The sequence below is a fragment of the Nocardia sp. NPDC005998 genome (genome assembly GCF_040614395.1).
Taxonomy (GTDB): Bacteria; Actinomycetota; Actinomycetes; order Mycobacteriales; family Mycobacteriaceae; genus Nocardia.
Window position 1 is genome coordinate 57,672 of record NZ_JBEXUI010000030.1, and the last position, 53,823, is coordinate 111,494.

A 53,823-nucleotide genomic window follows, 5' to 3' on the forward strand; every position below is an offset into this window, starting at 1 on the left:
ATCGGCCTGCCATTCGTGCTGCGGCAGGCGGCACACGCACCGGATTCGATCTCGGCCGCCATGCGATCAGCCTGCTGGGCTCGGCGGCGGCCATGTCCGAGAATGGTCAGCGGCTGCGACGTATCTGACGAACGGTGCCACCGGGGTGCCGTCACAGCGGAGGAGTTGTCATGAAGTACATGATCCTGAGCTACGGCTCGCAGCAGGACTACGACGGCATGGTCGGCAGGGAGACCGGCAAACCGGCATGGAGCGCCGAGGAGTTCGCCGCGATGGCCGAGTTCATGGGCAACCTCAATAAGAAGTTGGAGGAATCCGGTGAACTGGTCGAGACCCGCGGTCTGGCTCAGCCGGTGCACACCCGTCGGATCACCACCAAGAACGGTGCGCCATTCGTGACCGACGGGCCCTACGCCGAAACGCAGGAGGTGCTCGCCGGATACTGGATCGTCGAATGTGAGAGCTTCGACCGCGCCACCGAAATCGCGGCCGAACTCAGCAAATGCCCGGCTCCGGCACATATTGCCGAGAAGGCCTATGCCGATGTCCGGCCGATCCAAGAGTGGGCACCCGAATTCGGCTGAGCCCCTTCGATGTCGGATACCGGATCGGACCGCCGCCCGCGCGGCGTATCTGCTTGCCGCACAACAGACCATGATCCTGCCGCAGCAGCGCTACCTGCACGCACGTGCGGCCCGCCGCGCCCCGACGAGCGCGGGTGGGTAACGATGGAGTGATGCTGATCGTGGTGGACGCCGCGAATGTCGTCGGTTCGCGGCCCGATGGTTGGTGGCGCGATCGCGCCGGTGCGGCCCGGCGCTTACTCGTGCGGCTGCGCACATTGGCGCATCCGGCGGAGGTGGTCGTCGTGCTGGAGGGCGCCGCGAAGGCCGCGGCGTCGGAGGAGTTCGAAGGTCTGCGTGTGGTGCTCGCGCAGGGTTCGGGAGATGACGCGATCGTCGAGGTCGTCGCGGCGGCGGTCGATGAGGACAGCGACCGGCCGATCACCGTGGTGACCGCCGACCGCGGACTCCGTGCTCGACTCGAACCGCTCGGCGCCGAATCCGTCGGCCCGCGCTGGCTGCTCGAACGCATCGGGCCCTAGTCGGTCGCGACTGGTAGACAGGGACAACCGTCGCCGAATCCGGAGGTTACCCGTGCCCGACCAGCTCGAAGATCTGCCCTATGCGCGTTTCCTGACGCCGCTCGAGGGGGCGCTCGAGCCCGAAGGTGACTACGACTGTGTGCACGTCACCGGTGCCGATATGGATGACGTCGAGGCCGGCAACGGGCGCTTCAACGAAACCGTCTTCACCTCGCTCGCGATCAACCGCGGCAGCCTGCGCTTCGCCCGATTCACCGATGTCTGGCAGCGCAATGTGCGCTGGGTCGGCACCGACCTGTCCGACACCTCCTGGCAGGACGTCGAACTGATCGCCGGTGCGCTGTCCGGCGTCGATGCGGGCGGTGCAAACTTGCGTCGGGTGCGGTTCGAGGGCTGCAAATTCGACTCGGTGAACTTCCGCAGAGCCAAACTGCGCGAGGTGCAATTCGTCGATTGCGTCCTGCGGCACACCGATTTCGGTGAAGCCGAACTGACCAAGCTGAGCTTCCCCGGCACCACCATCGAGGGCCTGCTGGTCAACCGCGCCCGACTGCAACAGGTCGACCTGCGCGGCGCCGCCCACCTCAATATCGCCGAGGGTTTGGACGCGCTGCGCGGCGCGACCATCACCCCGCTCCAGTTGCTCGATCTGGCACCCGAATTCGCCCGATCGATCGGCATTACCGTCCGCGACTAGTGCTGCTTGCGGTGCGGCACGAACTCCAAGGTCAGCAGTGCCGCGGCCGCCAGCAGCACCTCACGCCAGCGGATGAGCACGAATCGCTGATCCGACATCGAACGGAACTTGCGCAGGAACCGGTACAGCGACTCCAGCCGGATCAGCGGATCGCCCAGATGCACGAGCACGTAGATCAGCTTCCCGATCCGTGAGCGCTCCTTCTCGGCGAACAGCTCGGGAAACGGCGCGAAGGCCAATGAGATCCGCTCGATCCCCTGTGCACGCGCGTGGTCGACGAGATCGATGACCATCCGCTCGTCCAGTCCGTTCGGGGCGTCCTTGCGCCGCCACGGCACATCCAGGCTGAGTTCGCGCCCGCGCCCGGAGACGCCGTAGCGCTGGAAGCCCGCGACGCGCCCGTCCGCATCCCTGGCGAGCACCAGGAGCATGCCCGGATTCCGGCCGTCGAGCAGGTGGTCGAGGATCATCGAGAAGCCGCGACTCTGCCGACCGTTCTTCCACGAATCGACAATGTCGAGCATTTCGGCCCGCAGCGGTTCGGTCAGGTCGGTCTCGTTGATGACCTCGGTGGTCACGCCGAAATTGCGGGTGCGACTCACGGCCTGGCGCAGGTTCCGGAAGGTCCGCCCGACCATCGCGAACGTACCCACATCGATGACCACATCGCGGCCGACCGGTATCGCGCGCAACCCACGATGCTCGATCGCCCGATATCGCCACAGCTCCGTCAGATCCGGACTGGCACCGAGCACCGCGATCCGCCATCCGTGATTCGCTGCGAACTCGGAGAAATCCGAGAGCAGTCCCGGGAAAGCATCCCGGTCACCGATCGGATCACCGGCGACAACTGCGATACCGAAGCGGGCCCGATAGCCGATCGCCGCCGTCGAATTCGTGTTGAAGTAATAGGACTTCGACGAGTGCAGCGCGAATGCGGCGAGCGGATCGCGCTCGGTCCGTCCGACGAGTTCGGCCACGCGGTACAACTGCTCGGGCTGCGGCCGACTCGCCTGCGGCAGCATCAGGATGAATCCGGTCGCGGCCAGGAAGACGAACCCGATGCCGGGATGTGAAGCACGATAGGCGGCATTGGCGGCCGCGAGGACGAAGACCGCGATGGTGAAATGTGGCAGCGTGATCGGGCGGCGCAGATGCAGCCCGCGCACCACGAAGAGTCCGGCGATGGAGATGGCGATGAACCAGCCGTGGTCCTGTCCGGGCGTGGCGCGGCCGGCCTCGTAGACCAGTGCGACGCTCATCAGCAGCAGCGCGATGGAAATGATCGGCCGCACCGCCGATGTGGTGCTGATCGAGGCATCGCGGTATACCGCGAGTGTCGAACTGCGCGCTGTTGTTTCCCGTCCTTCAGCCACGCCGGTACCCCCCTAGGCTGATCGACGCAGTGCGTCCGAACAGGTTCCCCATGTGGTCCTCCCGATGATCCTGTACATGTAACTGTATGCGGAACATGGGATGACGGCTCGAACATTCCTGGCGCACCTGGATCACCGGGCGGCGATGGTGTTTGGTCGGCTACCGCATCGAGCCGTCGGTGCGGGATGAGTTGTTGCGCCGTGACCCGATGGACGCTGCCGTGAAGTACGGATAACGACCGGATCTCGGGTGGCCCAGCCTCCGCGAATGCTCAATCCAACACCTCACGACCGGTCCGGCAGCTCGGACGACGAGGCGATGTATGGACTCCGGACCTGCTCCAGCGGTCAGCTTGCATGCCGTCTATGGTCGATAGCTATCGTTCAGCTAGTCACGTATGAATCACGTTTTGCGATCTGGCGGGAAGATTCGTTCGTCTGAGACGGCGTTCAGGATCTATAGACAACAGTGTTCATAATTGTTTATCGTCTTGGTCCATGACGAAGTTCGACGGCAAGAGCTGTCTGATCACCGGCGCGGCAAGTGGGCTGGGGCGCAGTACGGCGCTGGCAGTGGCCGCCAAGGGCGCGTCGGTGATCCTGACCGATATCGATGGCATCGGTTTGCAGCGTACTGCCGACGATGTGCGCGCGACCGGTGGCGTCGTGCATCTTGCCGAACGCGCCGATGTCAGCGATTACGACGCGGTGGTCGCCCTGGCCGCGAAGGCGCATGCCGAGGTCGACAGCGTCGACATTGTGATGAATGTGGCGGGCATTGCCACCTGGGGCGCGGTCGATCGGCTCACGCACAAGCAGTGGCGGCGCACCATCGATATCGATCTGATGGGTCCCATCCATGTGATCGAGGAGTTCGTACCACCGATGATCGAGGCCGGTCGCGGTGGGCATCTGGTGAATGTCGCCTCGGCCGCCGGACTTTTCGGGCTGCCGTGGCATGCCCCCTACAGCGCGGGCAAGTTCGGCTTGCGCGGCGTTTCGGAGGTGCTGCGCTTCGATCTGCGTCAGCACCGCATCGGCGTCAGCCTGGTCTGCCCCGGTGCGATGGCGACACCGATGGTGGACAGCGTCGATATCGCGGGCATCGACCGGCAGGCGGCGGCGGTGCAAAAGGGCGTCGCGCTGTTCATGCGGCACGCGGTCACTCCGGAGCAGGCCGCCCGATCGGTCGTGCGAGGGGTCGAGCGCGATCGGTACATGGTCTTCACCTCGCCCGATATCCGCGTCGGCTATCTCGCGCAGCGCTATTTCCCGCCCTCCTACAATCTCGCCATGCGCGGACTGAGCTGGGCGATGAGCCGCTATATCGACAAGGAACCCGCGTCGAAGAAGGTCTGACGAACAGGATCCAGCCATCGCCCGCGCCGCTGCCGACAGTCCTCGCCCCGGGCCATTCCAGCTACCCGAGTCTTCCGCTGGCCGACGCCTAGGGTGTCCTCGCATCCATGCCAGCACAGGTGGACGCACCTGGTCTGGATGGCGTTCTACCTGTCGCCTTTGCCGCGACCCTCGTCGAAGACGAAGAGTGGTTTGGCGCCGTGTGCGGGTGTTTCGGCGAGCGAGATGGCTTCAGTGAAGTGTTCGAGCGGGAACGGCCGGCCTTGGGGGATGCTCAGCACTTCATCTGCGACGAGACCGCGAACCTGGGAGAGCACGCGCAGCGCATCCTGAGGTGAGGTAGCGCTGAACCAGCGGTACAGCCAGAAGCCACGGACCACTTTGGTTTCGTAGATAATCGAGCGTGCCAGCAGCGGGATCGTCAGCGCTGCGGGGTCAGCCTGCCGATGGGTAGAGAGTGCGCCGTAAACTACGACCTCTCCGCCAGGAGCCAATGCCTGGGATACCCGGGCACCCACGTCACCTGAGACACAGTCGATGGCCTTGCCCACGCCAGCTGGTCCTGCTATTTCGGCTACACGCTGCAACAGATCCTCGTCCTCGGTGCAAATGACCTCGTCACCACCAAGCGTTTTGATCTCCTCGACGGCATCGCGCCGCCGCACGACATTGATCGTCCGAATGCCCAGATGCCTGGCCAGTTGGATGACGAGCCGGCCGACGGTGGAGCCCGCGGCCGTCTGCAACATCCATTCACCCGGCTGTACGCCGAGTTCGTGAGTCACCAGTAGCAGCGCGGTCAACGGGTTGACGGCGAGTTGGCAGGCACTGGAGTCGCTCAGATGATCGGGAACCGGCAGGAGCCTTCGTGTATCGGCAACAAGGTATTCCTGCCAAGTGCCGGTCACACCAACGGTTATCACGCGCTCGCCGATCTTCAGCCCCTCGGTATCCGGACCCAGGGCCTCGATTCGGCCCACACATTCCAGCCCCACCACAGTGGGAAACTCGGGGGAGAATCCGTATCGGCCACGCAGCACGTGCAGATCGCTGGCGTGGATTGGAGTCGCTTTCACGCGGATCAACGCCTGACCGGCCGCTGGCGTGGGAACAGGCCGGGATTCCAGCCGCAGGACAGCGGTTGGCTCGCCAACCTTTTCGGCTACGAGCGCGCGCATGGATTGTGGCATGAGCGAACCTTCGACTCTCAGCGCCCGCTAACCCGGGGGCGTTCTGGACAGGAAATATGCCGGTGCCGGCATCCTCGTCGGCGACTAACTGGGTTCCGAACTTTCCTTTTCGATGGGGCAGACTCGTGCGCAGACTTCCGTCGGAGTCCAGTCCCCATCTAGGCCTTTGCTGATCCGCTCAGCATGACCGTGTAACCGCGCTGCATTCGTGCGGACTATTCGCGACCAGGATCGATCGCCGCAGCGCACTGGTTCACATTGTGAATCTAGCATTTCGGGCCAGCCGGTTACCTGCGTGAATGGCTGGAGAAGTTCTAGTGCTGGCCACGTGCGGCGATCCGCAGGTGAGCGCCCCCGCGAACCGTGTCATCCGTGCCGATGAGCTGATCACCGAACTACCCGCACCGTCGTGGCAGCGGCTGTCGGTCGGTGCCTGCGCGCACGCCCGCGCGAATACGAGCGGGCACGCCGGCCGATCGGCGGCACCTGGGCCCGAGGTCGCGGGCACCGGCCGCTGGGGCGAGCAAACGGCTGTGTGGCCTCGGCGGCGCGCAACGCCTCGGGCACCTTTTCGGCGCCATCGGGGTGACCGGCCGCAGCGCGGCACTCGAACACCGCAGTCTGCACACTGGATTGGTGCGCTCGGTGGATTCACCACAACGCGAAATGCCCGCCGACCGGTCGGCGGGCCTGTCACTCGGCAAACCGGCGAAGTCCTTCGGTGACGTACTCAACCAATATCCGCGCTGGACGCCGAATCTCGCACCGTTGCTCGATGTGGCCTCGAATTCGGCACCGTAGCTTCCGAATTCGGTGCCCCCAGTGGCAAAGGGCGGCAAAGCCGAATTCCCTGCCGTACTATCGCGATCGGGACACCGGCCGGTTGGATGAAGGGGGACGGTGTTGGAGATTCGCCTTCCGGCGACCATACGCAGCGGGGGTGCGTGGTTACGGCGCTTAGCCGGGACGACTCCGGGCGCGATCGGCGCGGTGGCCGTCGTGTCCGTGGTGTTGTGTCTGCTCGCCGGATCGACCTCGGCTGATCAATTGAGTGGCAAGATTGCCCGACGCGATGCGGTATTGGAGCGCACCGAACCGCTGGCCTACGCCGCACAGACCTTGTACGTTGCGCTCTCGGCCGCCGACGCGTCGGCGGCCACGGCGTTCCTGTCCGGCGGCATCGAATCACCGCAGGTGCGAGGGCAATATCAGCAGGCGCTCGCCGATGCGGCTGCCGCGCTCGCGGAGGCCACGACGGGTGCTGCCGATGAGCGGACCCGAATGATCGTCGCGCAGATCACCGCCGACCTGCCCGCCTACACCGGCCTGGTCGAAGCGGCACGGGCGAATAACCGGCAGGGCTTCCCGGTCGGGTCGTCGTATTTGCACGAGGCATCGCTGGTGATGCAGAACTCGTTGCTGCCCAACGCCGAAAAGCTCAGCAAGGACCGACTCGCGGCGTTGCGCCACGATCAACACGATATCGGCGCGCTGCCGTGGACGAGCATCGTGCTGTTGGTGCTGGTGCTGATCAGTTGTGGCGTCGGCACTCTGGTGTTGCTGCGCCGCACCAATCGCCGGATGAATATGGGTGTCGCGGTGGCCGCGGGGGCGACCGCCGTGACGCTGTTGTGGATCGTTGGTACGACGAGCATCGCCGCGGCCGCACTCGACACCGGCAAATCCGGGGCGACCAGCCGCTTCGAGACCCTCACCCAGGCCAGGATCCTGGCCCAGCAGGCACGCACCGATGAAACCCTGGCGTTGATCACTCGGGGCGATATCACCGTCAGCGAAACCGATTTCCGCAAGCACACCACTGAACTGTCCGATCGTTTGGCGACCGTGACCGGATCCGATTCCGAGGCTTCGCGGAGTCTATTGGGCTGGACCGCCGGACATGCCAAACAGCGTGAGGCCTACGAGGCGGCGAACTATCCGGCGGCCGTCGCGCAGGCGATCGGCACCGGCGCGGAGAATTCGGCGACGCTGTTCGCGCAATTGGATGCGACATTGCGCGACAACCTCGGTCAGCAGCGCCAGCAGTTGCGCGACGGAGTCGACTCGGCGGGTGCGGCATTGGCGCTCAGCCCCGCGGGGACGCTGGTGTTACTGCTGTTCGCGGCGGCCGCGGTAGTCACCGGGCTGTGGCCGCGGCTGAAGGAGTTCTTGTGAGCCGGCGAGTTCTATTGCAGCGGAAGGGGTTTGCGTGGGCGCGGGTGATAGTGGCCGCGACCCTGGTCGGTACGAGCGCACTGGTGAGCGCGTGCGGTTCCAGCACCCGGGTCCCCGAAAGCACCAAGGTGGCCGCGGTCGACCCACAGCCCGACCTTACCGAGATCGCCACGCCGCCGCAGTCCGAGACCAGCGGCAATTGCGGCGACCCCGAGCTCACCCTGCGTCCCGGTCCGCTGCCGAGTCCGGGTGCGATGCCGCCGGGTTCGCCCATGGCTGCCATTGCCGCCAATGGCAAGTTGCGGGTCGGCGTCGATCAGAACACCTATCTATTCGGCTTCCGCAACCCCACCACCGGTCAGCTCGAGGGCTTCGATATCGATATCGCGCGGGAGATCGCCAAGGCGCTGTTCGGCGATCCGGACAAGATCGAATTGCGATCGGTCACCGCCGCCGAGCGAATTCCGGCACTGCAGAACAAGCAGGTCGACCTGATCGTGCGCACGTTCTCGGCAACCTGCGAGCGACGGCGCGACGTCGACTTCTCCGGTGTGTATTACCGTGCGACCCAACGCATTCTCGCCTCGCGAAACTCGGGTATCCGCTCCGGCGCGGATCTGGGTGGCAAACGGGTATGCGTCACTCGCGGGACCACTTCGCCGGGACCGCTGTTCAGCCTGCCGAAGCGGCCGACCGTCCTCGGCGCATCCAATTGGACCGACTGCCTGGCGGCATTGCAGCAGGGCCATGTGGACGCGATCAGCGCCGACGATCCGATCCTGGTCGGGCTGGTGGCCCAGGATCGGAATCTGGAGATCGTCGGCGAGGTCATCGGCACCGGCGCCTACGCGGTCGGAATCGCACAGGGCAATCCGGGGCTGGTGCGCTTCGTCAATGGCGTACTCGAACGCATCCGTGCCGACGGCACCTGGCAGCAGATCTACAACGCCAGACTCGGCGCGCTCGGACCATCGCCGGGACCACCGGATCTCCGGTACAAAGAGTGAGACCGGCGACCATGCAGCTACTTACGCTCGCCGAGATCGACGGTGAATTGGCCGCACGCGCAACCGAATTCGACGCCATCACCGCCACCCTGTTGGAACTGGACCGACATCCGGGACACACACTGCTGCAACGCTATCCGCCCACCGGACTGACCGCGCAACGCTGGCAGCCGGTCCGGGCCGCACTCGCGCTGATGTGGGCGGACTACGGCCGCCTCGAGGGCATTCTGGATGCGGCCAAGCAGGTGCGCGGCACTCGTTCTCGGCTCGATGACAGCGAACGTGCCGAACTCACCCGGCTCTTGCGCGGGCGGCCCTATGAGGCCTCGCGCACGCCGATACCGATGGCGCAACGTTCGCTCACCGGACCGGCGGAAGAGGTCCTGTTCGTCGGACTCGCAGATACCGTGGATCGCATGCGGGCCACCTTCCCGGAGATCGCCGAATTCTTCGACGCGGTCGATGCGGTGAACACCCGGGTCATGTCCGGCCTGGCGCCACTGCAGGACACGGTGGACAGGGCGCGTGCCGCTGGAGGCGGGACGACCGAACTGGGCGCGATCGGCGAAGGTATCGCCGCACTGTTGAGCCGCTCAGCGACCGATCCGCTCGCGCTGACGGTATCGGAGATCGACGCACGCATTGCCGAGTTGTCGGACGAGCTGCGGCGCGTGGCCGCGATCCTCGCCGAACTCGATGCGGTGGTGGCGGATTGGGCCGGGGCCATTGCCGAAACGCGCAGGCGCTTGACGGTGCTGCGCGACACCCGGACCCGGGCAGCGGCGGCCAGGGCGCAGGTCGAAGCGAAGATTCTGGCGGGCCCGCTGCCGGTGCACACCGACGACTCTGCGGCACTCGGCGCGCAATTGGATGCGCTGGCGGCGAATCAGGCTGCAGCCGCGGACCTGGTGCGTTTGCGCGTCCGGATCGCCGACGCGACCGCCGGGGCGGCCACCGCCGAAGAATTGGCCCAGGGACTGCTGGATCGACGCATCGAATTGCGCGGGCGGCTGGCCGCTTATCAGGCGAAGGCGGCCCGACTAGGTGTCAGCGAGGATCGAGACGTGCTGGCCGCCGGTCAGATCGCGGCGGGCCTGCTCACCCGTAGGCCGTGTGATCTGGCGGCCGTCACCCGGGCGGTCGCCGACTTCCAGCAGATCGTCGGGGAGAAATCGGGGCGGGGCAGATGACCTGTAATGAGCCGGGATGCGGCGGCACCATCGAAGACGGATACTGCGCGGTCTGCGGCACCGCCCCCGCCGAGGCCGCCACGGTATCAGCGGAAATGCCGGTGGTACACAGGAATTCGAGTGCTGGACAGATGTGCGCCGAGCCCGGATGTGGTGGAACCATCGTCGACGGCTACTGCGATACCTGCGGCACCGCACCTGCCGTGGCCGCAGCGGAAACCGCTGTGGTGCAACACGGTTCGAACGAGGGGCAGGTTTGCGCCGAGGCGGGCTGCGGCGGAACGATCGTCGGTGGCTACTGCGATACCTGCGGGGCCGCACCCGCGATGTCCGTGCTGTCGAGTCTGTCGACCCGCTCGGCGAGCACCCGCGCCTCCGGGCGCTCGGTGCGCACCGGCCGGTCGTCATCGAAATCCAGCGCGCGCGGTCGGCTCGGTGCGGGCATGGTGGATGTGCCGCGGATGCCGCGCATCGATCCGGCCACCGCGGTCATGGCCGATCCACAGGTCGCCGAGGGAAAACGGTTCTGCGGCAAATGCGAACGGCCCGTCGGGCGCGGCCGCGACGGTGCACCCGGTCGCTCCGAGGGCTTCTGCCCGAACTGCGGCACCCGGTTCTCCTTCGCGCCGAAGCTGAGCAAGGGTGATCTGGTCGGCGGGCAGTACGACGTTGTCGGCTGTCTGGCGCACGGCGGACTCGGCTGGATCTATCTGGCCACGGACCGCAATGTCAGCGGCCGCTGGGTAGTCCTGAAGGGCCTGCTGAATTCCGGAGATCTGGACGCGATGGCGGCAGCGGTCGCCGAGAGGCGGTTCCTGGCCGAGGTCGAGCACCCCAGCATCGTCAAGATCTACAACTTCGTCGAACACCGCGGCGCCGACGAGGTAACCGTCGGATACATCGTGATGGAGTACGTCGGTGGCACTTCACTCAAACAGATCTTGCGCACCCGTCTCGATGACGATGGCAGCTACCTGCCGGCACCCCAAGCCATCGCCTACATCCTGGAAATGCTGCCCGCCCTCGGTTATCTGCACTCGCTCGGCCTCGCCTACTGTGATTTCAAGCCCGACAACGTGATGCAGACCGATGAGCAACTCAAACTCATCGATATGGGCGCGGTGATCGCCATGGACGATCAGGACAGCCCCATCTACGGAACCATCGGCTATCAGGCACCGGAGATCTCCGAAACCGGGCCGACCATCGCCACCGAGGTGTACACGGTTGGCCGCACACTCGCGGTGCTGATGATGAATGTGCCACAGCAGGGCGGACATTTCGGCGCACTGCCCGGGCCGGAGGCCGAACCGCTACTGGCGAAATACGATTCGCTGCACCGATTCATCCTGCGTGCCACCGGTGTCGATCCGGAGGCGCGATTCGCCTCGATGGAGGAGATGGCCGATCAGCTGACCGGAGTTCTGCGCGAGGTGCTGAGCACCGATGACGGCGTACCGCGTCCGGGGATGTCGGCGTACTTCGGGCCGCCGCGCGGTGTCTTCGGTGTGCCGGATGCACCGACACCGACCAGTATTGTTGCGGCACTTCCGGTTCCGCTGATCGATCCGAACGACAGCGGTTCGGCGTTGCTGGCGACCACCGGCGGGACCACGCCGACCGAACTGGAGCACGCGTTCGAGGCCGGGCTGCGCTCGGTGCTCACGACGCGCAGTGCGTCTGCTTCGGTCGAGATTCCACTGCGGCTGGTACGTGCCGCGCTCGAGGTCGGCGATCCGGCCGATGCGCTGCGTCGTATCGACGAACTGGCCGATACCCTGCCCGGTGACTGGCGGCTCGCCTGGTATCGCGGCCAAGCCGAATTGCTCGCGGGCGACTTCGATGCCGCCTACGCCGAATTCGATGCCGTATACGCCGCATTACCCGGTGAGGCCGCACCGAAACTGGCCCAGGCCGCCGTCGCCGAATTGGCGGGTGCACAACCGGATAGGCGGCAGGCCGCGCACTACTACGACACCGTCTGGCGCACCGACCACAACTACGTCAGCGCGGCCTTCGGTCTGGCCCGGCTGCGCAGCGAGGACGGTAATCGCGATGGCGCGGTGACCGTCCTGGATCAGGTGGATTCGGCCTCGGCGCTGTACACCGAAGCCCGGCTGACCGCCGTGCAGACAATGCTGGCCGATCGCACACCCGACGAACTGTCCGAACCGATCCTGCGGGATGCGGGCGGACGCGTCGAGGCCCTGCGCATCGACTCGAAAAGCCGTGGCGCACACGCGCGGATACGTGTGCTCGATGCCGCGCTCGATTGGCTGTGTGCAGGCAAGGCACCGACAACACATGGCGCGCTGCTCGGCGCGAACCTCGATCAGGACGGAGTACGGACCGGTTTGGAGCGTTGTTATCGCGATCTCGCCCGCGAAACCGACGATATGTGGACACGATTCGAGCTGGTCGATCGGGCCAACGCGATCCGGCCGAGGACAACCTTATGATGAATTCAGCGTCGCAGAGCGACTCGATGGAGGGTGGTGGCCGGGAGCCGGGCGGGCTAGAGCCCAGCACCGCGGTATTGCAGCGGTGCCCGGAATGCGCGGCGCGAGTCGGGGTGGCCGACCGGTTCTGCGAGGCGTGCGGACGAGAACTCGGCGCGCGCCGGATCGCGCTGCCGCGGTCGGATCCAGATGCGACGCCCAGTTGTGAGGGCTGCGGCGGCACCAGCTACGACGTCGACGGCTATTGCCGCGGCTGTGGACAGTTGCGTCCGGAGCCGGACCGGTTCGAGGCCGATCTCGGCGCGGCCTATATTGCGACCGATCGCGGTATCGCGCACGCGCGCAACGAGGATGCGGTCGCGGCCGCGGTGGTCGAACACGGGGACAAGCGACCCATCGCCACGGTCGTCGCGGTCAGCGACGGGGTCTCCACCTCGGAGGATCCGCAGGCGGCCGCCGGTGCGGCAGCAAGCGCGGGTGTCGATGCCTGCCTCACCGCATTGGCGGAAGCACGGTCCGGCACCGCGGTTGTGATGGCCGGGCTCACGGCGGCGGCGCAGGCGGTCCGTGGTATCGCGATGCACGATGGCCATGCCCCGTCATGCACCTATGTTTCGGCCATCGTGCGCGGATACGGGGGCGACGGCGTGGAGATCACCGTCGTGAATGTCGGTGACAGCCGGGCATATTGGTTGCGCGGTGACGGCATCGAACCGATCGCGGGTGGAAATGCGCCGTCGCGGCGCTTGAGCGTGGACGATTCGTGGGCGCAGGCACTGGTGGACGCCGGTGCGATGGACGAGGAGTCCGCGATGCGGGATCCGCGAGCGCACACACTGCTGCGCTGGCTCGGTGCCGACAGCGAGGACAGACCATGGTCGGACAGATGTGTGCAAACCTTCCACACCACCGGCCCCGGAGTACTGCTGCTGTGCAGTGACGGACTCTGGAACTACCTATCCGATCCGGCGGAGCTGGCGCGGATGGTCAACGGGGTACCACGCGGGGAGGCGGCACGTGGACTCATCGAATTTGCTCTACGGTCCGGGGGGAGCGACAACATCACTGTCGCGCTGGTGCCGATCGGGCCATCGATGGATGCAGGAGAAGCACAGTGAGTTCCATGGCGGATAAGGGTATTTCGGTAGCGATCGATCAGAACGAATATCTGGCCGAGGGCGCGGATACGGTGGACGCGGTGGTCACCGTGGAGACCGGCGCGGATTTTGTGGCCGCCGGGCCGGCCCCGGAGCGGCTGGAGGTGCTGATCATCGACTGCTCCGGGTCGATGGCCACCGGTAAGAAGTTCGAGGGCGCGCGCCGGGCCACCATGGCCGCCCTCGATGTGCTGAAGGACGGCACCCGATTCGCGATCATCGAGGGCACCTCCATCGCGCGATCGACCTATCCGAGCGATAAACCATCGGTGCCAGCCAACCGCGACACCAGGGCCGCGGCTCGCCGCGCGCTGGACAAGTTGCGCCCCAACGGCGGCACCGCCATGGGCACCTGGCTGGGACTCACCCGCCAGCTGGCCAAGAAACACCCCGGCGCGATGGTGCACGCCATCCTGCTCACCGACGGCAAGAACGAGCACGAGGAACCCGAGGCCCTTGCCGCCGAGATCAAACAGTCCGAGGGGGTATTCACCTGCGATTGCCGCGGCGTCGGAACCGATTGGCGGGTGGACGAATTGCGCATCATCACCTCGGCATTGCACGGCAGCGTCGATATCGTCGCGAATCCGGCGAACCTGGCCGCGGACTTCGCCGCCATGATGCAGACCTCGATGGCCAAGGCGATTCCGGAATTGACATTGCGGCTGTGGACACCTGCGGGGGCCAGCGTTCGGTTCGTCAAACAGGTCGCGCCGACGATCGAGGATCTGACCGCGCGGCGCGCCGATGCGGGACCGCAGCTGGGGGAGTACCCGCTCGGGGCCTGGGGTGCGGAGGACCGCGACTACCACGTGCAGGTGCGGGTCGAGCCTGCCGCGCCGGGGCGGGAGAAGCTCGCGGCCAGGGTCAGTGTGGTCGCGGGCGAGGAGGTGGTCGGGCAGGGCCTGGTCCGTGCGGTGTGGACCACCGAGACCGAGCTGTCGGCCCGAATCAGCAGGCGCGTCGCGCATTACACCGGGCAGGCCGAACTCGCGCAGGTCGTGCAGGAGGGCTTGAGCGCGCGCAAGAACGGCGATGCGGAAACCGCGACGGCGAAACTGCGGCGCGCGGTGGAGCTGGCGGCCGAATCCGGCAATGAGGGCACGGCGAAACTGTTGCGCGGGGTGGTCGAGGTGGACGAGCGCAATGGCACCGTGCGGTTGCGCGCCAAGGTCGAAGCCGCCGACGAAATGGCGTTGGACGCACGGTCTACCAAGACGGCGCGGGTACGCAAGGAGGGGTAATGGCGATTGCCACCTGTCCGGACGGGCATCAGTCCGTCGCAATGGATTATTGCGACGTCTGCGGTTCGCCGATCGGGGCGCCCGCGCCAACGGTGGCGGTCGCACTGTGCCCGTCCTGTGGGGCGCCGAGCAGCGGCCGATTCTGTGAAGTGTGCGGGCATGACTCGGCGCTGCCGACTCCGGCGGCGCGGACTCCGGCTTCCGCGCCCACCGAAACCGTCACTGCGACAGCGGTTTCCGCCGCATCGGGCATGCTGACGTGGGTCGCCACCATTACCGCCGATCGTGAATTCTACGATCGGGTGCAGGCCCGCAAGGGCCCCGACGCCGATCAGGTCGAATTCCCGGCGTTCTATCCCGAGCGCCGAATCACCTTGCGCGGCACCGATATTCTGATCGGCAAGCACAGCGTCTCCCAGGGCCTGCAACCCGAAATCGATCTGGGCATTGCCCCGGCCGACGCCGGAGTCTCACGCGCGCACGCCACCATTCACGTCGTCGAGGACGGCATCAGCATCACCGACCTCGGCTCCACCAATGGCACCAGCCTCAATGGCAGCGAGGACCTGATTCCGGCCAATGTGACGGTCCCGCTGGCGAGCGGGGACCGCATCCATCTCGGTGGCTGGACCACCATCATCGTGACGGCGGAACCAGCCTGATCGTTCACCGAATAGGTGACCCACCGGATCCGAGCGCGGCATCGCGCAGCACTTCCTCGATGCTGCGCATGACGTGCGAGCGCCATCCGGCGTCCATGATCGAGCGTGCCCTTTGCTGGAGCGGGTTGTCCGGATCGAAACCGGCGTGCTCCAGGAACAATCGGGTGCCCTTGCCTTCGGGCCGCAGGATCCAGGTGATCGTCCAATCGGCGCCGTGTTCGGCGGTCGGGTCGGCGTCGCGCCAGCCGACGCGCAGCATCCGCTCCAGCTCGAAGGCCAGCACCTCGGCCGCGATCACACCGGAAAAGCCGGTCGCCGGAAGGGCTTTCGCATCAATGGTGTACCGGTGCCCGACCTCGAGCCGAAAATCGGCTGGCATGAACCACCGTGCGAGCAACTCCGGTTCGGTCAGTGCGCGCCACACCTTGCCCGGACTGTGCGCGAGAAACTGATCCACGTGGATGGTGGTCGGATCGTCGGTCATGGTCATTCCTCCTCCATGGTGTCGAGCAGGTCACGCAGCCCGGCCAACTTTTCGCGCCAGAACCGCTCGAACGGGTGCAACCATTCCTGGATCTCGTACAGCGGGGCTGCCTCCAGTCGATACAGCCGTTGTCGCCCGACCTTGTTCTCGCTGACCAATTCCGCCTCCCGCAGCACCCGCAGATGTTCGGAGAAGCTCGGCCGCGCCATCTCGAAGTGCGCGGCCAGGTCCGTCACCGGCTGCGGTCCGCCATCGCGCAGCAGCCGCAACACCTCGCGCCGAACCGGGCTGGCCAGTGCCGCGAAGACCCGGCCCTCGGGCGCCTCGACCGCCATCGTGGTCACCGGCCCGCGGCGGCCAGCACAAAACGGTTGCCGTCGGGATCGGTCAGCGTGGCCTGGCGACCCCATGGCAGCTCGGTGGGACCCTCGATCTGCGCACCGGCCTTTACCAGCATCGCGCAGTCCGCGTCGAGGTCCGCGGTTTCGAGAATGACACCGCTCGAACTGCCCGGCGTGAAACCCTGTTCCGCACTGGCCAGCGTGAACGCGGTCTGGGCGCCCTCGGGTGCGACCTGCAGCCAGCGCACCGGCCCCATCTGCTGATCGACAAGCAACTCGAATCCGAGCGTGGCGACATAGAAATCCTTGGCTCGCTCCTGGTCGGAGACGGGCACGGTAACGACCTTCGCATGGGTGATGTTCATGGTCCCGAATATAGGTAGGAAAAATCCTACATGTCAAGAAGCGGTAGACGGGACCGATTGGTTGGTTACTATGCGCGTAGTATGTGGTCATGGGGTTCGAGTGGCCGGACTGGGCGTTCGCGCACCTGATCGGCATCGGACCCCGAGAAGTACGCCAAGTCCTCGAAGGCGCTCGGCGGTGGCCGCGGATCGCCGATGACGGGAACGTCACGGTGCTGTCGGTCTGGGGTCGCACCGGCGCTGGGCGGCCGTTGATCGTGGCGACGCGCCAGCAGGACCAGTGGACCTGGCTGATCATCGGCGCCCGCGAGATGCACGCCGACGAACTGAAAATGTTCGAGGAGTGGGAACAGGAGAACCGGTGATGAACGAGAAGGATTTCCCGTCCACCCCGGACGAAGTGACGGCGTTCATGGACCGACTGACCTTCAGCAATGAACCGGTCCCGCCGGACAAGGCGCCGCCGCCGCTCGCCCCCGGTGACGATATCGTGGTGACCAGTTCCATTCGCATGCCGCTGGAACTGCACACCCGGGTCAAGCAGTTGGCCGATGCCCGAGGCATCGGCATGTCGACGCTGATCCGCGAGTGGATGGAGGCCGCCATCGCCGAACTCGATGGCGATCAGCTGATCTCCCGCGCCGATGCGGTGCGGGCGCTGTCCCGACTGCACCCGATACACCGCGCGAGCTGACCCGGGAGACGTCCGCGGAAAATGAGTGGCGCTGGGCTGCGATCTCATGGCGGATATGGATGGATCGTTCGCGTGGGGCCGTCGGCCAGGCGAGCGATGCAGGCTAGCGGGAGATGTCTGGGCCTAGCTACCCGATATCTGGGTTACGCCGGCAGAACAGTCAGATGGGCAAGGACGCCGTCGGGGTCTCTGAGGTAGACGTAGTCTTCCCGGTTCTTGAACATCGCCATCAGATCGGCCAGGCTATCGCGCTCGGCCGGCGTGACCGAGATTCGGCGGTTCACGAGACTTGCACACAGTCCGTCGACCAGTTCTCCCCACTCGCCGACGTCGCTGAATGTCCGGTACTGGGCAAGCGCCTCCGCTGGAAGTCGGTCCGCAAGCAGCTCCAGCAGATCGCGGGAATCCTTGCTCAACTTGTTGAGACGGTCGATCTGTTCCTGGGTCCTTTGCGGCCGCTCACGTCTCCTACGGGGCCTTTCGCTGAAATCCATAATCTCCCTCGCCTCTGTCTATTTCGGATTCGTGACGACACCGGGCCCGCTGACCGGGTAGCCGGTCCGGACGCTTCCATCGGCATCCACAATGACCTCGATTAGAACACCATCGCGGACTCCTGATACCTTCCATCGTCCGTTGTCCTGGAGAACCGGAGCTTGGTCGGGATTCCTTGCGACATCCAGAATGCTATCGATGATGTGGTCGTCGTCCCATGTGTCGGTGTCGGGGAACTCGGTCTTGCCGGGTGCCCCGACACCGGGAGCATGCCCTCCTCCATCCTCGTCTCCATCACCGTCGAGGATATGAATTCGCCGACCCTGGGTGATCGAGATGCTGCCCGGCGTCGCCCCCTGCACCTTCGTCCATTGGTCACCCATCGCGCCGGCCGCGTCGTCGATAAGCACCTTCATGAGCAGGATCGTGAGGAGTTTGCCTGCTTCGAGGTTCAGGTCACCCATGCCGTCGAAATGTTTGAGAGTCACGGCCGCGGTGGCGGTGGCAGCTGCGAGACCAACGATCCTTATGAGTTTGCTGCCGGTATAGGCAGCACGTATGGCGTTGATGCAGTTGACGACGATACCGCCGATTGCACCCCCTGCCGCAACGAGAGAGCCGCCAAAGCTGATAGCGGCCAGCGCCAAGCCGCCCAGCACCGCGACTCCGACAGAGGCGACCGCTACGTTGATATTCGACTCGAAGCTCTTTCGCGCGGCGACGGTTTCCGTGTGGTACTCGCCGACGAGGCCAGCGAGAGTCGCCGAGCCCGTGTTGATCTGTTTGGCGCTGTTGGCAAGCGCGTCGAGCTTTTCGTAGATCGGTGGGAGGTTCGTTTTGTCGTTGATCTTATCGAAAAGGCCCTTGATTGTGGCGATCTGCGCTTCCGCGCCGGTGATGTTCTGATGAGTGGAGAACGTCTTCCAGGCATTGGACGCCTTCTCGAGCTTGCCGACATCACCGTTGGGGAGCTTGCCGAATTCTTCACCGATCTTCTCGACCAGGTTGTTGTAGAACTCGGCAATGCCGTCGTCGTGCTTGTCGACTCCGTTCCCGTTGTTACCGACTGATGAAGGGATAACCACCTTGTACTCGGACATGGCGTGGACGGTGGGTCGATCGGGTGCGGGGTTGGTTTTGCCGCGGATACCGTAGTTGTAACCGGTCGCGTATAGAACGTAGCCGTAGTTGGTCAACGCATCGGCAAGGTTGGTACAGGCCTGCATTGTATCCCGCGCAACGACGTCGTACTTCTCGCCCCACTGCTTGCAGCCGTTGGCATCCCCAGCCATGCCCGCGCACTCGTTCTTGACCGCGTCGTGCAAGGGCTTGTCGGCTTGCCGTATCGCCACGGCAAGATCGTGGCATTGCTTGGCGGCTTGATAATAGACCTGCCAATCGACGACGAGCGTCACTATTATCCCCCGTTGAGCATCTTGCTGTTGAGTTCGATTGCGTGCGTGTAATCTTCGTGTGCCTGCTTGGCGGCATCGCTCATATTGCGGACGCCTTCTACGAACTCTCTTGCACCCGTTATCCATTCACGGTGTGCCGCCGCATAGGCCTCGGCGGCAACACCCTCCCAACCGGTACCCGCCAAAGTCGCCACCCGATTATCGATTTCGTCGAGATGTTCTGCGACAAATCCCGACAGGCCCGAGAGGCGGGCTACAATATCTTCGAGGCGGTCGAGGTCGACCGAGAACTCAGAACTCATGGCAGATCCAAACTCGAGGTGTTCAATGCTGCGGCGTGACTCTCGTCGCGGGCCTGATAGGTCTCCGCGGTGACCCCAAGCTTCTCCGCCATCTCGGTCAACGCGCTCATGATGTGGCTGCCCCCGTCCCGGACCTCGGCCCAGCCGTTGGAGAACTCGGTTGCGTAATCACCAGTCCAGCTGCCGTCGGTCAGTGAGGCGACATCCTTCGAGGTGGAGTCCAGAGCGTTCCGTAGTGCATCGGCCAACTCGTAGACGTACTTGCCTACCTCACGAACCTTCTCCGGTACCACCGAAAGATTTTGGCTAGACGCCATACTGCCCCCCGTCGCTCATCACGCAATTTTAGCCGATGACCACGGGGGAGCCGGTCCGCCCGGGGCTGGGATCGCCATGGCGACCGGCGGTGTTTCGACAGAGCCGGTGGTGCGAGCCTGCCGGGCCATGACCGCGTGCGAGTCACCGGCGAGATCAGCTTTGGCGGTGAGTCCGCCTCGCGATTAACCAATTTCGTGATCGGCTGGTTCATAGCCCGCAGACGGAGTCGGAGTGGGTGCTGGCCGTGTGTGCTGGTGTACCAGCACGATGTCTCGAATATGTCGTTATCCCCCCTGGGGGTTTCGGCAGATCCTCAATATTCATCAGTGCGGCCCAGTAGTCGTCTCGAAGCGCGTCCCAGAGGTCGTCGTGCTTGGGGAGTAACTCCCGAGCGGCGGCCAGATCGGGATACGGATCGAACATGACAGGTCAGGGGAACGGCAGGGGCCGGCCTTGCCGGGCGGTCAATAGTGCCGTCATCTCGCCGATTTCATTGCCCTGCTCATTTACCATCTCCAGCGCCGCCCGCGTGACCGCCGGGGCAGAGCCGGTATTGAAGGCGGTCTGCGCCATCGCCACACCGCCACGGTGATGGCGAATCATCAACTGTAGGAACAGGACTTCGGCCGCCGCACCGTGCAACCCGGCGAGCTGGGTGATCTCGGCAGTGGATGCCAGCCCAGGCATGGGGGCGCCGTGGCCGCCGTGCTCATGACCCATCCAGTGCATCGGCTGATCGGTGCTCAGCGGTAGGTCGAACAGTTGCAGCCAGCCGCGCAGCTGGGCGATTTCGGCGGTCTGTGCCAACACGATCCGCTCCGCTACGCCGCGAATCTGCGGTCCCGCGTCGGCGGGCAGCGTTCGCGCGAGCAGTACCGCCTGCTCATGATGGACCGACATGTCCTGGGCGAAGCCGATATCTACGGTCGAGAGCGGTCCGGCGCCTGTGTCATAGCGCGGGCGATGTGCCCAAAACCCCACCGCCGCACCGACTATCAGGCAAATTACGGCCACCGCCGCGAATCGGAGGAGTTTACGAGCCAACGGTGGACACCTGATCGGCGGGCGGTGTGTAGACCCCGTTATCCAGCCGCAGCACCATGAATCCGTTATCGGTGCAGGTGGTCCAGATCTGGTCACCATGGAACATCGGCGGCGACAGGCACCAATCCGAGCTGATATCGCCGCCGAACATCATGCCCGAGCGCGGGCCGAATATGGTGGCGGGATCGAGTTTGCCGTTGACGAGTTCGCGGGCCAGCGGGACGTAATTCCAGACCGGAGCGCCGATCACGGCGGTGTCGGCGTGTACCGAATTCACCAGCTGCCCTTGCCTGCCCGTCTGCGCGGGCGGGTTGTAATAGGCGATTTCGCGGATATCGCCGGGGTCGCGCACATCGAAGACGCGAATGCCCGACGCGATCCAACTGCATGCCAGCGCGGTCGGATCCGCGGGCCGATCGGCGACGCAATAGTGCGCGTCGTAGGAGAAGATTCCGTTGCCGGTCGCCGATTGGGCGTGCTCGCCGAGGTTCGCGGGCATATTGATCTCGAGTTTGATCGTCGCGACTTTCCTGGCATTTGCGGGATCGGCGACGTCGATCAATTTCACACCGCCGGAACCGGCTTCGTCGCCGGTGAAGATATACGGCCTGCCGTCGTAGGTAACCGGAACCGACTGCTGGTCGAAGTACCCGTCGGCCCAGTGATACGTCGCAATCTGCGGCACCACCGGATAGGGATCCCGGCGCTGGATCGCACTGATGTCGAGGATATTGATCCCGTTCTGGATGGAGAAGTACATGGTGTTGCCGTCCGGGCTGATGCCGAAACCGTGTGCGGTCAGCGATTGCAGTCCGTGCCAGATCACCCGCGGATTCGCCGGATCGCTCACATCTATGGCGGTGAGCAGCCCCGGGCTGGTGCTGGAGGCCCAGTAGGTATTGCCATCGGGGGAGAAGCCGCCCTCGTGCGACAGGAATGGCAACGGCATTGTCAGATCGGTGCCGGGACCGGGATTGAGCAGCACCGGGTGTGCGCAGTCGGAGATGTCGTAGATGGAGAAGTACGCGGTACCGGTGGTGATCGGAACGGCGGTCGCGGCCAATAGCTTCCGCGCGGTATTGACCTTCAAGGTCTCCCAGGTTCCGCCCAGCATCGCGGGCTCGTTCAGCGTCGCGGTGTGCACCGGATGGGCCGGATCGGAAACATCGAGGACGTGTACGCCCGGCGCTGCACCATCGAGCAGGTTCCCGGGAAAGAACGTGCCCGTATAAGAGCAATGGTCGTAGGTCGGCGACAGAATCCCGCCTCCCTGCTGCTGCAATCCGCCGACGAACGAAATATTGCACCGATACCCCTCGGTACTGCGCCCACTGGCCCGATCCGCCGCCGGAACATCGCCCTGCAACCCGGTCTCCGGCAGCGATCCGGCGCCGCACTCCGCCTTCGGGACCGCCGACTGCGCGATATCGGTCCAGGTGTATATTCCGGCCCGCGCGGGCGCGGGCAATCCGATCATGGTGAACGAAATAATAAGTGCCGCAACAGCACCCAGCATCGGCAGTCGTGGCATCCAACCCCTCCGAACATTCCGCAAAACGTCCGCACCGCCATCTGGTCAGCCCCACCCGGAGCGCGGACTTAGAACACGTTACAACTCGACGTGTCGCCACAGGCCCGTTTCCGCCGATCCCCTCGGCTATCCGGCAGACAACACGCCGCCGCCCGGGGTGGGATGAGTGTCGCGGTCGCACTCGATGGCGAAAATGGCTGGCGCCCGGGTGCGAACATGGCAGGTATGGAATCGGCCGTTTACCTGATCACCGGCATTCAAGCCGCTGGGAAGTCGACCGTCGCCCAGGCGCTGGCGCAGCGGTTGCCGCGATCGGCGCATGTGCGCGGGGATACGTTCCGGCGCTTCATTATCGGCGGTCGGACGGAAATGAGCCCCGAACCGTCGGCGGCGGCCTTGGACCAACTGCGGCTGCGCCATGCGCTGGCCGCGCATACCGCCGACGGGTACACGGCCGCCGGGTTCACCGCGATCGTCCAGGATGTCGTGCTCGGGGAATTCCTGCCGTGGACCATAGAGCGGATCAAGACTCGGCCGCTGTACGTGGTGGTACTCGCGCCGACACCGACCGCTGTCACGGCTCGGGAGGCCGGCCGGGGCAAGGCTGCCTATGACCGCTTCACGGTCGAGAGCCTGGACGAGGTCCTGCGGACCCAGACGCCGCGCATCGGATTATGGTTGGACACTTCCGATCTCACGGTCGAGCAGACCGTCGACCAGATTCTCGAGCGGGCCCGACCCTTCGATGACGGGGGTGATTCGGCCCGATATCACCCGATCGGGTGATCGGTCAGCGGCGTCACGATCGGCATATCCGGATGCCACTCACCGAACAGTGACCGTACTAGGCAAGATCGCCGTGTGTATGCCCGCGCGGCGCGGGTATGCGCCACCTGTGACCGCCGGTGACCAGAACTGGGACCGCCAAACCAGGCAGGAGACCGAAACCCAGCGGCTGGACCGCAATTGGGCCAGCCTGATCCAAGAGTTGCGAGTGGTCCAGACCGGCGTGCAATTCCTCATCGGAGCGCTGCTGATCCTCCCGTTCCAGGCCGGATTCGCCATCTTGTCGCAGCCGATGCGACTGCTCTACCTCGCCACGGTGGCCGCGGCGATGGGTGCGACGGTCTTCCTGGTTGCGCCGGTGGCGTGGCATCGAATCCTGTTCCGGCGGCACCGGCTCGGCAATGTCGTCGCCGCAGCGCACCGCTGCGCCATAGCCGGGATCGCGCTGCTCGGACTCGCGCTGACCGGTGCGACGGTGCTGGTGACGGAGACCGTCGCGGGACCGGTACCGGGAGTGGTGTCGGGTGTGGTGGTCGCAGTGCTGTTCGCGGTTGCCTGGGTGCTTGCGCCGTGGCGCTGGCGCAAGGTCGGCGACCGATCGGATGGTTGAACCGGGGTGAGCGACCGTGCCAGACTATTGAGAGGTTGAGACTACAGCCGACCCCGGTCCGACACACGACACACCATGCGGGACCGGCCAGCGGGAGCTGGTGTAGCGACCCTGACGAAGACGACTACCGACGCGGCGTAACGATCCAGCCGCGTTACCGCCACCTCCCGCCGTCCTGTCGCGCAGGATCGGGCATCCCTCTGGGAGGTTTGATATGTCCGCCGTTCTTCAGTACCGATCGGACGGTCAGCACCGGGCCGGATTGCGGCCGCGGAGTCGGTTCTGGGCGCAACGGATGGACCGCCGCAGACAATGCGTGGTCATCCGCGCCGAGGGTGAACTCGATGCGGCCGCGCTCCCGGAATTCCGCGCGATGCTCGAGCGGGCGGTGACCACCCGCTGTCATGCGGTCATCCTGGACCTACGCGCCACCAGATTCCTGAGTATCCGCGCTGCGGCCGCCATCGGCGCGATCACGCACCGAGCCGCACGCGGCGGTCCGAATGTCCGGGTCGTGTCGGGTCGCCGCGAGGTCGACCGCGTGCTCGCCGTCACCGGTGTACGCGCCATATGCTGCGATTTTCCGTCGATGCGCGCGGCGCTCGACACCTGATATGGCCTTAAGTCCCTGGTCTGGCCGATATCCGGCGTTGAGCGCTGGCACACTCCATACTTGCGGCTGTGACAGAGAGTCGATCGGTTTCGCCCGAGGACGCGCGGGCGTTGGGCCGGGTTATCGGCGCGGGTAAACCGCAGCGTATCGGGACCTTCCGCTTCTGGTTCGCCGATCAGCGGTGGGAGTGGTCCGATGAGGTCGCAATGCTGCACGGATACGAGCCGGGAACGGTGCAACCGACTACCGAGCTGCTGCTCTCGCACAAACATCCCGAGGATCGCGCACAGGTGGCCGACACCCTGGCCAAATCCATCGAGACCGCGCGGCCGTTCTCGAGTCGGCATCGGATCGTCGATACCGCGGGCCGGGTGCACCACGTCATCGTGGTCGCCGATCAGATGCTCGACGAGACGGATTCGGTGATCGGAACCTCCGGGTACTACATCGACCTCACCGCCGCGCTCGACGAGCGTCAGCAGGAGACCCTGGACGATGCGCTGCCAGAGCTGTACGAGGCACGGGCGGTGATCGAGCAGGCCAAGGGCGCGCTGATGCTGGTCTACGGCCTCAACCCCGACCAGGCCTTCCGGATGCTGAGCTGGCGCTCCCAGGAGACCAATATCAAGCTGCGCACACTTGCCGTGCGATTGGTCGCCGATCTGAGCTCGCTGACCGATTCGGTGGCCGATCTGCGCACGAAATTCGACCATCTGCTGTTGACTGCGCATGAACGGATCGAGGCGGACTGATTCGAATCCCCACCGGTTGCGATGTTTCGATCGTGGTCGGCCGGGTACGTCGCGAATGGTCCCCGACCCGAAGGCAGGTTCCGGTCGGCTCGGAGGAATAGGTGGTGATGGGCATGGGGGAGTGGAGTTCCCAGTCCGCTGCAGAGAAGACAACGACGATCGGGGTTCGCGTCCCCGCCCAGCTCGAGCAGCTGACCATGCTGCGCGCGCTCGCCGAAACCGTTGCGCTGATCGCGGATTTCGCGATCGATGAGGTGGTCGATATCCGGCTCGCACTTGACGAGGTGGCCACCTCCCTGATCCTGGACGCGGCGCCGGGCTCCACGCTCGAGTGCGACTTCACCTACAGCGACAGCGAGATGTTCGTGCACGTCGCCTCGGTGGCGGTATCGGAGTCGGTGGTCGGTCAGGCCGGATTCGGCTGGCATATCGTTCGCACGCTGACGCAGTCGATCGCCGCGGTGCAGGAGCCCTACGACAGTTCGGTCTCCGGCTATCCGACGATCGTCGACTTCAGCTGGGCGCGAGGCAGCGATGGCGGCTGAGTCGAGAGCACACCGCGACAGCTACGACAATATCGAGCCACTGTTCGAGAAGATCGCCGCCCTGGACAAGGCCGATCCCCGTCGAGAAGCGTTGCGGGAGGAGCTGATCGGCCGATGCCTGCCGCTGGCCGAACATATTGCGCGTAAGTTCTCCGGGCGCGGCGAGAACTTCGACGATCTGCTACAGGTGGCCCGCTTGGGGCTGGTCCAGGCCGCGGATAGATTCGATGTGACCCGCGGTTCCTCGTTCCTGTCGTTCGCGGTGCCGACCATCATGGGCGAGGTGCGCCGACATTTCCGGGATAACACCTGGGCGGTGCGCGTGCCGCGGCGCACCAAGGAGATCCAGCTCAATATCGGCCCCGCCGTCGAGGCGATGGCGCAGCGGCTGGGCCGCTTGCCGAAGGCCCGCGAGATCGCCGCTGAACTGTCGGTGGACCTGGTCGAGGTCACCCAGGCGCTCATCGCGGGCAATGCCTACCAGTCCAGCTCCATCGACGCGGTGGTCGGCGATGACATCGAGAACGCGCCCCTGCCGCTGCTGGACAGTCTCGGCTCGGAGGAGCCCAGCTACCAGTACGTGGAGGACTACCTCGCGGTCCGGCCGCTGATCGAGGACCTGCCGGAGCGGGAACGGCAGGTGCTCATCATGCGTTTTTTCGAGGCCAGGACGCAGTCCCAGATCGCCGAGCAGTTGGGCGTCTCGCAGATGCACGTCTCCCGGATACTGTCCAGAACGCTCGGCAAGCTGCGCGATCAAGCGCTGCGCGATTAGCTTGTTGGGAAGATGTTGTCGCCCAATGTGTTTCGTTGTGATCGGATCCACTGTTTGCCCGAGGTTAGGTGCGGGTACGCGTCAGATAGCCGGACAAACGATGCCGACGCGCAAGGAGGTCGTCATGAACGATCAGCGACGACAAGGCACCCGAGAGCCGTACGCGGGACCGGGGGCTTCGAGTTCGCTGAAGAAACCGCCGGGGTCGATCTCGCACGCCGAGAATTCGCAACAGGCCGGTCGCATCCTCGTCACCCGCAATCATGATGTGATCCGGCGTTGGGCCGAGCAGCGCGGCGCCCGCCCGGCCACCATGCCGGGTAGCGAATACGACGGTCGCCTCGGCGTACTGCGTTTCGACTTTCCCGGCTACGGCGGCGCGGTGCTGCGCGCGGTCGGCTGGGATGAATGGTTCGCCACCTTCGACGCGCGACGGCTCATGTTCCGCTATCAGGAGCGCCGGGCCGACGGCGGGCCCAGCAATTTCAACCGGCTGGAGCAGTCCCAGCGTGATGACTGGTGACTCGGCCATTTGTGATCGAGATCACTCTCAATTTGCGCAAACGGGTCCGTGCCTCCAGGGTGGAGTAGCCGGACGCTAACCGAGTGCTCGTGACCTGCCGTTTACCGAATGGCTGCGACGGGTACTTCTTAAGTTGGCAAAGGTGCTCGAAGGCGGACTGTCGCGTCGGTTATGGGTACGCGAGTCTCCGCGTCGCGTCGCGTCCGCGTGGCTGCAAGGGATGAGGGCTTGACCGCAAACCTGATGATCGTTGACGACGACGAAGTGATCCGGGGCGCGCTGCGCACGGCGATGGAGGACGAGGGTTACGACGTCGCCGAGGCGCACGAGGCCGAGGACGCACTGACCTATCTGCGCAGCAATGGCGTCCCAGATGTGATGATCGTGGAACTGATGCTCGGCGATATGGACGGCTTCGATTGCATCCGGGAGATCCGGCGCGAACACGACGTGCCGATCATCGTGGTGAGCTCCCGCGACGATACCCACGATGTGGTAGCCGCCTTGGAGGCGGGCGCCGACGACTATGTCACCAAGCCGTTCGAGATCAAGGAGATCTCCGCCCGCATGCGCGCGCTGCGCCGCCGTGCCCGACTCACCATGGAGCGGGAAGCGCCGCGGGAGGCTGTCCTCGATGCGCATCCGGACGCACCACTGGTGCTCGATCGCGACGGTGGCGCGGTGCGCCGCGGCGAGGACGAAATCCGGCTCACCATTACCGAATTCAAATTGCTCTGCGAACTCGCAGAGTCGCCGGGCCGGGTGCTCAGCCGCACGGTATTGCTCGAAAGAGTTTGGGACGACGGCTTTTTCGGCGATGAGCGGATCGTCGATGTGCATATGCGCCGCCTGCGCACCAAGATCGAGCGCGATGCCTCCGATCCACACATCGTGGTTACCGTGCGCGGACTTGGGTATCGGCTCGATCCACAGCGCTGAAACATCGAAAAGTGTGACCTAGCCTGCAGTTGTGATCTTTTCGTAACACAACCGCAAAGAGATCGACCGGTTCACCTCAAAGTTGCTCCGCAAGCCTGGATGAGTACTGCAGACCCGACCAGGGAGACGTATGTCACTGCACACCTTGTCCACCGCAACGATTGATCCATCGGTCACCGAATACCCTTCGGCCGTACCGATTTCGGCGCCACACACGCAGCCGGTACTGCGCCAACCACGAGTCGGTGACGCGGCCGAGATCTGGCGTATTGCCAAGGATTCGCGGGTCCTCGACACCAATTCCAGTTACGCATACCTGCTGTGGTGTCGCGATTTCGCCAGCACCTCGGTAGTCGCCGAAGTGGGCGGCCGGGTCGTCGGATTTGTGATCGGCTACCTGCGCCCGCAGGCGCCGGAGACTGTCTTTGTGTGGCAGGTGGCGGTCGAGCGCGAACAGCAGGGACGCGGCCTTGGTGCCGCACTGCTGGAGACGCTGCTCGACACCGTTGCGGCCGCAGGCGTTTCCGCACTGGAGACGACGATCGCGCCGGACAATCCGGCCTCGATCGCGATGTTCGGTTCGGTCGCGCGCCGACGGGCCGCGCGAATGACCAAACGCTCCCTATTCGATTCCGATCTATTCCCGGACAGCCACGCTGACGAGGACCTCTATCTGATCGCCCCTACCGTCCGAAAGCAGGAGGATCGCCCTTGATTACCGCCGAGACGACCATTTTCGAAGAGCTCGAGTCCAATGTCCGCGGATATTGCCGGGCCTGGCCGACGGTGTTCACCACCGCGTCGGGTACCTGGCTGCGCGCCGAGGACGGCAAGGAGTACCTCGACTTCTTCGCCGGTGCGGGGGCGTTGAACTACGGTCACAACAACCCGGTGCTCAAGCGGCCGCTGCTGGAGTACATCGCCGGTGACGGGATCACGCACGGACTGGATATGTCGACCGTGGCCAAGCGGCGACTGCTGGAAACGTTGCGCGACACCGTTTTCGCGCCGCGCGGCCTGGACTACAAGGTCCAGTTCCCCGGACCGACCGGCGCCAATGCCGTTGAGGCCGCGTTGAAGTTGGCCCGCAAGGTCACCGGACGCGAGACGATCATCAGCTTCACCAACGCTTTTCACGGCATGTCGCTCGGCGCGCTGTCGGTGACCGGCAATGCCGCCAAGCGGGCGGGCGCTGGTGTGCCGCTGGTGCATGCCGCGCATATGCCCTATGACGGCTACTTCGACAACACCACCGCCGATTTCCAGTGGATGGAGCGGGTCCTCGACGACACGTCCTCCGGTTTCGACCGGCCCGCCGCGGTGATCGTGGAGACGGTCCAGGGTGAGGGTGGGGTCAATGTCGCACGACCGGAGTGGCTGCGGCATCTGGCCGAATTATGCACGGCCCGTGGCATTCTGCTGATCGTCGACGATGTGCAGATGGGCTGCGGCCGGACCGGGCCGTTCTTCTCCTTCGAAGTCGCTGGCATCACCCCCGATATCGTGACGCTGTCGAAGTCCATCGGCGGCTATGGGTTGCCGATGGCGCTGGTGCTGTTCAAGCCGGATCTCGACCAGTGGGCACCGGGCGAGCACAACGGCACTTTCCGCGGCAATAACCCGGCCTTCATCACTGCACAGACCGCGCTGGAGCACTTCTGGTCCGATGGTGCGCTGCAGGCCTCGACCGAGGCGAAGGGGCAGCGCATCGGAGCGGCACTGACCCAGGTGGCCGAGTACTTCCCCGGTATTTCGACGCGGGGTCGCGGACTGGTGCACGGCATCGTCTTCGACGATCCCTCACAGGCGGGCAAGGTCTGCCAGATCGCCTTCGAGCGCGGGCTGCTGGTCGAGACCTCCGGTTCGCTGGACGAAGTGGTGAAGCTATTGCCGCCGTTGACCGTCACCGATGACGAGATCGAGCACGGTCTGCGCGTGCTGACCGGCGCGATCGGCACCGTCTGCGGACAGGAGCGCTGAGATGATCGTGCGCAGCACCGCGGAGATCACCGGTACCGACCGCGATGTCGAGGGCCTGGGCTGGCGCAGTAAGCGCATCGTGCTCGGCGGCGACGGCGTCGGATTCTCCTTCCACGAGACCACCATCGATGCCGGAACCGTGCACGAGTTCCACTACCGCCATCACGTAGAGGCGGTCTGGCTCATCGAAGGCGAAGGGACGCTGACGGATCTGGACAACGGCGTCACCTACGAATTGGCGCCCGGCTCGATGTATCTGCTGGACGGACACGAACGCCACCGCCTGGAGGTGCGTACCGAGATGCGGATGATGTGTGTGTTCAACCCGCCGGTCACCGGGCAGGAGGTCCACGATAGTAACGGTGTCTACCCGCTCGTCGCGGCCCAGATCGGCGGATAGGAGGCGCAATGACGTTGGTGCACACCGACGATCGCTACCCGACCCGGCTCGCCACCCCGGGCCGGCATCAGGACCGCACCGATCCGACCGTATGGGGTGCGGCCGATTCCGAGGAGCTGGCATCTTTCGACGCCAACGGTTTCGGCATGGTCGAGCAGCTGCTGACGCCCACCGAGGTGGACGAGTTCAGCGCCGAAATCGACCGTCTCGCAAGTGCTCCGGAGCTGCACGGTGATGACCGGGTGATCGTGGAGAAGTCCTCGAATCGAGTGCGCTCGGTGTTCGAGGTTCATCGGCTGAGCGCCGCGATCTCCGACCTGGTTCGCGAATCCCGGGTCGCCGGATTGGCCAGGCAGGTGCTCGGCTCCGAGGTCTACATCCATCAGAGCCGGGTCAACTACATGCCCGGCTTCCGCGGCACCGGCTTCTACTGGCATTCGGATTTCGAGACCTGGCACGCCGAGGACGGTATGCCAGCGCCGCGCGCGGTCAGTCTATCGATCGCCCTGACGAACAATTACCCGATCAATGGCAGTCTGATGGTGATGCCCGGTTCGCACCGCACGTTCGTGCCGTGCATCGGCAGCACCCCGGCCGAGCACTATCGGGAGTCGTTGCAGGAACAGGAGATCGGCGTGCCCACCCACGCCGATATCGCGGCGCTCGCGGACCGCTATGGGATCACCCAGTTCACCGGTCCCGCCGGATCGGCCCTGCTGTTCGATTCGAATATCATGCACGGCTCGTCGAACAACATCACCCCGTTCCCACGCTCGAATATCTTCCTGGTGTTCAATAGCGTGGAGAACACCTTGGTTGAGCCGTTCGCTGCCCCGGCGCCGCGCCCGACCTATATCGCCAGCCGGGACTTCACCCCGGTGTAGTTCGTCGCGCGCCGTACGTCATCCGGGCATCAGCGATGGTGTCGACTCGCGTACGGCGCGCGCCTGCCGCGCTCGGTTCGCCTGAGACCGGTTGCCCGCGTGCGCATTCGGTTGTGTGGATTGTCAGCCGTAGATATGCATCGTGACCGTGAGTGTCGCGAGGCGGGTGGCCAGACCGAGTTCGCGAGCGCCGCGCTCGATATCGTCGCGATCGTCGGCGGGCAGCTCGGCCCAGATCTCACCGAAGCGGACCTGGGTATCGGTGTCGAACCCGGCGAGGACGCGCAGCAGGGTGGGCCTCAGGTGCCCCGTGGTCGCGATCGCGGGTAGTGCGGCCAGCGTTGATTCGGGCAATTCCAGAAGACTGGCACCGATTCGGCGTTGGACGTCGAGCTCGGTGCGCTCGACCAGGTTGAGCAGGCCGCGCCAAAGTATCGGATCGGTCTGTTCCGCGAGTGCCGCGACCAGTGCCGACATTGCCGCGGTATCGGCGGTGATCGGGTTCGCCGCCACGGTGTCCAGGGCAGATGGGCTCAGATAGGCGGTAAAGCGGAGCAGGTCGTTGATCGCGCCGTGCTCGATCACGGTGGCGGCCAGGTCGGTAATGGCTTCGGGCGGTCCGATATCGAGCAGGATGTCGCCGAGCGCCTCGAGCACATCCTCATCGCAGCGGGCGAACACCGATACGGCCGCCAGTCGCAGATCGGTCGATCCGGCGAGAACCGTCTCGAGCATGCGCGGTACCCGGTCCAGTGGTCCGCTCAGCAGTTGACGCACAATCGCGCTGATATTCGAGGCCGAGTAGGCGTAGGCCGCCGAGAGGATCAGCCCAGCGTCGTCCGGCACTCCTGCCTCGATGGCTCGGATCAGCGGCGTGGTGGCGTAGCCAAGGAACGGACCCGCGGTAACATAGTCTCGGCGGCGCAGCAGCTCGTTGGCGATGCGCACGATCGGTTCGGGCGGGGCGATCTCCGCGAGTTTCCCGACGGTGTGCGGGTCGATATACGGCGCGCAATCGGCGACATATTTCGGATCCACCATCCCGACGGCTTCCGCCGCCCTCTTGGGATGCGCGATGCCGACCGCCCCCGCCGCACGTCCGCCCATCAGCGGCGGCACGATCCGCTGCACCAGCGGCAGCGAAATGCTCAGTGGAATGATCGGCGCCAGCATGCTGATCCGCTTGAAGGTCGTGGCGTGGTCGTCGAAGATGACGCGTGCCATGCGCTGTTGCAGCTCGTGCAATTGCTCGGCGCCGAGCCGCTCCAGATGCGCCAGGCGCTCGACGGGAACATCGAGCGTGCGGGCCAGCAGAATGAGCTGTGCCCTGGTCACCATATCGGGCCCACCCTGCATCGATTCGCTCTGCGACGCCGACTTCATCAGCCGAGCCGATTCCCGAACATGATCTTCTTCGCCGCCGTGCGCAGCGGCCAGGGCAGCGCGCCAACCAACCTGTCGACGACCGCGGCGAGCCCGGCCGTCTCGGCCTTGCGCGCAGCGCGGAAAATGATCAGCAGTTCGGCTGTCTCTGCATCGGAGAGTTGATCCAGGGCCGCGACCGGACCGCCCAGTTGGAGTTCGAGATCTGCTCTGGCGGTCATGTTTGCTCCCGGTTTCCTGGTAGTCATCGGGCGACAATGCGCCCGGCGACAATGCGTTCCAGCGCGGCGAGATCCTGTTCGAGCATCCGGAACAACCAGTAGATGCCGATGAACGCCAGCGCGCTGCCGACACACAGCACGCGCACCGCAACGATGACCGCCGGAATGTCCATGGCGGGAATGAATGTCGCGCCCGCGACGCCCAGCAGCGGTACCGCGGCAGCGATGGCGAGGAAATAGGTGCTGCGGCGGTCGAGTTGGCGCAGCTGTGCGTCGTCGGCGGCGCCGAGTCCACCGTGCGGAAGGAACATCGGATAGATGCTGCGCACGGCATAGAAATTGACCAGGAAATATGGGTAGGCCATGGCGATCGCGCCGCAGACGATCTGGGTGATGAAGAAGTGCAGATAGGCCCCGGCGGTGAGGTGGTTGCCCGAGACCTGCACCGAAACCGGGACGACCACACCGGCCAGCACCCATAACGCAAAGCAGGTCAACACAGTTCGGCGGCCGAGTTGCAGTGTGTCGGTGCGGGCTCTGGTCAGCGTTGGTGCGTCGTAGGACTTGCCCATGCGTAGCCCATGTGAGATGGACCAGAGATTCATCACCAGCACGATGGTGACAATGACCCCGATGAGGAAGCAGATGCCGTAGGTGATGACGGCGATCTGATCAAAGCGGTGCTGTGCCTGCTCATCGAGTTTGGCAATGATCAAGGTGCGATTGTGGTTGTAGCTGTACAGGATTGCCAATGCGTTGGGAACGGCGACGGCCAGCGCCATGATGGGATGCATGAGCAGTCGGGCGCGTAGCCGCCAACTGTGCGGCGGCGGGTCGACCAGATCGCGGGCGCGCGCGTCGAGACTGACGTCGAACTGCTGGGCCATATCCGCCCCGCGTGCCCACCGCCGTTCGCGATCCGGTTCGAGGGCGCGGACCAGCGCGCGGCGCAGCGCGGCCGGACAGTCGGCCGGAAGGTCCTGGTACGGCAGCGATTGCGGGCTGCCCGCGCGGCGGTCCAGCATGCCGTCGAGTGTGGTGCGGTCACCGCCGGTCGCCGTCTTGTCATCGAAAGGTTTACTGCCGGTGAGCAGTTCCCACAGCATCACCGCCAGTGCGTAGAGGTCACTGCGCGTGTCCAGGTCGGCGGCCGTCGTCGATTTGTCGGGATGCACGGCGGCCAGCTGCTCCGGTGACATATAGGCCAGGGAACCGCCGAAGTAGGCGACCGGGCTGTCACCGGAGACATTACCGCTGAAGCTGATATTGAAATCGGCGAGTTTGGGAATGCCCTCCGCGGTCAGCAGCACATTGGCCGGTTTGATATCGCGGTGCAGCACACCGCAGCGTCCGGCGTAGTCCAGCGCAAGAGCGAGTCTGCGCCCGAGCCAGGCGATGGTCTCCGGCCAGGACAGTGCGGCCAATTCGGCACGCACCGCGGATTCACTTGGCTGGATCTCGCCCTTATCGGCGAGTACTGAGTCGATGACGTCGAGCAGGAGCGCGCCGCTGCGCTCGGCCGCCGGAGTATTGCGCACCCGCTCCAGCACTGTGAACAGCGTGCCGCCCGGTACGTATTGCATATAGAGCAGCCGCAGTCGACGGCTCTGCAGAACCCGCTGGTCGAAGACCCGCACAATGTAGTCGTGGTCGAGCTGGGCCAGGGTTTGTGGTTCGGCACCCTTGTCCAGGGAGATCTTCACCGCGACGAGCCGCTGCATCGAACGCTGTCTGGCCAGGAAGACCCGTGCGAATGCGCCACGGCCCAGAGCGGTCATCAGGTCGAAATCGTCGATCTTCTGGCCGACCTCGATATCGTCGAGATCCACCGGATCGGCGGCGCTCGTCAGCAGTGTGCTGCGGTAGTCGTCGGTGGCCAGCATCTCCGAGAGCTGCTGTGCCTGCTCCGGGTAGGCCGCGGTGTATTCCTCGACGGCTACCGAACTGCCCGCGCGCCTGCGGACATGAAACTCCTCGTAGATGAGATCGGGCGGCAATGGCCAGGTCCGCAATTCCGGCAGGTCGTCGACGTATTCGGCGAGACGCTTCGGTTCGGTGCCGCGCATCCAGCGGTTCGCCAAGTCGACCTTGATCAGCTCGATCAGCGACACCCGGCGGATGGCGGGGGAGTCCGGCAGGTAGGCGGGTAGATCCGGGGGCACGTCGGCCACCCGCCAGGCCTCGGCGAACCGCTCGACTACCTCGGCGACACCGCGAGAACCACCCGGCGAGCGGTCCGAAGCGACCGTCGCCCCCGGAACCGGCGGAGCGGAGTGCGCCATCTGCGCATCGTAGCCCCGTCGATACCCCGAAGACCCCCGAGTCGGGCAAGTGATTTGTCAGCTCTGGGGGTAGCAATATCACGGTCGCCCGAGCACGACCGGCCACATCGAATTCCGCTGGCGCTCAGCCGGAATTGACCGATTGACCGGGTTTCTCGCTCTGCTCCTCGGCCACGCAGGCGCGCCAGGCGCTGGCCTCGGCGTGATTGCCCTGACGTTCGAGCAGTTCCGCAAGCCCGACCATGGCGCGTAATTCGCGTCGATCGGCGGCAGTGCGCCACCAGCGTTCGGCATTGCCGAGCTCACCGCGGCGGAGCAAGACGACTCCGAGGTCATAGGCCGCCCCGGCGTGCCCGGCAACGGCAGCCTGTGCCCACAGCCCGCAGGCCTGCTCCTCCTCACCGCGCCCGAACATCGCGACGCCGAGATCGTAGAGTGCACTGCGATAACCGGGGTCTCCATCCCCGGCGGGCCGCTGCTGCTGCGGTTCGGGTCGTGGTGGCTCCGCGACCGGGTTGCGGCTGGAATCTACCGCTGCCGGTTCCCGCATCTGCGGTGACTGAGCCGGCATTGTGTCCGTAACCAGTGCTGGCGGTTCCGATGGCCGGGCTGTTGACGGCAGTTCCGCCAACCGGGCCAGCGCGGGCTGCAATGGTGTGGTTTGCTCCGCTTCCGGGATCTCGGGCCGGGCGAATGCCGTTTGCGGTGGCTCCGGGAACCGCACCAATTCGAGGTCTGGCGGTGTCGGCTGCGGCTCCGGGAAGCGAGGCTGCTCGGCTTCGATGGCCACCGTTCGCTGTGCTGCGGTCAGCGGCGGCGACGGTGCGGCGGGGGATTCGACGGGCCGCGTGTGCTCCGGCGCCGGAATGTTGGAAGCGAAGGAGGGCGGGGTTGGGGCCGAGACGGCGGGGAGGCTCGAGGTGTCTAGTTCGATTACGAGATTGGCGAAGTTGGGCGGGCCCTCGCCGACGCTGCACCAGAGAATGAGTCGGCCGGTCGGGGGCTGTTCGATGAGGATGCCGTAGTTGCCGCTCCAGGATTTCTGCGCGCCGTAGGCGTCCACCCAGACGGGCGTAAGGGAGAACAGGGCGCCCGGATCGGTCGGGATCACTTCGAAACTCACGCCCGCGGCGAGGGCATCGCTCCACACGTCGACACCGGCGAGGCGTCTGCCATCGATGCCGATATGCCCATCTATCACCGATAGTCCGATTCCGTGCCCGCGTAGCCCCGCGGGCGGTGCGGCGGACAGCAGGGTCATGGTGACCAGGATCGGCGCGGGCCCGACCTGCTCGGTGTACATGGGGTAGATCAGACTGCCGTTCCAGGTGATCGGATCGGCGGAGCGGTAGCGGGCGGCCAGCGGTAGGTGCTCCGGCGAATTCTGGGCATACCAGTGCGAGTACGGCTGATTCATATCGCGCCCCGACTTTCCACCGATGCTTCCTCGCCCCTGTCTACGCGGTCCGTCCGGTAATACCGTACTCGTCTCCTATCTGGTCGGCGGCTCAATCCCGAGAGGACCGCACACGGCCCCGCCGAACCTCGGCGCCGAGTAGTTCCTCGCCTGTTCTGGTGCCCATTTCGAGTTCGTCGAAAGCCTGCACGAGTCTGCGTTCCTCCCATTGGAAATGCGATTCCAGGATGGCGGCCAGGCCGTCGAGTTCGCGCCGTACGGTAGCGGAATTATCCGGCCCGATCGAGTCGAGCAGTTCGGTCAGCCTGCGCAGGATATCGGCGACCAGTTGGTGGTCCGCACGCAGTTCCGCCAGTATCGGCGCGAGCTCCGGAAACTGCCCAGCAAGCGCCGGGAAGCCTGCGGTGTCTTCGCAGGTGTGGTGTCGGGTCAGCGCGGCGCAGAATGCAGTGCAGTGGGCGCGAAGTTGCGTCGGCCGCAGATCGGAACCCGCTGCATAGGCGCTGACATCCGCTCGGATTCGGGTGAGTTCGGTGCGGAGCCAGTGGTGGATCGCCACGAGTTCCTGTCCGAGGGCGCGCGCCCGGTTCGCGTCGAGATGAGTTGCTGTCATGGATCGTCTCTCGATCGAGGAAGTCGCACGGGCCGTGCGGCTCCGCAGACAATGGTGGGGATGCGTCGGACTTCGATGCCCGGCTCGACCTCAGTGAGAGCGTGAATGTGGACGCACGGCGGACTCCTCGATCACGGTGCCTCCATGCCGATCGCCGTCCACCCGGCGCCGCCACGCGACACATCCATGATCTTGCACCTGCAAAGTGCGTCGATCAACCCGGGTGCGGCTTGGAAGATGTTGCGCGCCATGCGGAGTTGCGGCTCGTGCCCGATCCGATGTGGCGCAATGCCTGTAACTCACGGTTACATATAAATCAGGTTCTGCGGAATCGAGTGCCAGAGCGGCGATGTCGAGGATCCTACCCGATGCCAGGCCGCGATGTGACACGACCGCGAATCATGGTTGCACGCCGGGGCTCATGCCACCATCGAGACCAGCGTGGGCCGGGAACCCGAGGCAGCGTAGGGAATTCGGCCCACGGATCGGACGGAATCCATGGGCCGAGTCGACCAACCGATGCGTCAGACGCCTACTGCCTCTTCCATCTCCTCTTCGGCCTCCATCCATCGCTGCGCATGCTCGGGGGCGGCCGGAGCGGGGGAGTTGCGGCGTTCGTATCCGGCGGCCACCACCAGCAGCACCGCGCCGACCGCCAACCACACGAACAGACTGGCGATTCGACTCGCGAAACCCGCACCACCATCGAAGTACAACAAGCTGCGCGCCCCTTCCACGAAACCCGCGCCGTTCCAGAACGCATGTAGCGAGCCGAAGAAACCATTCTGCAGTTCGGGACGGTAGATCCCACCGGAGGTCGTGAAGTTGAGCATGACGAACAGCACCATCAACGCGAGCGTGGTCCAACGCTTCAGGAAGGTGTGCAGTCCGATGCCGACGGCGATGATGCCCGCCGAGTACAGCCAGCCCATCGCCCAGATCGCCGCGTAGTCGTGGTCGACGATGTGGAATGCGGGTCCGGCCACCGCGATTCCGATAATGCTGACGGCAAGTGAGGTGGCCAGCCCGACCGCCGCACGCACCCGCATAGACAGTCCGGCACCGGCTGCGCCGATCGCGGCGACGCTGCCGTAGGAGCCGATACTCAGCGCGACGAGCAGGAAGAACAGACCCTGTCCGGTGGGATCGCCACTGGCGGTAGGGGCGATATCGGTGACCGTCATCGGCACGCCCTGCACACCCGCGACCTGCCGGAACACCAACTCGACAGCCATGGCCGTGGTGTCGGAATTGGCCTTGGCGACAAGCAGTTCCGGATGCTGTGCATCGGAAACGTAGGCACCGGAGAGGGTGCGGTCGCGCAGTTGCGCCGTGGCGTCATCGCGGGTGGGTAGCGTGATCACCTCGAGCGCGTCGCCCGCCTTGTCCTTCATGGTCTGTGCGAGCACCATGTCCCGCGCGGATGTGCCGACCACCGCCACCTTCAGATGGTTGGGCTCTGGCTGATGGAACGCACCCAGGTAGGCCAGGGCCATGCCGAGGCACATCAGCAGTGGGGTCAGCAGATGTCCGGCGACATGCCGTAGCTGGTGCGAACGCATGAAGGTCAACTCCTAATAGTTGGTAAATACAACTGTTATTGTTGTAACATACAACTGATGTATCATGCAACTATGACTCCGGGACCGCGCACCGCGGCGATCCACACCATCCAGCGCGAACTGACCGCATTCGCCCGGCGCGCCCGTGGCCGCGCCTCGGAGCTGCATCCGGAGCTATCGCTGGTCGCGTTCAGCATTCTGGACCTGGTGATCGAGCGCGACGGCTGTCAGGCGGCCGATGTCGCCGACCATTTCGTCCTCGATAAATCCACGGTCAGCCGACAGGTCGGCGCCTTGGAGCGGCTGGGATATCTGACCCGGGAGGTCGATCCGGAGAACCGCCGCAACCACATTCTGCGGCCGACGACGGAGGGACGACGGGTCGCGGGCGCGGCCGAGCGGCGTCGACATCGCGAGTTCGCCGAACGCTTGACGGCATGGGAGGACGCCGATATCCGCCGGTTCGCCGACTATCTGGTTCGCTACAACACTGGGCGGTGACCGCGCGAATTCCGTAGCCGCACCACGTAATTGCGCTAATCCCTGTCACCGAACCAAGCGCTTGCTACGCTGACTTGATGATCCCCACGATCGTCTGGGGCACCGGCAATGTCGGCCGTGCGGCCATCCGCGCCGTCGACGCGCACCCGGCGCTGGAACTCACGGGCGTGCTCGTCCACAATCCCGATAAGGTCGGCCGCGACGCGGGCCCGCTCGCGGGGCTCGACTACGACCTCGGCGTCACGGCGGCCGCCGATATCGAGTCGGCCCTCGCCGCCGGACCTCGGGCGGTGGTGTATGCGGCCTCGGGCGATATCCGCCCGGATGACGCACTCGCCGACATCATCCGAGCCATCGAAACCGGAGCGGTGGTCGTCACCCCCGCGCTGTATGCGCTCTACGATCCGTCCAGTGCGCCATCCGAGGTGCGCGATCCGGTGCTGGCCGCGGTCGCGCGGGGCGGCGGGTCCCTATTCGTCTCCGGCGTCGATCCCGGATGGGGCAATGACGTGCTGCCGCTGCTGATGAGCGGACTGGGCAGCACCGTCGAGGTGATCCGCTGCCAGGAAATCTTCGACTACACCACCTACGACCAGCCCGATTCGGTCCGCTACCTGGTCGGCATGGGGCAGCCGATGGACTACCTGCCGCCGATGGTGGCGCCGAGCGTCCCAACCATGGTGTGGGGCGGGCAGATTCGGTTGATGGCCCGGGCGCTCGGCGTCGAACTGGACGAGATTCGGGAAACCCTGGACCGACGCGCGCTCGACGCCACCGTCAGCACCGAGCGGATGGGTGATTTCGAAGCGGGTACCCAGGGCGCGTTGCGATTCGAGGTGCAGGGGATCGTCGAGGGTGAGCCTCGGATCGTCATCGAGCACGTCACCCGGATCCACCCGTCCTGCGCTCCCGACTGGCCGATGCCACCCGACGGCGAGGGTGCGCACCGCGTGATCATCGAGGGTCATCCGCGCATCGAGATCACCATCGAGGCCGCCGACGAGGACGGAAACCGTTCCGCGGGTGGCAATGCCACCGCGGTCGGCCGGCTGGTGAACGCCATCGACTGGCTCGTGGACGCCGAACCCGGACTCTATGACGCACTCGATGTCCCACTGCGTCCAGCAGTCGGCAAGCTCGGAAGGAAGCACCCATGATCATCGACATTCCCGAGGGCAAGGATCCGATCGGCTATGTCTGGGGCGAGATGGTGCCCGGCATCGGCCTGGCGGCCTCGAACTTCTCCCTGTCGGTGTACTCGCATTCGACCCTCGGACTGCGTGAATTCGAGGCGGCACGACTGAAGATCGCCCAGGTCAACGGGTGCATTTTCTGCCTGGATTGGCGCACCGAGCGCGACGGTCAGAAGGTGGAGCCGGAGTTCGCGGACGCGGTGACCAATTGGCGCACAACAGAATTGTTCGACGACCGCACCCGGCTGGCCGCCGAATACGCCGAACGCTACGCCACCGATCACCACAATCTGGACGAAGAGTTCTGGGACCGGATGCGGGCACATTACAGCCAGACCGAAATCGTCGAGCTGAGCATGAGCATCGGATCATGGCTGGCCTTCGGGCGACTCAACCACGTGCTCGGCCTGGACGCGGTCTGCGTGTTGCCCGGACATTCGTCATAGGCTGTTCCGCAGATAAATTCAGGCGCTGGTGCGTGGCTGGCCCTTCTTGCCGACGACGCGATTGATGAACGCGTCGATGTCGACGATTGCTCGGCGGTGAGTTCCCGAACAGATAAGGCCGGATTCGTCGTGGCAGGTCACGTCGAATTGAAGGGTTCGGCCGTCGATGTCGGTCAGGGTGATATCGGCGGTCACTGTCATGCCTTCCGGCGTTGCGGCGACATGGCTGACGTCCACGTGTGTGCCGACCGTTCTTTGCTTGTCGGACAGATATGGCCGGAGTGCGGTGATGCAGGTCTGTTCGACGAATCCGATCATCATCGCGGTGGCGAAAACAGGTGGCATGTCGACGAACCCGGGCCACGACGGTTCCACACGGGGAACGGTGTGTTGCGCACCGACGACCATGTGCTCGCGGTGTGACAGGCCAAGGCGAAGGGTCGGGTGTTGTTCATCGAGTGTGTTCATACGATTCCGATTCTCATGTTGACGGGCCAGGTGACCTGTCGCGGCTTCGTGGGATCACCCCACAGGGCGGTCAGATCCGCTGCGAAGGCGTGTAGGACCTCAGGCTTGCCCGCGTCATTGACTCGTCGGACCGCTGACCAGGTCGACAGGTAACCGAGCACCTCGTTGAGGTTCCAGTCCTTCGTGATGCGCATCGGCGGTGCCGGGTATTCCTCGAACGGGAAGTCGAGGTCCGCGTAGCCGCTGTCGACGAGCTTGCGTTCCGGTGGCCAGTACGGGCCGATCTCGTCGCGGTAGAAGCGGTCGAACCGGTCGGCCAGGTCGGGTTCGAGTTGCATTACCCCGTAGCTGATCAATGCGAGCACCGCGCTTTCGACGGCGATCCGGCGGACCTCGGAATAGAACGCGGGCCGGTCGAACCAGTGCACCGCCTGGGCGGCGGTGATCAGAGCAGCACTGCGATCCGGGACAGCCAGCTTCTCGGCAGGTGCCCGGACGTAACGGACTCGCTTCTGCGGTTGAGCATGCTCGATTTGCTCGGCGCTCGGATCGAGACCGATCGTGGCGTAGAAGTAGGGGGCGAGCTGGCAGGTCAGTTGCCCGGTTCCGCATCCGACATCGACCGCGAGGTCCGCGGCCGGCGCCAGTGATGCGAGGAACATCGCGAGACGATCCGGGTACTCCGGACGGAAGCGCGCGTAGGCCCGCCCCTCGCGATCGAACCAGTTCTTGCCCTGCGTTGCGCCCTGTGCGAGCAACACAGGGCGCTGCTGCTTGTGTTGCTGAGCCGCTCGGATCCGGTCCGCGAACCCTGTGCGCTGCAATGCGCTGGCAGTGTCTCCGAGAACTCGCCGGATCGGGAATCCGATCTCCCTTTCCAAGTCCACGACCGCCACGAACGTGACCTCCCAATGCGGCTCGAGCTGCTCGACGAGACCGCGCCCCTTATCGGTCAGGCGCAGGCCGCTCATGCGGCCATCGGGAAGTCGCTCTCGTTCGAGCAGCTCATCCGCCACCATCAACCCCACGGTCTGGCTGATTGCGCTCTGCGTGACGTGCGTCCGGTTGGTGATGTCGGTGACGGTTGAAGCACCGTCGTTCATCGCCCGCAACACCGGGGTGTACCGAGGGCGGTACGACATGCCAAGCGAGGCGTACACCTCCTCCGCACCTCGATCGACCAGCTCGCCGACATACCGAAGAAGCTCACCGAGCCCCGGCGACGGAAGTACCTGCATGCCCAAGAATATACATTAGCGCTAATGTAGTTTCGGAAAATCGCTCCGACCGATCGGCGGGATTCCGGTGATAGGCGAAACGAATTCGAGGCATCGCCGAGGACCCGACCGAAGAGGACGCACATCGCAGCGCGGCCGCAGCGCGAATCATGGAGTGGCGCTGACCTTTTGGGCCGAGCCTCAGTCCAGCGGCTCCCACGGGACTTGGTCCAGGCGGCTCCATTCGTCACTGGCCCAGTCCCAGATGAGCTGGGCGACGGTTGCGCCGTCGGTCAGTGTGGCGCCGAGGCGTTGGTCGCGGACGGGGTGGTGGAGTTCGACGGTGTAGTCGGTGGGGGAGTTGCGGTAGGTCTGGATGAAACTCTTTGTGCCATTTCGCTTTTCGGCGATCAGGGATGGGGTGGCGGCGAGCAGATGGAGCTGGCGGACCCAGTCGAAGATGTCGCGTTGGGTGAGCGAGGAATACTTGCGCTCACCGCCGATATCCACCAGAGCGAAGCGGCGGATTTCGGGGCTGGTCAAGGTGTTGGCTCGCGCATCGTAGATTTCGTAGGCGAAACCCGTAATGAGCGCTTCGATGAGCTCGCGAATGCGTGGCTCCGCATAATCCTTCGCGGAGCCACGCGTTCTTCGGCGGTCCACGCTATCGGCTGCGGTCACGCGCACGGCATCGCCTGCCGCCTCGATTCGCACTCGGGCATGCCGTGCGGCGGCCGGAATTCGGCTGTTCCACCCGTGCAGTCCGGCGATGACGGTCTGATAGAGATGGTCGTCCGCGGGCTGCCCGCGCCGCGACCGAAAGTAGGGAAGTACGTCCCCCGGCGATGCCGCCGCGCCTGCCGGTAGCACCACGAACTCATAACTCATCCACCCAATTTAGCTCGGCCGCTGCCCCATTCGCCCTGGATACCGCACGGTTTGCGGCCCGAGGATTGATAGGCAAGTAGATGCTTGCCTATAGTGAGGAGCGTGAATACCGGCCCGGCTGGCGATGTATTCAAGGCACTGGCCGATCCCACACGCCGCGCGATCCTCGACGAGCTGGCCGATCGCGACGGCCAGACGCTATTCGAACTCTGTACCCGGCTCACCATGGGCCATCAGCTCACCTCGAGCAGGCAGGCGGTCTCGCAGCATCTGGATGTGCTCGCGGCCGCCGGTCTGGTGACCACCCGCCGCGACGGCCGGTACAAGTTCCACCATCTGAATCGAGAACCACTGCGGCGACTCACGCACCGCTGGCTTCAGGAGGAATAATGATCCGCATCAATGTCACCAGCGTCCTGGTCGACGATCAGGACAAGGCATTGCGCTTCTACACCGAGGTCCTCGGCTTCGTGAAGAAGACCGAGATTCCGCTCGGCGAGGCGCGCTGGCTGACCGTCACCTCACCGCAGGACCCCGACGGCGTCGAATTGCTCTTGGAGCCCGATGCGCATCCGGCGGCTGGGCCGTTCAAGACGGCGCTGGTCGAGGACGGGATTCCGTATACATCGTTCGCAGTGGACGATCTGCACGCCGAGTACGAGCGGTTGCTCGGGCTCGGCGTCCGGTTCACCCAGGAGCCGCTCGATCACGGACCGGTGATCACCGCGGTACTCGATGACACATGCGGCAATCTGATTCAGATCGCCCAGCACAAGGCTCGAGGTTCAAGCTGATTGGCGGGCCGGGAGCAGCGCGTCGGCGAGCAGATCCAGTTGGCGACGGGCGTCGAGTGAACCGATGCGCAGCACCAGATGCGACGCACCGGCGTCGAGGTATCGGCCGAGCCACTGCACACATTCCTCGGCCGAGCCGCCGAAATAGGCTTGGATCATCGACATTTCGTCCAAGGATCGACGGTAGTACTGGCGCACGTAGCCGTCGAGTTCGGCACGCGCGGCAGCGGCGTCCGGGTTGATATTGATCGTGGCGTAGAGGCCGGGAGTAATTGTGCGGGTGGCCTTTTCGCGGATCGTGGTCCACGCGCGGGCATAGGCATCCGAATCCGGCAGGAACGGCAGCCAGCCGTCGTAGTGCCGGGCCACCCGTTCCAGTACCCGCGGTGTGTCGCTGCCCGCCAGCCAGAGCGGGGGACCGGCCGGGCTCGCGGCGGGCAGCGCGCGGGACAGATCATCGAGTTGCCAGTAGCGGCCGTCGAAATCGTTTGCGCCGGACCAACTCCGCCGCCAGATGGCGACCGTCTCGTCGAGTCGGCCCACGCGCGTGGTGAACGGAACACCGACGGCGGCGAATTCGTCCTGGCTCTCGGGTACCGGGAACCCGGCGCCGAGGCCGAGGATCAATCGGCCGTTGCTGATTTGGTCGACCGTGGCGGCGGTGTGCGCGCCGAGCAGCGGATGACGCAATGTCGCGGTCAACGCGGCGGTGCCGAGCCGTACCCGCGAGGTGGTCGCGGCGACCGCGGCCAGCAGCGGCAGTGGATCGACCCGCGTGCGGGCCAATGGGGAATCACCGATCCACACCGAGTCGAACCCGGCATGCTCAGCGGCTTGGGCGAAGCGGACAAGTCCGGCAGCGTCGTGGTCGCCGGTCATGGCGGTTTCGCGGCTGGGCAGAAGAACACCGATCCGAGTCATACCGGCGATCTTCGGACCGTCCCGGTTCGGGGTCAATTACCCCGGAGGTAAGCGGCCTACCGTGGTTCCAGCTCGGATTGGACGAGATCGTCGGGGAAGGCGTACCGGCGGAACGCCCAGTATCGGAATGCCATGGCGAGCAAGACGCCGAGGATCTGGCCGGTAATGAAGTTCGACACCGCCTGCGTGACCGGGCTGACATCCGGCACCCGGATATCGAGTACATACAGCGCCACCGCCTGTGGCAATAGGGTGACACCGATACCGAGCGCGCTGATGGCAAAGAACAGGGCCGCCTCATGATGTCGTTCCCGGCCACCCCTGGTTCGGAACGACCATTCCCGATTGAGCACATAGGACACGATGGTGGCGATCAGCACACCGAGAACACGCGCCGTGAGTGGTTTTTCGCCGAGGACGGTCAGTTTGAGCGCGTACACGATGCCGGTGTCGATGAACCAGGTGATCCCGCCGACCACCGCGAACTTCAGCAGTTCGCGGCGCTCGATCAGATAGGTCCGATACGGCTCCGGAATGCGGTCGAGAGCTGGCTGGACGAAGGACACGCCCCGCACTATATCCAGCACATGCACCACCTCGCGTTCTCAACCGACGGGTCGGACGGTATCACTCCAGCATGCGCGCTCGGGCACCGTTGGGTCGACGTACCTCGGGCGCCTCGCAGCCGGTCTGGCGAGATCACCCGTGCCTACCTCGATGACATGGAGGACCAGCTCTCAGCGCTTGGGCTGATCCTGAACTGCGTCGTGTTGCGGAATTCGGTGTACCTGAACCAGTTGCGCGCTCAGGACTATCCGGTCCGCCGACGCCGCCCAGCTGTCGGTGTTCATGCGAAAGCATGTGCGCCTGGAGGGCCATTACAGCTTCCACCTGCCCGACCTCGGTGGCCGGCACCGGCCACTCGGGATCCGGACACGCACGATGACGAGTAACGCGGTGCGCGCCTCCACTGGAGACCAGGAATGATCGTGGGTCCAGTCGAGGCGCGCGCCGGCATTGGTCGCGGGTTCTTGTTGGCAGTCAGCCCTCGGCTACTCGAGGTCCTGAACTCCTGTGATTCGATCCGCTGCCACGGATCAAGCGCGAGATTCCGTGCCTATTTACGGTATTCGCGGAAGGTGGCACGCAGGTCGTCGACGATGAGGTCCGGTTCCTCCATCGCCGCGAAGTGACCGCCTCGATCGAATTCCGTCCACCGCACGATGTTGTGGTTCCGCTCGGCGATGCGGCGGACAGGGATGCCGAGGTCGTGCGGCAACACCGCCACAGCGACCGGCACATCGGTCTCCGGTTCGGGCTTCCCCCACGTCGCGGCGCCCTCGTAGTAGTAGCGCGCCGACGAGCCCGCGGTGCCGTTGAGCCAATAGATCATGACGTTGGTCAGCATCGCGTCACGATCGACGGCGTCCTCGGGCGCGTCGGTCGAGTCGGTCCAGTCCTTGAATCGTTCGACGATCCATGCCAGCTGACCTACCGGGGAATCGGTGAGCGCATAGGACAGCGTCTGCGGGCGAGTGGCCTGCAACATCGCATACGCGCCGAGTTCGTACTGTGCGCGCTGAGCCAGCTGCAGTGCTCGCTTCTCGGCAGGATTGTCGAAGTCGGCCGTTTCGGGAGTGACGGTGGCCGAGGCGATCATCGTCACGTGCAGCGCCACGACGTGCTCGGGATCGATCACCGCCAGTTCGCGTGAGATGGCCGCGCCGGTGTCTTCCCCGTGTGCGGCGTAGCGGTCATAGCCGAGCCGCTGCATAAGTTCGGCCCAGGCCCGCGCGGCCCGGCTCGTCGACCAGCCGACCGCGGGCCCGGAGAATCCGAATCCGGGGATCGTCGGCACGACGACATCGAACGCGTCCTCGGCCCGGCCGCCGTGCGCGACCGGATCGGTCAACGGGCCGATCACGTCGAGGAATTCCACGATCGATCCCGGCCATCCGTGGGTGAGGATCAGCGGCATGGCGCCGGGCACCGCGGACCGGACATGGATGAAATGCACATCGTGACCGTCGATCTCGGTGCGGAACTGGGGGAACGCGTTGAGTCGCGCCTCCTGCGCCCGCCAGTCGTAGGTGGTGCGCCAGTACCGCGCCAGCTCCTGGGTGTAGTCGAGCGGAATGCCCTGCGCCCAGCCGACTCCGGTGACCCCGTCCGGCCAGCGGGTCTGCTCCAGTCGTCGATGCAGATCGTCGAGCTGGATTTGGGGGACGTCGATTCGGAAGGGAGTGATCTCTGCGCTCATGAGAATGACTTTACGAGGCGGCTAGGACAACTACCGTCCTAGCTCTGAGGAAGAATGCGAAGTGTGTTGGAAACTTCGGCTCGCCTCCTCGAACTCCTGTCCCTCCTGCAGACACCCCGTGTCTGGACCGGCGCCGACCTGGCCGAACGCCTCGATGTCGATGCGCGAACCATCCGCCGCGACATCGACAAGCTGCGTAATCTCGGCTACCCCGTGCACGCGGTCGCCGGAGCGGCCGGATATCGCCTGGGCGCGGGAACCAAGCTGCCCCCGCTGCTCTTGAACGATGAGGAGGCGGTCGCCGTCGTGGTCGGGTTGCGCACCGCGGCGGGCGGGACGATCCTCGGCATCGAGGAGAGTTCGCTGCGGGCGCTCGCGAAGCTGGAGCAGATCCTCCCGACTCGGTTGCGTCACCGAGTCTCGGCGCTCCAGGCGGCGACCGTCATCATGCCGGCAGGCACGCCGTCCGTGGACGCGGACATCCTCACCACGATCGCGGCCGCGATCCGCGACCACGAACAGCTCCGCTTCGACTACCGCACCCACGACGGTTCCGAGATCCAGCGGGCGGCGGAACCACATCGGCTCGTACACACCGGGCGGCACTGGTATCTGGTCGGCTGGGACGTCGAGAAGAAGAATTGGCGCACCTACCGTGTCGACCGCCTCCGCCCGCGCATCCCCAACGGGCCACGGTTCACCCCGCGCGAGGCACCCGAGGTCGACCTGACCGGCTGGGTGTCCCGTGGGGTCAGCACCGCCGCCTACCGCTACCAGGCACGCATCACCCTCGACGTATCGGCCGCCGTCGCGGCGGACCGCATCCCGCCGACCGTCGGTGTCATCGAGGCGATCGACGATGGGCACTGCCTGCTGCACACCGGCTCGAACTCACTCGACGAAATAGCCGTCTACACCGGACTTTTCGGCTTCGGATTTCACGTGCACGAACCACCCGAACTCATCGACCACCTACGCGCGCTGGCGCACCGCGTCACCGCGGCCATCACGCCCCGCGACGACGCACCCGGTTCGGCTGACCGCCCATCATGATCCGCACCCCGACGAAGCGTGGGCCGAAAACGATCTGTGACCCGATCACAAGGGGTGGGACCGGAATACGCCAGAAACGGGCCGCGGTCCTCAGTAGCGGCTGGTCTGCCGCGTCGGCGTGGGCTGGACACTGTCTCTGTGGCGTGGTGCACGGCTGCCAGGCCGGGTTTGACGTAACGCTGCACCGACCACCGCGGTCTTGTGTCCGGTCTTGGCCGTGATGACGTTGGCGGAGGTGTTGGCCTGGCCGAGGAATGTCGGAGTCGGGTCTCCAGTAGTCGACCGCGTCGTCAACTGGCCGGGGATCGGTGTGTCCACGACCGGGCGGGGTCTGGTCGGTCGCACAAGGTGAATTTCGGCATCAGGACAGTTTCGCTTCGGGGGCGAAGGCGGGCAGCTTCTCGAGACTGCTGCGCACGGCCTCGGCGCCGTACTCGAACATCTGCCGCTCGTAGTCGTCGACCGCGCTGAACAGATCCTGGCGGCCTTCGTTGGCCTCGATCAGGCAGCGGCGCAGCAAGTCGGCATCGCGCAGCGCGGTGTTCGCGCCGTTGCCGCCGGTCGGGGAGGTGGCGTGGATCGCGTCGCCGAGCAGCGTGACCGGGCCGGACACCCAGCGCTCACCGGGCTTGACCACCCGAATGGACAGCAGCGTGCTGTTGTCCGGGTCGGCCTGCTCGATCAGCGCGCGCAGCTCCGGGTGCCAACCTTCCATCCTGGACAGCACGGCGTCCTGCGCGGTCAGGTCCTCCAGCGAGCCGTTCGGCGGCAGGATCATGGCCCAGCGCACGTAGTCGCCGATGTCGGGCAGCGTGACTTCGGGGGCCAGTTGCTCGGCGGCCTGCTTCGGCGGGGTACGGAAGCGCATCGCGCCGAGCAGCAGGCTGACGCCGCCGCCCGTGATCTTCGAGCCGTAGGCCCTGGACAGGCTGGCGAACTCGTCGGTCAGCGGGGTGCGGCCGATGACGAACCGGACGCCGGTGTCGGTCGGGGTGGTCTGCGGCGACAACACCCCGCGGACCGCGGAGGTGACGCCGTCCGCGCCGACGAGCAGGTCGGCGGTGGCCGGGTCGCGGCGGGCGAACTGGGCTTGGACATTGCCGTCGGCCAGCACGTCGTAGCCGGTCAGCGCGGCATCGGTGTGCACGGTGAGGCCGGTCAGCAACAGGTGTCGCAGCACCTGCCGGTCGACCACGATGCCGGTCCGGCTCGCGCCGAGCTTGCCGATCTCGTTCAGCTGCGGGTCCAGGATCAGCTGCTCGGCGGAGGCGTCCATGACGATCTCATCCAGCAGCGGGTGCCAGGGCGTCGGCAGGCAGTCGCGCACCGCCTGGAAACCGATCGGGTTCAGCACGAGCCGGTAGCCCTGGAACCGTGCGACGACCCCCGGGTCGCGCTCGAACACATCGGCCTCGATCCCGGCACCGCGCAGACCCTGCGCGAGAGCCAGACCTCCCAGACCGGCTCCGACAACGGAAACTCGCATCACACACCTCCGGACAATCGATACGAACTTAGTTCGTTATGACGATCTAAGTTCTACTCAACGAACTTAGATCGTGTCAAGCTATAGTGGCCGGTATGTCCGCCGATCCCCGCCAACGCCGCGCAGCTCGCCACGCCCAACCCGCAGCGGAGGCCGCCGCGTCGGCACCACGCAAGAAGCCGATCACCGTCGAACGGATCACCGACGCCGCCCTGGAAGTCGTCGCCACCGAGGGGTACGACGCGCTGACCATCCGCCGGGTCGCCGCCGTGCTCGGCACCGGTCCGTCGTCGCTGTACGCGCACATCGTCAACAAGGACGACATCGACGAACTGCTGATCGGCAGGCTCTACGCCGCGGTCGTGCTCCCCGAACCGGACCCGGCTGCCTGGCGCGAGCAACTGCTCGGGGTGTACACGCAGATCCGCGACCAGTACCTGAAATACCCTGGAGTCTCGCGCGCCGCGCTGGCCATGGTGCCGACCAACCTGGAAACGCTGCGGGTCGGCGAAGGAATCCTGGCGATCCTGCTCGCGGGCGGCATCGAACCGAGGGTGGCCGGATCGGCCCGCGACGCGCTGTCCCTCTACGTCAGCGCCTATGCACTAGAGCAGTCGCTGGTCCAGCAACGGCGCCGGCACCAGGATCAGGAATGGGTGCTCACCCATGAGGAGTTGTTGGACCGCTTCACCGCACTGCCGGCCGAGAAATTCCCGCTGACTCGACGCCATGCCGCCGAGCTGATCTCCGGTACCGGACACGACCGCTTTGAGTTCGCCCTCGGCCTGCTCATGAACAATCTGCGGCCCGCATCCGGTTGACCGGCGGCGTGCGATGGCCGCATGGTGGCGAGAAGATCACAAGGGAAGTGGCCCAGCCGTTGGCATTCCGGTCACACCCCACCTGCGACGACACCAACGCCGCCTCTGCGCATTATCGAATCCTGCGACGGGACGCTCGAGTCGATCGCGCCGGGGGCCGATGGCACATTGGTACGCCGGTACTGGATCAGCTGAGTTTTCTCCCGCGCGCACACCGCGCGTGCAGGCCGCCGCCGTGGCAGTGTGTGCAACCGGATCAGTTCATTGCCGAAAGGGGAGTGCACATGGCCGATACCGGCAATTCCACGGTCGTGTTGGCCGCTGGAAACGCGGACTTGACGATTCATCCGCAGGACGGCGGACGCCTGACCAGTCTGCGGATCAGCGGCCTGGAGCTGCTGCGGCAGGGTCCCCACTACGGCGCGTTCCCCATGGTTCCCTGGTGCGGACGAATGGGACTGGGCCAGTTCCGAAATGGCGGCACAGTCCATCAAATGCCGATCAACGCCGCCCCGCACGCCATCCACGGCACCGGTCGCGACACGGCCTGGCACGTACTCGGCGCCAGCGAAACCTGCGCCACACTGAGCTACGACCTCACCGACCCATGGCCCTACCCCGGCCGAGTCACCCAGCTGATCGAACTCGCCCCGGACTCGGTCACCCTGACCATGCGCGTCGAAGCAACCGCCGACACCTTCCCGGCCCAAGTCGGCTGGCACCCCTGGTTTTTACGAAACCTCGGCTCCGGCAATGACATTCAGCTCGACTTCACTCCCGCCTGGCAAGAAGAACGCGGCCCCGACTACCTTCCCGATGGCCGCCGAATCCCCCCGCAACCCGGGCCCTGGGACGACTGTTTCGCCATGCCCACCGGCACCACCGTCACCCTGACCTGGCCCCATGCCCTGGAGCTGACGATCACCAGCCCCGCGCACTGGGTGGTCATCTTCGACCAACAACCCGAAGCTGTCTGCGTAGAACCCCAATCCGGCCCACCCAACGGCCTGAATACCCACCCCGACCCGGTAACCCCCACCAAGCCCCTCGAACTCTCCACCACCTGGACCTGGCGGCCCCTCACCTAGACGAGGGATTACGCGCCGCAATCCCTCGTCCAGGAGGCTGTGGGTCAGTCGCCTGCGCCAGCGATCCCGACACCGGGCGGGATCATTCGTGCACGTTGGGCATGCATGCGCTCACGTTCGGCCGGGCTCATCGCCGCGAAGGCGGCCTCGCGCCGTTGCGCCATTGCCGCTAATTCTTCCGCGCTCAACTGCTGTGCGTACTCTTCGCGCTGCCGTGTCAGCCGGGCGAATTCCTCAGGGGTCAGTGGCTGATTCATGGAAATTGTCTCCTCTACCAATCGCAGGAACTCCGATGTCGACGGCTCGACCGCGTGATCGAGGCCGTCCAGCACACCGAGCAGGCGTTCACGCAATGTGGCCGCGCGTGCGATGCGTTCATCGACCACCATCAGCTGCTGCCGGATGAGCTCGCGCGGGTCCAGGGTCGGCTCGGCGTGGAGCAGCGCCGCGATATCCTCGAGCGCAAACCCGAAGCCCCGCAACGCCACAATGCGGTACAGCCGCTCAACATCGGCCTGGGTGTAGCACCGGTGCCCACCCGACGTCCGCGATGACGGCACCAATAGCCCGAGCCGGTCGTAATGATGCAGCGCCCGCACCGTCACCCCACTTTCCCGAGCCACCTCCCCAACCCGCCACACCCGCTCGACCAACATGCCTCCTCTCGACGTGCCCCACCCACGCTAAAACCTGACGCAACGTCGGTTTCAAGTATCGTTTCGGTGACACCGCCCGACCCGGGTATGTGGGTCTCAGGACCCCTTGGCCAAGCCAACCTTTGAAACTGCGGGGTGCGATGGACAAACTTCTTGTGCTGGTCAACGGCCTACCCGGCTCAGGTAAGTCAACTTTGGCACCGCCGCTCGCCCGCGAGCTGAATGCGCAGATGCTGTCCAAGGATGTGGTGAAAGAAGACTTAGCGGAATGCATTTCCGGTCCCCAGCACCTGCCGTCACTCGGCGCGATTGCGATGGAAGCGGTCTGGGCGATGGCCGCGGCGATACCGCATTCGGTGGTGATCGACTCATGGTGGTTCAGACCGCGCGACCTCGGGTTCGCGAAAGCGGGTATGCACCGAGTCGGCGCCGACCGCACGATCGAGATCTGGTGTGACGCTTCCGCGGAAACGGCGCGCGCCAGATACGAGCAGCGGGAGCGGGCCGCCGTGCACAATGACCGACAGCGCCTGGTTCATGATTGGGATACCTGGGCCGAGCACGGTCGACCGCTGGAACTGAGCCCGGTAATCCGCGTCGACACGACGCGGGCCGCGGATATTCTCGGCTTGGCCGAGCAAATCGAAATCACCGCTGCCGCAACTCATCCGGCGGCATTCCTACCCGACCATCAACAATAGTCGGTTAGAACCCACTCGATCGAGAGGAACTGCGTTGCGTACTGTCGTCGTGATTCGCGGTAACTCCGCTTCAGGGAAGCCGCCGCGTCGCAACGCAGGTTCGACCGTGGAACCTGCGCGGTGGTGGCACAGGATGTGGTTCGGCGGGACATGGTGCGAGAGTCGGACGAGGCTGGTGCGTTCAATATCCAGTTGATCGAAGATATTGCGGGACTGCGCCTTTCGCGTGGGTTGGTGGTGGTTGTCGAGGGCATCTTGAACGCCGACCGATACCGCCCGATGCTCGAAAGGCTGTCGGTAGCGGCGGAGCGGGCGCTGTTCTACAGCCCGCATCGAGAGCTGACCGCGGCCCCGTCGCCGGGTGGCGTCCTGCGCAGGACCCCACCCCCCCCCCACCCAAGGGGGGCGGGCAGGGAGTCCGAACTCCGGGCGGGG

General features: G+C 65.2%; 61 protein-coding genes. 36 read left to right on the top strand and 25 right to left on the bottom strand.

All coding sequences use genetic code 11. The features are described from left to right. Window positions 1–170: 170 nt before the first annotated feature. The 3 genes from ABZ293_RS30690 to ABZ293_RS30700 all read left to right on the top strand — a co-directional run bounded on the left by ABZ293_RS30690 (window position 171) and on the right by ABZ293_RS30700 (window position 1,802). A complete protein-coding gene (locus ABZ293_RS30690; RefSeq protein ID WP_355186321.1) occupies window positions 171–584 on the top strand; it encodes a YciI family protein in 414 nt (137 codons plus the stop codon). 134 nt (window positions 585–718) lie between these two features. Further along, window positions 719–1,105: a hypothetical protein gene (locus ABZ293_RS30695; RefSeq protein WP_354959494.1), complete on the top strand. Its 387-nt coding sequence runs from the start codon at window positions 719–721 to the stop codon at window positions 1,103–1,105. Window positions 1,106–1,157: 52 nt separating this feature from the next. Then, on the top strand, window positions 1,158–1,802 hold the full coding sequence (locus ABZ293_RS30700) for a pentapeptide repeat-containing protein (protein ID WP_355186323.1): 645 nt from the start codon (window positions 1,158–1,160) through the stop codon (window positions 1,800–1,802). Here the strand turns inward: ABZ293_RS30700 and ABZ293_RS30705 are convergent. Further along, window positions 1,799–3,178: a phosphatidylglycerol lysyltransferase domain-containing protein gene (locus ABZ293_RS30705; RefSeq protein ID WP_355186325.1), complete on the bottom strand. Its 1,380-nt coding sequence runs from the start codon at window positions 3,176–3,178 to the stop codon at window positions 1,799–1,801. The genes ABZ293_RS30700 and ABZ293_RS30705 overlap by 4 nt on opposite strands. Before the next feature lie 498 nt (window positions 3,179–3,676). Here ABZ293_RS30705 and ABZ293_RS30710 point away from each other — a divergent pair, with 498 nt between their 5' ends. Further along, complete coding sequence (locus tag ABZ293_RS30710) at window positions 3,677–4,537, top strand: SDR family oxidoreductase (RefSeq protein ID WP_355186327.1); 861 nt, start codon at window positions 3,677–3,679, stop codon at window positions 4,535–4,537. A gap of 146 nt (window positions 4,538–4,683) precedes the next feature. On the opposite strand, the gene ABZ293_RS30715 is transcribed toward ABZ293_RS30710, so the two are convergent. After that, entirely contained in the window at window positions 4,684–5,727 is a 1,044-nt protein-coding gene (locus ABZ293_RS30715) for a zinc-dependent alcohol dehydrogenase family protein (RefSeq protein WP_355186329.1), read from the bottom strand. Window positions 5,728–6,156: 429 nt separating this feature from the next. On the opposite strand from ABZ293_RS30715, the gene ABZ293_RS30720 reads away from it, so the two are divergent. The 8 genes from ABZ293_RS30720 (at window position 6,157) to ABZ293_RS30755 (ending at window position 15,621) form a co-directional block, all read left to right on the top strand. Then, complete coding sequence (locus ABZ293_RS30720; protein ID WP_355186331.1) at window positions 6,157–6,528, top strand: hypothetical protein; 372 nt, start codon at window positions 6,157–6,159, stop codon at window positions 6,526–6,528. A 198-nt stretch (window positions 6,529–6,726) separates the two neighbouring features. Further along, window positions 6,727–7,902, top strand: coding sequence for a hypothetical protein (locus ABZ293_RS30725; RefSeq protein ID WP_355186333.1), 1,176 nt, complete (start codon window positions 6,727–6,729; stop codon window positions 7,900–7,902). Next, window positions 7,899–8,909: a glutamate ABC transporter substrate-binding protein gene (locus ABZ293_RS30730; protein ID WP_355186335.1), complete on the top strand. Its 1,011-nt coding sequence runs from the start codon at window positions 7,899–7,901 to the stop codon at window positions 8,907–8,909. Before ABZ293_RS30725 ends, ABZ293_RS30730 begins: the two co-directional genes overlap by 4 nt. Window positions 8,910–8,920: 11 nt before the next feature. After that, window positions 8,921–10,099: a hypothetical protein gene (locus tag ABZ293_RS30735; protein WP_355186337.1), complete on the top strand. Its 1,179-nt coding sequence runs from the start codon at window positions 8,921–8,923 to the stop codon at window positions 10,097–10,099. Further along, window positions 10,096–12,558: a tetratricopeptide repeat protein gene (locus ABZ293_RS30740; RefSeq protein WP_355186339.1), complete on the top strand. Its 2,463-nt coding sequence runs from the start codon at window positions 10,096–10,098 to the stop codon at window positions 12,556–12,558. Before ABZ293_RS30735 ends, ABZ293_RS30740 begins: the two co-directional genes overlap by 4 nt. Continuing rightward, entirely contained in the window at window positions 12,558–13,676 is a 1,119-nt protein-coding gene (locus tag ABZ293_RS30745; RefSeq protein WP_355186341.1) for a PP2C family serine/threonine-protein phosphatase, read from the top strand. Before ABZ293_RS30740 ends, ABZ293_RS30745 begins: the two co-directional genes overlap by 1 nt. A 5-nt stretch (window positions 13,677–13,681) precedes the next feature. After that, window positions 13,682–14,959 carry a VWA domain-containing protein gene (locus ABZ293_RS30750; RefSeq protein ID WP_355186424.1) on the top strand — a complete coding sequence of 426 codons (1,278 nt, stop codon included), beginning with the start codon at window positions 13,682–13,684 and terminating at the stop codon, window positions 14,957–14,959. Beyond that, complete coding sequence (locus ABZ293_RS30755; protein ID WP_355186343.1) at window positions 14,959–15,621, top strand: FHA domain-containing protein; 663 nt, start codon at window positions 14,959–14,961, stop codon at window positions 15,619–15,621. The genes ABZ293_RS30750 and ABZ293_RS30755 overlap by 1 nt, the downstream gene beginning before the upstream one ends. Before the next feature lie 4 nt (window positions 15,622–15,625). On the opposite strand, the gene ABZ293_RS30760 is transcribed toward ABZ293_RS30755, so the two are convergent. Genes ABZ293_RS30760 through ABZ293_RS30770 form a run of 3 tightly spaced genes read right to left on the bottom strand, consistent with a single transcriptional unit; the run spans window position 15,626 to window position 16,811 of the window. After that, window positions 15,626–16,105: an SRPBCC domain-containing protein gene (locus tag ABZ293_RS30760; protein WP_355186344.1), complete on the bottom strand. Its 480-nt coding sequence runs from the start codon at window positions 16,103–16,105 to the stop codon at window positions 15,626–15,628. Between the two features lie 2 nt (window positions 16,106–16,107). Further along, entirely contained in the window at window positions 16,108–16,440 is a 333-nt protein-coding gene (locus tag ABZ293_RS30765; protein ID WP_355186346.1) for a metalloregulator ArsR/SmtB family transcription factor, read from the bottom strand. A 5-nt stretch (window positions 16,441–16,445) separates the two neighbouring features. Further along, window positions 16,446–16,811, bottom strand: a complete 366-nt coding sequence (locus tag ABZ293_RS30770; RefSeq protein WP_355186348.1) for a VOC family protein — start codon at window positions 16,809–16,811, stop codon at window positions 16,446–16,448. Between the two features lie 89 nt (window positions 16,812–16,900). Between ABZ293_RS30770 and ABZ293_RS30775 the strand changes: the two genes are divergently transcribed. Both ABZ293_RS30775 and ABZ293_RS30780 read left to right on the top strand, forming a co-directional pair. Next, entirely contained in the window at window positions 16,901–17,176 is a 276-nt protein-coding gene (locus tag ABZ293_RS30775) for a hypothetical protein (RefSeq protein WP_355186350.1), read from the top strand. Further along, window positions 17,176–17,505, top strand: a complete 330-nt coding sequence (locus ABZ293_RS30780; protein WP_355186352.1) for a hypothetical protein — start codon at window positions 17,176–17,178, stop codon at window positions 17,503–17,505. Before ABZ293_RS30775 ends, ABZ293_RS30780 begins: the two co-directional genes overlap by 1 nt. Window positions 17,506–17,648: 143 nt before the next feature. On the opposite strand, the gene ABZ293_RS30785 is transcribed toward ABZ293_RS30780, so the two are convergent. The 6 genes from ABZ293_RS30785 to ABZ293_RS30810 all read right to left on the bottom strand — a co-directional run bounded on the left by ABZ293_RS30785 (window position 17,649) and on the right by ABZ293_RS30810 (window position 22,556). Further along, complete coding sequence (locus tag ABZ293_RS30785; RefSeq protein ID WP_355186354.1) at window positions 17,649–17,999, bottom strand: hypothetical protein; 351 nt, start codon at window positions 17,997–17,999, stop codon at window positions 17,649–17,651. Between the two features lie 18 nt (window positions 18,000–18,017). Then, the gene (locus tag ABZ293_RS30790; RefSeq protein ID WP_355186356.1) at window positions 18,018–19,415 is read right to left on the bottom strand and encodes an EndoU domain-containing protein; all 1,398 of its coding nucleotides are present in this window, start codon (window positions 19,413–19,415) and stop codon (window positions 18,018–18,020) included. 2 nt (window positions 19,416–19,417) lie between these two features. Then, on the bottom strand, window positions 19,418–19,717 hold the full coding sequence (locus ABZ293_RS30795) for a WXG100 family type VII secretion target (protein WP_355186357.1): 300 nt from the start codon (window positions 19,715–19,717) through the stop codon (window positions 19,418–19,420). After that, window positions 19,714–20,034 carry a type VII secretion target gene (locus ABZ293_RS30800; protein ID WP_355186359.1) on the bottom strand — a complete coding sequence of 107 codons (321 nt, stop codon included), beginning with the start codon at window positions 20,032–20,034 and terminating at the stop codon, window positions 19,714–19,716. The genes ABZ293_RS30795 and ABZ293_RS30800 overlap by 4 nt, the downstream gene beginning before the upstream one ends. Window positions 20,035–20,464: 430 nt before the next feature. Next, the gene (locus ABZ293_RS30805; protein ID WP_355186361.1) at window positions 20,465–21,079 is read right to left on the bottom strand and encodes a DUF305 domain-containing protein; all 615 of its coding nucleotides are present in this window, start codon (window positions 21,077–21,079) and stop codon (window positions 20,465–20,467) included. Further along, the gene (locus ABZ293_RS30810) at window positions 21,069–22,556 is read right to left on the bottom strand and encodes a hypothetical protein (RefSeq protein WP_355186426.1); all 1,488 of its coding nucleotides are present in this window, start codon (window positions 22,554–22,556) and stop codon (window positions 21,069–21,071) included. Before ABZ293_RS30810 ends, ABZ293_RS30805 begins: the two co-directional genes overlap by 11 nt. Window positions 22,557–22,835: 279 nt before the next feature. On the opposite strand from ABZ293_RS30810, the gene ABZ293_RS30815 reads away from it, so the two are divergent. The 12 genes from ABZ293_RS30815 to thpD all read left to right on the top strand — a co-directional run bounded on the left by ABZ293_RS30815 (window position 22,836) and on the right by thpD (window position 31,417). Continuing rightward, a complete protein-coding gene (locus ABZ293_RS30815; RefSeq protein WP_355186363.1) occupies window positions 22,836–23,396 on the top strand; it encodes an AAA family ATPase in 561 nt (186 codons plus the stop codon). A 109-nt stretch (window positions 23,397–23,505) separates the two neighbouring features. Next, complete coding sequence (locus ABZ293_RS30820; RefSeq protein WP_355186365.1) at window positions 23,506–24,006, top strand: DUF6328 family protein; 501 nt, start codon at window positions 23,506–23,508, stop codon at window positions 24,004–24,006. A gap of 214 nt (window positions 24,007–24,220) precedes the next feature. Further along, the gene (locus ABZ293_RS30825) at window positions 24,221–24,619 is read left to right on the top strand and encodes an STAS domain-containing protein (RefSeq protein ID WP_354959913.1); all 399 of its coding nucleotides are present in this window, start codon (window positions 24,221–24,223) and stop codon (window positions 24,617–24,619) included. Between the two features lie 68 nt (window positions 24,620–24,687). Beyond that, window positions 24,688–25,371, top strand: coding sequence for a PAS and ANTAR domain-containing protein (locus tag ABZ293_RS30830; protein ID WP_355186367.1), 684 nt, complete (start codon window positions 24,688–24,690; stop codon window positions 25,369–25,371). 113 nt (window positions 25,372–25,484) lie between these two features. After that, a complete protein-coding gene (locus tag ABZ293_RS30835) occupies window positions 25,485–25,916 on the top strand; it encodes an anti-sigma factor (RefSeq protein ID WP_355186369.1) in 432 nt (143 codons plus the stop codon). Continuing rightward, on the top strand, window positions 25,906–26,691 hold the full coding sequence (locus tag ABZ293_RS30840) for an RNA polymerase sigma factor SigF (protein ID WP_355186370.1): 786 nt from the start codon (window positions 25,906–25,908) through the stop codon (window positions 26,689–26,691). Before ABZ293_RS30835 ends, ABZ293_RS30840 begins: the two co-directional genes overlap by 11 nt. A 124-nt stretch (window positions 26,692–26,815) precedes the next feature. After that, complete coding sequence (locus ABZ293_RS30845; RefSeq protein ID WP_355186372.1) at window positions 26,816–27,214, top strand: hypothetical protein; 399 nt, start codon at window positions 26,816–26,818, stop codon at window positions 27,212–27,214. A 228-nt stretch (window positions 27,215–27,442) separates the two neighbouring features. Then, on the top strand, window positions 27,443–28,153 hold the full coding sequence (locus ABZ293_RS30850) for a response regulator transcription factor (protein WP_355186374.1): 711 nt from the start codon (window positions 27,443–27,445) through the stop codon (window positions 28,151–28,153). A 130-nt stretch (window positions 28,154–28,283) separates the two neighbouring features. Further along, a complete protein-coding gene (gene ectA, locus ABZ293_RS30855; protein ID WP_355186376.1) occupies window positions 28,284–28,868 on the top strand; it encodes a diaminobutyrate acetyltransferase in 585 nt (194 codons plus the stop codon). Next, window positions 28,865–30,133, top strand: coding sequence for a diaminobutyrate--2-oxoglutarate transaminase (gene ectB, locus ABZ293_RS30860; RefSeq protein ID WP_355186378.1), 1,269 nt, complete (start codon window positions 28,865–28,867; stop codon window positions 30,131–30,133). Before ectA ends, ectB begins: the two co-directional genes overlap by 4 nt. A gap of 1 nt (window position 30,134) precedes the next feature. Then, window positions 30,135–30,533 (top strand): ectoine synthase, encoded by a 399-nt coding sequence (locus tag ABZ293_RS30865; protein WP_355186379.1) that lies wholly within the window; start codon window positions 30,135–30,137, stop codon window positions 30,531–30,533. Between the two features lie 8 nt (window positions 30,534–30,541). Continuing rightward, complete coding sequence (thpD, locus tag ABZ293_RS30870; RefSeq protein ID WP_355186380.1) at window positions 30,542–31,417, top strand: ectoine hydroxylase; 876 nt, start codon at window positions 30,542–30,544, stop codon at window positions 31,415–31,417. Between the two features lie 123 nt (window positions 31,418–31,540). On the opposite strand, the gene ABZ293_RS30875 is transcribed toward thpD, so the two are convergent. The 6 genes from ABZ293_RS30875 to ABZ293_RS30900 form a co-directional block, all read right to left on the bottom strand. Beyond that, window positions 31,541–32,800, bottom strand: a complete 1,260-nt coding sequence (locus ABZ293_RS30875; protein WP_355186382.1) for a hypothetical protein — start codon at window positions 32,798–32,800, stop codon at window positions 31,541–31,543. Continuing rightward, window positions 32,800–33,021: a hypothetical protein gene (locus tag ABZ293_RS30880; protein ID WP_355186384.1), complete on the bottom strand. Its 222-nt coding sequence runs from the start codon at window positions 33,019–33,021 to the stop codon at window positions 32,800–32,802. Before ABZ293_RS30880 ends, ABZ293_RS30875 begins: the two co-directional genes overlap by 1 nt. 23 nt (window positions 33,022–33,044) lie before the next feature. Then, window positions 33,045–35,303 carry a serine/threonine-protein kinase gene (locus ABZ293_RS30885; RefSeq protein ID WP_355186386.1) on the bottom strand — a complete coding sequence of 753 codons (2,259 nt, stop codon included), beginning with the start codon at window positions 35,301–35,303 and terminating at the stop codon, window positions 33,045–33,047. A gap of 124 nt (window positions 35,304–35,427) precedes the next feature. Further along, window positions 35,428–36,720, bottom strand: a complete 1,293-nt coding sequence (locus ABZ293_RS30890; protein WP_355186388.1) for a hypothetical protein — start codon at window positions 36,718–36,720, stop codon at window positions 35,428–35,430. A 91-nt stretch (window positions 36,721–36,811) separates the two neighbouring features. Then, window positions 36,812–37,333, bottom strand: coding sequence for a hemerythrin domain-containing protein (locus ABZ293_RS30895; RefSeq protein ID WP_355186390.1), 522 nt, complete (start codon window positions 37,331–37,333; stop codon window positions 36,812–36,814). 524 nt (window positions 37,334–37,857) lie between these two features. Beyond that, the gene (locus ABZ293_RS30900; RefSeq protein WP_355186392.1) at window positions 37,858–38,895 is read right to left on the bottom strand and encodes a hypothetical protein; all 1,038 of its coding nucleotides are present in this window, start codon (window positions 38,893–38,895) and stop codon (window positions 37,858–37,860) included. A gap of 72 nt (window positions 38,896–38,967) precedes the next feature. Between ABZ293_RS30900 and ABZ293_RS30905 the strand changes: the two genes are divergently transcribed. The 3 genes from ABZ293_RS30905 (at window position 38,968) to ABZ293_RS30915 (ending at window position 41,035) form a co-directional block, all read left to right on the top strand. Continuing rightward, entirely contained in the window at window positions 38,968–39,396 is a 429-nt protein-coding gene (locus tag ABZ293_RS30905; RefSeq protein WP_355186394.1) for a MarR family transcriptional regulator, read from the top strand. A 77-nt stretch (window positions 39,397–39,473) separates the two neighbouring features. Next, window positions 39,474–40,553: a dihydrodipicolinate reductase gene (locus ABZ293_RS30910; RefSeq protein ID WP_355186396.1), complete on the top strand. Its 1,080-nt coding sequence runs from the start codon at window positions 39,474–39,476 to the stop codon at window positions 40,551–40,553. After that, window positions 40,550–41,035 carry a carboxymuconolactone decarboxylase family protein gene (locus ABZ293_RS30915; protein WP_354959931.1) on the top strand — a complete coding sequence of 162 codons (486 nt, stop codon included), beginning with the start codon at window positions 40,550–40,552 and terminating at the stop codon, window positions 41,033–41,035. The genes ABZ293_RS30910 and ABZ293_RS30915 overlap by 4 nt, the downstream gene beginning before the upstream one ends. Window positions 41,036–41,053: 18 nt before the next feature. On the opposite strand, the gene ABZ293_RS30920 is transcribed toward ABZ293_RS30915, so the two are convergent. The 3 genes from ABZ293_RS30920 to ABZ293_RS30930 all read right to left on the bottom strand — a co-directional run bounded on the left by ABZ293_RS30920 (window position 41,054) and on the right by ABZ293_RS30930 (window position 43,608). Beyond that, window positions 41,054–41,380 carry a thioesterase family protein gene (locus ABZ293_RS30920; protein WP_355186398.1) on the bottom strand — a complete coding sequence of 109 codons (327 nt, stop codon included), beginning with the start codon at window positions 41,378–41,380 and terminating at the stop codon, window positions 41,054–41,056. A gap of 119 nt (window positions 41,381–41,499) precedes the next feature. Then, on the bottom strand, window positions 41,500–42,741 hold the full coding sequence (locus ABZ293_RS30925) for a methyltransferase domain-containing protein (RefSeq protein WP_355186400.1): 1,242 nt from the start codon (window positions 42,739–42,741) through the stop codon (window positions 41,500–41,502). 180 nt (window positions 42,742–42,921) lie between these two features. Continuing rightward, window positions 42,922–43,608: a hypothetical protein gene (locus ABZ293_RS30930; protein ID WP_355186402.1), complete on the bottom strand. Its 687-nt coding sequence runs from the start codon at window positions 43,606–43,608 to the stop codon at window positions 42,922–42,924. A 102-nt stretch (window positions 43,609–43,710) separates the two neighbouring features. Here ABZ293_RS30930 and ABZ293_RS30935 point away from each other — a divergent pair, with 102 nt between their 5' ends. Together ABZ293_RS30935 and ABZ293_RS30940 are read left to right on the top strand one after the other, a co-directional pair. Next, a complete protein-coding gene (locus tag ABZ293_RS30935; protein ID WP_355186404.1) occupies window positions 43,711–43,998 on the top strand; it encodes a metalloregulator ArsR/SmtB family transcription factor in 288 nt (95 codons plus the stop codon). Between the two features lie 2 nt (window positions 43,999–44,000). Continuing rightward, window positions 44,001–44,402 (top strand): VOC family protein, encoded by a 402-nt coding sequence (locus ABZ293_RS30940; RefSeq protein ID WP_355186428.1) that lies wholly within the window; start codon window positions 44,001–44,003, stop codon window positions 44,400–44,402. Here ABZ293_RS30940 and ABZ293_RS30945 read toward each other — a convergent pair. From ABZ293_RS30945 to ABZ293_RS30955, 3 genes are all read right to left on the bottom strand, one after another. Beyond that, window positions 44,394–45,323 (bottom strand): LLM class flavin-dependent oxidoreductase, encoded by a 930-nt coding sequence (locus tag ABZ293_RS30945; RefSeq protein WP_355186406.1) that lies wholly within the window; start codon window positions 45,321–45,323, stop codon window positions 44,394–44,396. The genes ABZ293_RS30940 and ABZ293_RS30945 overlap by 9 nt on opposite strands. 56 nt (window positions 45,324–45,379) lie before the next feature. Further along, on the bottom strand, window positions 45,380–45,889 hold the full coding sequence (locus ABZ293_RS30950) for a GtrA family protein (RefSeq protein ID WP_355186408.1): 510 nt from the start codon (window positions 45,887–45,889) through the stop codon (window positions 45,380–45,382). 551 nt (window positions 45,890–46,440) lie between these two features. After that, entirely contained in the window at window positions 46,441–47,583 is a 1,143-nt protein-coding gene (locus ABZ293_RS30955) for an epoxide hydrolase family protein (RefSeq protein ID WP_355186409.1), read from the bottom strand. A 63-nt stretch (window positions 47,584–47,646) separates the two neighbouring features. On the opposite strand from ABZ293_RS30955, the gene ABZ293_RS30960 reads away from it, so the two are divergent. Then, window positions 47,647–48,636 carry a YafY family protein gene (locus ABZ293_RS30960; protein WP_355186411.1) on the top strand — a complete coding sequence of 330 codons (990 nt, stop codon included), beginning with the start codon at window positions 47,647–47,649 and terminating at the stop codon, window positions 48,634–48,636. Between the two features lie 361 nt (window positions 48,637–48,997). Here ABZ293_RS30960 and ABZ293_RS30965 read toward each other — a convergent pair whose 3' ends face one another. Next, the gene (locus ABZ293_RS30965) at window positions 48,998–50,122 is read right to left on the bottom strand and encodes an FAD-dependent monooxygenase (protein WP_355186413.1); all 1,125 of its coding nucleotides are present in this window, start codon (window positions 50,120–50,122) and stop codon (window positions 48,998–49,000) included. A gap of 95 nt (window positions 50,123–50,217) precedes the next feature. Here ABZ293_RS30965 and ABZ293_RS30970 point away from each other — a divergent pair, with 95 nt between their 5' ends. Continuing rightward, on the top strand, window positions 50,218–50,943 hold the full coding sequence (locus ABZ293_RS30970; protein WP_355186415.1) for a TetR/AcrR family transcriptional regulator: 726 nt from the start codon (window positions 50,218–50,220) through the stop codon (window positions 50,941–50,943). A gap of 284 nt (window positions 50,944–51,227) precedes the next feature. Further along, window positions 51,228–52,031 (top strand): aldose 1-epimerase, encoded by an 804-nt coding sequence (locus tag ABZ293_RS30975; RefSeq protein ID WP_355186417.1) that lies wholly within the window; start codon window positions 51,228–51,230, stop codon window positions 52,029–52,031. A gap of 44 nt (window positions 52,032–52,075) precedes the next feature. Here the strand turns inward: ABZ293_RS30975 and ABZ293_RS30980 are convergent, their stop codons facing one another. Beyond that, on the bottom strand, window positions 52,076–52,687 hold the full coding sequence (locus ABZ293_RS30980) for a MerR family transcriptional regulator (RefSeq protein ID WP_355186419.1): 612 nt from the start codon (window positions 52,685–52,687) through the stop codon (window positions 52,076–52,078). A 140-nt stretch (window positions 52,688–52,827) separates the two neighbouring features. Here ABZ293_RS30980 and ABZ293_RS30985 point away from each other — a divergent pair, with 140 nt between their 5' ends. Next, window positions 52,828–53,388 (top strand): AAA family ATPase, encoded by a 561-nt coding sequence (locus ABZ293_RS30985; protein ID WP_355186421.1) that lies wholly within the window; start codon window positions 52,828–52,830, stop codon window positions 53,386–53,388. A 150-nt stretch (window positions 53,389–53,538) separates the two neighbouring features. After that, the coding region (locus ABZ293_RS30990) for a hypothetical protein (protein ID WP_355186422.1) at window positions 53,539–53,823 on the top strand (285 nt) is incomplete at its 3' end.

Coding starts and splice junctions, on each gene's coding strand:
- ABZ293_RS30915 (WP_354959931.1), top strand. CDS start 40,550: ATGATCATCGACATTCCCGAGGGCAAGGATCCGATCGGCTATGTCTGG.
- ABZ293_RS30825 (WP_354959913.1), top strand. CDS start 24,221: ATGTCCGCCGTTCTTCAGTACCGATCGGACGGTCAGCACCGGGCCGGA.
- ABZ293_RS30765 (WP_355186346.1), bottom strand. CDS start 16,440: ATGGCGGTCGAGGCGCCCGAGGGCCGGGTCTTCGCGGCACTGGCCAGC.
- ABZ293_RS30760 (WP_355186344.1), bottom strand. CDS start 16,105: ATGACCGACGATCCGACCACCATCCACGTGGATCAGTTTCTCGCGCAC.
- ABZ293_RS30770 (WP_355186348.1), bottom strand. CDS start 16,811: ATGAACATCACCCATGCGAAGGTCGTTACCGTGCCCGTCTCCGACCAG.
- ABZ293_RS30835 (WP_355186369.1), top strand. CDS start 25,485: ATGGGGGAGTGGAGTTCCCAGTCCGCTGCAGAGAAGACAACGACGATC.
- ABZ293_RS30900 (WP_355186392.1), bottom strand. CDS start 38,895: ATGCGTTCGCACCAGCTACGGCATGTCGCCGGACATCTGCTGACCCCA.
- ectA (WP_355186376.1), top strand. CDS start 28,284: ATGTCACTGCACACCTTGTCCACCGCAACGATTGATCCATCGGTCACC.
- ABZ293_RS30955 (WP_355186409.1), bottom strand. CDS start 47,583: ATGAGCGCAGAGATCACTCCCTTCCGAATCGACGTCCCCCAAATCCAG.
- ABZ293_RS30735 (WP_355186337.1), top strand. CDS start 8,921: ATGCAGCTACTTACGCTCGCCGAGATCGACGGTGAATTGGCCGCACGC.
- ABZ293_RS30965 (WP_355186413.1), bottom strand. CDS start 50,122: ATGCGAGTTTCCGTTGTCGGAGCCGGTCTGGGAGGTCTGGCTCTCGCG.
- ABZ293_RS30975 (WP_355186417.1), top strand. CDS start 51,228: ATGGCCGATACCGGCAATTCCACGGTCGTGTTGGCCGCTGGAAACGCG.
- ABZ293_RS30905 (WP_355186394.1), top strand. CDS start 38,968: ATGACTCCGGGACCGCGCACCGCGGCGATCCACACCATCCAGCGCGAA.
- ABZ293_RS30740 (WP_355186339.1), top strand. CDS start 10,096: ATGACCTGTAATGAGCCGGGATGCGGCGGCACCATCGAAGACGGATAC.
- ABZ293_RS30715 (WP_355186329.1), bottom strand. CDS start 5,727: ATGCCACAATCCATGCGCGCGCTCGTAGCCGAAAAGGTTGGCGAGCCA.
- ABZ293_RS30930 (WP_355186402.1), bottom strand. CDS start 43,608: ATGAGTTATGAGTTCGTGGTGCTACCGGCAGGCGCGGCGGCATCGCCG.
- ABZ293_RS30910 (WP_355186396.1), top strand. CDS start 39,474: ATGATCCCCACGATCGTCTGGGGCACCGGCAATGTCGGCCGTGCGGCC.
- ABZ293_RS30785 (WP_355186354.1), bottom strand. CDS start 17,999: ATGGATTTCAGCGAAAGGCCCCGTAGGAGACGTGAGCGGCCGCAAAGG.
- ABZ293_RS30920 (WP_355186398.1), bottom strand. CDS start 41,380: ATGCCACCTGTTTTCGCCACCGCGATGATGATCGGATTCGTCGAACAG.
- ABZ293_RS30970 (WP_355186415.1), top strand. CDS start 50,218: ATGTCCGCCGATCCCCGCCAACGCCGCGCAGCTCGCCACGCCCAACCC.
- ABZ293_RS30865 (WP_355186379.1), top strand. CDS start 30,135: ATGATCGTGCGCAGCACCGCGGAGATCACCGGTACCGACCGCGATGTC.
- ABZ293_RS30880 (WP_355186384.1), bottom strand. CDS start 33,021: ATGACCGCCAGAGCAGATCTCGAACTCCAACTGGGCGGTCCGGTCGCG.
- ABZ293_RS30985 (WP_355186421.1), top strand. CDS start 52,828: ATGGACAAACTTCTTGTGCTGGTCAACGGCCTACCCGGCTCAGGTAAG.
- ABZ293_RS30815 (WP_355186363.1), top strand. CDS start 22,836: ATGGAATCGGCCGTTTACCTGATCACCGGCATTCAAGCCGCTGGGAAG.
- ABZ293_RS30840 (WP_355186370.1), top strand. CDS start 25,906: ATGGCGGCTGAGTCGAGAGCACACCGCGACAGCTACGACAATATCGAG.
- ABZ293_RS30845 (WP_355186372.1), top strand. CDS start 26,816: ATGAACGATCAGCGACGACAAGGCACCCGAGAGCCGTACGCGGGACCG.
- ABZ293_RS30795 (WP_355186357.1), bottom strand. CDS start 19,717: ATGAGTTCTGAGTTCTCGGTCGACCTCGACCGCCTCGAAGATATTGTA.
- ABZ293_RS30800 (WP_355186359.1), bottom strand. CDS start 20,034: ATGGCGTCTAGCCAAAATCTTTCGGTGGTACCGGAGAAGGTTCGTGAG.
- ABZ293_RS30925 (WP_355186400.1), bottom strand. CDS start 42,741: ATGCAGGTACTTCCGTCGCCGGGGCTCGGTGAGCTTCTTCGGTATGTC.
- ABZ293_RS30895 (WP_355186390.1), bottom strand. CDS start 37,333: ATGACAGCAACTCATCTCGACGCGAACCGGGCGCGCGCCCTCGGACAG.
- ABZ293_RS30810 (WP_355186426.1), bottom strand. CDS start 22,556: ATGATCGGATTGCCCGCGCCCGCGCGGGCCGGAATATACACCTGGACC.
- ABZ293_RS30945 (WP_355186406.1), bottom strand. CDS start 45,323: ATGACTCGGATCGGTGTTCTTCTGCCCAGCCGCGAAACCGCCATGACC.
- ABZ293_RS30885 (WP_355186386.1), bottom strand. CDS start 35,303: ATGGCGCACTCCGCTCCGCCGGTTCCGGGGGCGACGGTCGCTTCGGAC.
- ABZ293_RS30710 (WP_355186327.1), top strand. CDS start 3,677: ATGACGAAGTTCGACGGCAAGAGCTGTCTGATCACCGGCGCGGCAAGT.
- thpD (WP_355186380.1), top strand. CDS start 30,542: ATGACGTTGGTGCACACCGACGATCGCTACCCGACCCGGCTCGCCACC.
- ABZ293_RS30780 (WP_355186352.1), top strand. CDS start 17,176: ATGAACGAGAAGGATTTCCCGTCCACCCCGGACGAAGTGACGGCGTTC.
- ABZ293_RS30755 (WP_355186343.1), top strand. CDS start 14,959: ATGGCGATTGCCACCTGTCCGGACGGGCATCAGTCCGTCGCAATGGAT.
- ABZ293_RS30980 (WP_355186419.1), bottom strand. CDS start 52,687: ATGTTGGTCGAGCGGGTGTGGCGGGTTGGGGAGGTGGCTCGGGAAAGT.
- ABZ293_RS30875 (WP_355186382.1), bottom strand. CDS start 32,800: ATGAAGTCGGCGTCGCAGAGCGAATCGATGCAGGGTGGGCCCGATATG.
- ABZ293_RS30750 (WP_355186424.1), top strand. CDS start 13,682: ATGGCGGATAAGGGTATTTCGGTAGCGATCGATCAGAACGAATATCTG.
- ABZ293_RS30775 (WP_355186350.1), top strand. CDS start 16,901: ATGGGGTTCGAGTGGCCGGACTGGGCGTTCGCGCACCTGATCGGCATC.
- ABZ293_RS30690 (WP_355186321.1), top strand. CDS start 171: ATGAAGTACATGATCCTGAGCTACGGCTCGCAGCAGGACTACGACGGC.
- ABZ293_RS30890 (WP_355186388.1), bottom strand. CDS start 36,720: ATGAATCAGCCGTACTCGCACTGGTATGCCCAGAATTCGCCGGAGCAC.
- ABZ293_RS30745 (WP_355186341.1), top strand. CDS start 12,558: ATGAATTCAGCGTCGCAGAGCGACTCGATGGAGGGTGGTGGCCGGGAG.